We start from the raw sequence: 48,885 nt of genomic DNA on the forward strand, positions 1-48,885 counted from the left end.
AAAAATTGCAGGATGGATTAAGGGGAAAAAGATTATTTTGCTATTTATATTTGCGATAGTTGCTTGTTTGTCAGGAACAGTTATACCCGTTCATATAGCTTTTATACCAATTCTTATACCACCATTATTATCATTAATGAATAAACTTAAGATGGATAGAAGAGGAGCGGCATGTGCCTTGGCTTTTGGATTAAAAGCTCCATATATTACTTGGCCTATTGGTTATGGATTAATATTTCATGGAATAATAAAGGATCAAATGATAGCCAATGGAATGCCTGTAAGCTTGGATATGGTTTGGAAGGCTACTTGGGTTGGGGGACTTGCTATGCTAGTTGGGTTTATTATTTCTTTATTTACCTATAGAAAACCAAGAGATTATGAGATTGTATCCATAGAAGAAGATCAGGTAGCAGCAGTAAAAGAAGAAGTTAAGGTAACATCAGCTCATATAGCTACACTATTAGCTGGAGTTGCAGCATTAGGTATTCAACTAGCATTTGGATCATTGCCACTTGGAGCTATTGTAGGGCTTGCTATTATGATAGGGGCAAGAGCAATTAAATGGAGTGACATGGATGAATTACTAAGTGGCGGTATTAAAATGATGGGACTTATAGCATTTGTTATGTTAGTTGCGGCTGGATATGCAGCTGTAATTAGAGAAACTGGAGGTGTTGAAAGCTTAGTAAATGCAGCTGATGGAGCTATGGGTGGAAATATGTTTATTGCTGCTCTAGTTATGTTATTATTAGGATTGCTTGTAACTATGGGAATTGGTACTTCTTTTGGAACAGTTCCAATTCTTGCAGCAATATATGTACCTCTTTGTATGGCAATAGGATTTAGTCCTAAGTCTACTATTTTATTAATAGCTATTGCAGGTGCCTTAGGTGATGCGGGTTCTCCTGCATCAGATACGGCACTAGGACCAACAGCAGGGTTAAGTATAGATGGGCAACATGACCATATTTGGGATACTTGTGTTCCTACATTCTTACATTATAATATACCACTTCTTATATTTGGTTTGATTGGAGCTCTTATGTTCACATAAAAGAATGATAAATACACCTCCTAGTATAGAGCATTGTTCTAGGAGGTGCATAAACATACTTAATTAAAAACTAAAGGGGGATTTCTTAAATGAGTATTATATATATTGATGGAAATAGTTTAACATTAGAGGATCTTGTAAAGGTTGCAAGAGAAAATTATAGGGTGGAATTAACTAAGGAAGCAGCTGAAAGAGTAAATAAAGCAAGAGCTTTAGTTGATGAATTTGTAGATGGTGGAGAAGTTATATACGGAATTACTACAGGATTTGGATTGTTTAGTGATGTTCTTATATCAAAGGATCAAACTAAAGAGCTTCAAAAAAATTTAATTGTAAGTGATGCTTGTGGAGTAGGTAATCCTTATCCTGAGGAAGTTGTAAGGGCAGCTATGCTTTTAAGAGCTAATGCTTTATCAAAGGGCTATTCTGGAATAAGATTAAGTGTGTTAAATACATTAATAGAAATGCTAAATAAATGTGTACATCCGATAATACCTGAAAAGGGTTCTGTAGGTGCTAGCGGTGACTTGTGTCCATTAGCTCATATGGTTTTAGTAATGCTGGGAGAAGGAGAAGCTATTTATCAAGGGGAAAGATTGTCTGGTAAGGAAGCAATGGCTAAAGCTAAAATAGATACTGTAGAACTAATTTCAAAGGAAGGCTTGGCACTAATAAATGGTACCCAGGTTCTAACAGCTGTTGGAGCATTGGCAGCTTATGATGCAAAAAAGCTTACAAAGCTTGCAGATATAGCTGCAGCTATGACAGCAGAAGCATTAAATGGAATAGTAGATGCTTATGATGAAAAAGTTCAGCAGGTAAGGCCTCATAATGGTCAAATTATATGTGCGCAAAATATGCTTAAAATATTAAATGGTAGTAAGTCCACTTCTAGACAAGGTGAGATAAGAGTACAGGATGCTTACACTTTAAGATGTGTACCTCAAATTCATGGCGCTAGTAGAGATGCTATAGATTATGTTGTAGATAGGGTCAGCACAGAAATCAACTCTGCTACCGATAATCCGTTAATATTTGCAGATGATAGACAAGTTATATCAGGAGGAAATTTCCATGGACAACCAATGGCATTAGCGTTTGATTTCTTAGGAATTGCTGTAGCTGAACTTGCCAATGTTAGTGAAAGAAGAATTGATAGACTTGTGAATCCTTCATCAAGTGGGCTACCGGCGTTTTTAGTTAAAAATGGTGGATTAAATTGTGGATTTATGATACCACAATATGTTGCTGCAGCTTTAGTGTCTGAAAATAAAGTGTTAGCACATCCTGCATGTGTAGATTCTATACCTACTTCAGCTAATCAAGAGGATCATGTTAGCATGGGTTCTATTTCAGCTAGAAAGTCTAGAGAAATTTTAAATAATGTTATGAATGTTCTTGCTATAGAGATAATGACCTCAGCACAAGCAATAGATTTTGGAGCTTCAGATAAACTTGCTTCTGGGACAAGAGCGGCATATAATAAAATAAGAGAGGAAGTGGCCACTTTAGAAAATGATAGAATTATGTATTTAGATATAAATAAATGTTATAAATTAGTAGCAAGTCATAAGTTGGTGGAAATAGTGGAAGAAGAAATAGGAGAGTTAAAATAAATTAACGAGTATATAATTATTATATTGACAATTTTTAAGATTACAAATATAATAGTCATTAATAAATAAATTAATATTATGAATATTAAAAGCTATGACAGAGAGAAAAATATTCAAATACTTTAATTACAGAGAATCAACATTTGCTGAGAGTTGATGTTAAAGTGAATATATAATAGTAGCTCTAGAGCTTCCTTGTTGAAAAAAATGAGTAGATGAGGACGTATACCAGCGATATATGGTTAGGGTTCATCAGAGATAACATATAGTATGTATTAATTATACTTTATTTGTTATTTACTATAGATCGACCTGAAAAAGATGTGGTTATAATATAACCATAAATAGGGTGGTACCGCGGAAGTATAGTCTTTCGTCCTTATAATATTTTAATTATAAGGACGAAGGGCTTTTTTTATTATCCATTTTTAAAATAAATAAATTAAGGGGTGTTTTATTCATGAAAAAAACTACAAAGGATTTTTTAGTAATAGGTCTTGCATTGTTTGCTATGTTTTTTGGGGCAGGTAATTTAATTTTTCCTCCTTACCTTGGAAATTTAATGGGAAGTAAATTTATTTTAGCTACATTGGGATTTGTAATAACAGGAGTGGGGTTCCCGTTTCTAGGTATACTAGCTTGTACTAAGACCAATGGAAACTTTAATGATATGGCAGGAAAGGTAAGCAAAAGCTTTGCAATAATATGTTCTGTTGCTATTTTTTTAGCTATAGGACCAATGCTCGCAATACCAAGAACTGCAGCTACCACTTATGAATTAACTATACAGCCTGTATTTCCATGGATGTCCTCTATGGTTTCTATGATTTTATACTTTGCACTAAATTTATGTTTCGTTTTAAGACCTTCTAAAGTAATAGATAGTATAGGAAAGTTTTTAACACCAGCCTTATTAATTGCCCTATTAATATTAATAATTAAGGGACTATTATCTCCAATAGGAATTGTTATAGATACAAATACATCATCTGTATTATCTAATTCCTTAATAGAAGGATATCAAACTATGGATGCTTTAGCTGGATTGATGTTTGCCACAGTAATTACTTCCTCAGTAATTCAAAGGGGTTATAAAGATAAGGAAGCTATAAGTATAACTATAAAATCTGGACTTGTTGCAATATTTGGATTAGCCATAGTGTATGGGGGACTAATGTATTTAGGAGCGCAAACAAGTTCTATACTACCAAAAGATATATCTAAAACTGCTTTATTATTAGAAATATCAAAAAGAAGCTTAGGGAAATATGGAAGTGTAATAATTGGAATTGCCATGGGGCTTGCTTGTTTTACTACGTCTATAGGATTGATAACAGCAGGATCAAGCTTTTTTGATAAAATAAGTAATGGAAAGTTACCATATAAAATAAATGCTATAGTAATATCTTTAGTTAGTATAGCTATGGGGAATTTTGGAGTAGATAAAATAGTTAAAATATCCGTACCGGTATTAAGTATCCTATATCCTGTGGCCATAACTCTTATATTAATAACTTTATCTAAAAGTTTATCTAAAAATAATTTTGTGTTAAGGGCTTCAGTATATACTTCATTAATATTTGGTATAATTGAAACATTGCCATCTATAGGTGTTAATGGAGGATTTATTAAAGAATTTCTTAATATAATTCCATTATCAAGTATAGGATTTGCTTGGGTCACTCCTACACTACTATCTTTAGTAATATCATTATTTATTACCAAAGGAAATGAAAATGGTTCTAATAAGATTTTAGAAAGCTAGATGTTCTTTCTGAAGTAAATAAAAAAATCAGGGAAATTCCCTGATTTTTTATTTATCTATATTTTTGTTTAACTCTTTGAACCTTTGGCTCTTTTCCTTCAAGAGGAATTAAGTCTTTTTTATTTGTCATATTTCGTATATTCATTATTTCTATTTGTTCTCTATTTTCCTTACCTTTTTTACCTTTTAGTCCTTGAACTAAAACATAATTACCTTGAGACACAGGAATAAAGGTGATAGGTTTAAACCATCTATTTTTTTTATAAGTGCATTTAACAACATTTTTACTTCGTTCTGGTTTTACAAGAAGCGTTGCGGTTAATTTATGGAAAATCCAAAGTATGGTTTTTTCTTCAACTTTTACAGATATTACATTACCTTGTACTTGAGATAATCTGTCACCATATTTTTTTATATAATTTTCTGCATAGTACTTATTTATTTTTTCTCTGAAGCCCATATTTTATTACTCCTTTGCGTTAAAATATTTGTAATAAATGACAATATAATTCCAAAATATAATATTATGTGTATATTATAGCATACTATTTTAAGTTTTAAAAGAAACTTTGATAATACCGAATCCACTTTTATATTTTATCCATAGAGTATAGTTATTATTTGCAGATATTAAAAATTAGAAATCATAATCTGGAAAATAAAACACGCTCTTAAAATATTTTAATAAATAATGGTAAATAATATACAATGATGTATAATATTTATTGATATGCAAATCAAATAAAAACTATTTATTATTAAAATATAACTAGTTTTTATTTGATTTATAAAAGAAAGGGGAATATATTATGACAAAAAATCAATTAGCAAGAATGATAGATCATACTGTTTTAAAGGCTGATACAAAAGAGGAAAAGATAGAGGAAATATGTAAGGAGGCACTTCAATATAACTTTGCGTCTGTGTGTATTAATCCGTGTAACATAGAATTTGCAGCTAAACTTTTAAAGGGAAGTGAAGTGAAAGTTTGTACTGTAATAGGATTTCCATTAGGGGCAAATACTACAGCTACAAAGGCATTTGAAACTAAAGATGCAATAGAAAAAGGTGCTTCAGAAGTTGATATGGTTATAAATATAGGAAAACTTAAGGATAAGGATTATGATTATGTAAAGAAAGATATAGAGGCAGTGGTTAAAGAGGCAAAAGGAAAGGCTTTAACTAAAGTTATTATAGAAACATGTCTTTTAACTGATGAAGAAAAAATAATGGCATGTAAATTATCAAAGGAAGCAGGATCAGACTTTGTAAAGACCTCCACAGGCTTTTCTACAGGAGGGGCAACGGTTTCAGATATAAAAATTATGAGAGAAGCTGTAGGAGAAAATTTAGGAGTTAAAGCATCAGGTGGAGTGAGAACCTATGAAGATTCTATAGCGATTATAAATGCAGGGGCAACAAGAATTGGTGCATCAGCTTCCATTGATATAATAAATAAGGCAAAATAATAAATACTAGTCTTAAATTAAAGCCAGTTAAAAGCTGGCTTTTTTCTTTTTTTTACTTATTTACATAAAATTTATTTCTAAAACTAAATTAGACGAATATTATTATAATAACGGGATAAAAGGGGGGAGAATAATGTTAAGAAAACTTACAGTGGAGGAAGTAAAATATAAATCTAGTTTTAAAAATATTGCTATGGGTATAGATAATAAATACTATCTTCCAGAGTATGATGAAGTATATACTCAAATAAAGACTGCCTTAGAGATAAATAAGGAAGGTTATAATGTTTATCTTATAGATGATTTTTCAAAGGATAAACTAGAAAATATAGTAAGCTTTGTGGAAAGTAACTTTAAAGAAGAACCTCCAAAGGATATATGCTACGTGGTTTATGAAGACACTAAGAATCCCAAGGCATTTTTTTTAAGTAATGGAAAAGGAAATGTATTTAAAAAGTATGTAGAAGATATTCAAAGAATTTATTTAGAAAATACATTTGATTTTTATAACACATCAGAGCATAAAGAAAAGGAAAAGCTAGTTGAAATAGTTGAGAAGAATAGAAGCGAACTTGTAAGTAAAATGGTAAAAATTGCAGAAGAAAATGGGTTTGATATAAAATTTAGTCAAGGAGGCTTTACCTTTGTTCCTATAAAAGATGATGGAAACCCTATGAGTGAAAAGGAATATGATGTGCTTGAGTCAATTGAAAAAGATGATATTTTAAATAAGGTTTCTGTATTAAAGAAAAAGGCTCAAGATATACTAGATGAGATGAAAGATAAAGAAGAAGAAGGAATTGAAAATATAAAAGAATTATTAGTTGAATACTATACTGAGTGTAGTAAGGAGATAAAAAAGTCTTATAAAAAGGAATTTAAAGGTGAAGAACAAGTACTTAGTTTCTTAGATAATATGTGTACTGAAATAGAGAAGCAGCTTGTGGATAACTATACAATGAGTTATGAGGAAGATGAAGAAGGCATAAGTGAAATAATATATAAATATACAGTAAATGTAATTGTTGATAATACAAATTATAAAAAACCTAGATGTATATATGAAGAAGATCCAAGTCTTTCAAATCTTTTAGGAAGCATAGAATACGAGAATAAAAATGGAACCTATGTAACAGATGTAAGTTTAATTAAAGCAGGGTCTATGTTAAAGGCAAATGGTGGATGCCTTATTATTAGAATAAATAACTTGCTTGCAAATCCATCATCCTATTATTATTTGAAAAAGTCTCTTATGAATGAAAAAGTTGATATGGATTACAACAGGGGATATTTAGAACTTCTTTCATTAAGTGGACTGCATCCAGAACCTATTAAAATAAAAGAAAAGGTTATATTAATTGGAGATTATCAAAGCTATGATGTGCTTTATAGCTACGATGAGGATTTCAAGAAGATATTTAAAATAAAGGCGGAATTTAATCCTTTAGTAAAAATAAATGACAATAATCATAGTGCACTAATTAGAATTATAAATAAGATAACAAAAGAAAATAATTTAATGCCTCTTGAGAAAGGCGCTGTGCTGGAAGTAGAAAAATATCTTTCAAGAGTTGCAGAAAGCAAAAGAAAGATGGTATTTAATGATTGGCAAATAGATAAGATTTTAATGCTTGCAAATAATAAGGTTGTAAATGAAGGCAGAAATAAAATAAAGGCTAAGGATATAGTGAGTATAGCTTATCAGGAAGAAACTATAGAAAAGGAATTTCAGGAGTACTTTGAGGAAAAGAAAATATTTATAAATGTATGTGATAAGGCTGTTGGGCAAATAAATGGTCTTACAGTTCTAGACACAGGATACATTAGCTTTGGAAAGCCTGTAAAAATAACCTGCTGCTGCTATAAAGGAGATGGCAATATAATAGATGTTCAAAAGGATAGCGATTTGAGCGGAAAAATACACAGTAAAGCAATAAATATATTAAGGGGGTATATGAATACTTTAATGGGAGGATATAGAAAACTTCCAGTAGATTTTCATTTGACCTTCGAGCAAATATATGGAAAAGTTGATGGAGATAGCGCATCAGTTGCAGAAGTGGTTGTAATGTTATCTTCTTTAAGTAAAATAGGCATAAAAAACAATATAGCTGTAACAGGTTCTTTAAATCAGTTTGGAGAAGTACAGCCCATAGGAGGAGTAAATGAAAAAATAGAGGGATTCTTTAAGGTTTGCAAAAAGATAGATACAGTAAAAGGAAAGGGAGTTTTGATACCTGCAACTAATATAGATAATATAGTATTAAGTCCGGAAGTAGAGCAGGCCATAGCAAAGGGAAGTTTTTCAATATATACTATGGATACTATTGAAGATGCAGTAAACTTGCTTATGGGAGAAGATGGGATTGATTTTAAAGGGGTGTTGAAAGTCATGGAAAATGAAATGATTAAATACACTTCAGTACCTACTGTTACTCCTAAAAAGAAAAAATCATCTTCTAAGGCAAAAGTGAAAGAGGAAGTTGTTGAAAAAAATGAGATAGAATAAATAAAATAAAAAAACTTAAGGGGTAAAATATCTCTTAAGTTTTTTTATTTTAAATTATTTGCATTACTAACTTTGGTATATTATAATTTATAAGGAATTATACATAAAGTTAGGAAGGGAATGTGTACATATATGAAATTAGGAATTGTAGGTTTACCAAACGTAGGTAAAAGTACCTTATTTAATGCTATAACTAATGCAGGAGCGGAAGCTGCAAACTATCCATTTTGCACTATTGAACCAAATGTGGGAGTTGTAACTGTTCCAGATAAGAGATTAAATGTATTAGAAGAAATATATAAATCCAAAAAGAAGGTATATGCAAGTGTAGAGTTTTATGATATAGCAGGTCTTGTAAGAGGTGCAAGTAAAGGTGAAGGATTAGGAAATAAGTTTTTATCACATATAAGAGAAGTTGAAGCTATACTTCATGTGGTAAGATGTTTTGATGACCCTAACGTAGTTCACGTTGAAGGTTCTGTAGATCCTATAAGAGATATAGAAACTATAAGCTTAGAACTAGTATTTTCCGATATGGAAGTTTTAGATAGAAGAATGGAAAAGAATAATAAACTAGCAAAAAGCGGAGATAAGAAGGCAAAGCATGAACAAGAACTTATGGAGCAAATAAAAGCTCACCTAGAATCAGGAAAACCTGTAAGAACTATGGAACTAAATGATGAAGATGCTGAATTTGTGAGAGGATTATTCCTTTTAACATCTAAGCCAGTATTATATGCAGCAAATATATCTGAAGATGATTTAATGTCAGGGAATTTAGATAATGATTATGTAAAAAAGGTTAAGGAGTACGCAGCTGCTGAGGATTCAGAAGTTGTTGTTATAAGTGGAAAGATAGAAGAAGAACTTTCTTCTTTAGATGAAGAAGAAAAGAAGGAAATGCTTGAAGAATATGGTATTGAAGAGCCAGGTCTTGATAAGCTTATTCATGCGGGTTATAAGCTTTTAGGACTTATGAGTTATTTAACTGCAGGACAGCAGGAAGTAAGAGCATGGACTATAAAAATAGGCACTAAAGCACCAGAAGCTGCGGGTAAAATTCACTCTGATATAGAAAAAGGATTTATTAGAGCAGAAGTAATAGCCTATGATAAGCTTGTGGAATGTGGTTCTGAAGCAGCTGCAAAGGAAAAGGGATATTATAGATTAGAAGGAAAAGAATATGTTATGAAGGATGGCGATATAGTTCAATTTAGATTTAATGTTTAATCTAAATTATAGATTACTAATTGCTATCAGGAAACGAATAAATTTAGAGAAAAATTCTGCATTTAGCAGAATTTTTTTTGTTTATTTATAAAAAAATCTTGACCCTTACCTAACGTAATGGTTTACTATATACATATAGGGGGAATAATATGAAAAAAGAAAAGTTATTTACAGTAGGTGAATTTGCAAAAGCTGCCGGAATAACTATAAGAACTTTAAGATATTATGATAAAATAGGACTTTTAAAACCCTGTGAGTATAATAAGGCTGGATATAGACTTTATAATAAAAGGGATTTTGGTAAACTCCAAAATATACTTACATTAAAGTTTATAGGGCTTTCGTTAGAAGATATAAAATATATCATAGAAAAGGATATAAGCGACGAAAATTTTAAAAAATCACTCGAAATTCAAAAAAGCATAATGGAACAAAAGATACATCATCTTAATCATGTAATAAGATCCATAGATGAAACGCTTCAAATGGTAAATAAAAATGAAGGATTAGATTGGAATAAGTTTATAGATATAATAAGCATAATAAATATAGATAATAAATGGATGGAGCAGTACTATAATGCTTCTAATTTAAGAGAAAGAATAAAAATTCATGAATTATATAGTACTAATAAAGAAGGTTGGATGGAGTGGTATTTTAAATTCTTGAATTTTAATAATAAGAAGAAGGTTCTTGAGTTAGGCTGCGGAGATGCAACCTTTTGGACAAAGAATTTAGATAAGATTCCAGAAGGCTTAGAAATAACATTAACAGATTTTTCTGAAGGAATGTTAATGGATGCTATGAAAAATCTAGAAAAAGCTAAAATGAAATTTAACTTTAGAGTTGTAAATATAGAAGAAATACCTTTTTATGATAACTCTTTTGATATAATTATAGCAAATCATATGCTATACCATGCTGAAGATTTAGATAAGGCATTAAGTGAAATAAAAAGAGTTTTGAAACCTGATGGGTTATTTTATGCGTCTACTGTAGGGAAAGGTCATATGAAAGAAATGAGAGAATTAGTTGGAAATATAGATGAAGAACTTTTGAGTATAGAGTCGTTTAATTTAACTAAAAAATTTCAGCTGGAAAATGGGAAAAATATACTTAAAAATTATTTTGATTATATTACCTTGAAAAGATATGAGGATAGCTTAAAACTTACAGACATAGAAGCTCTTATAAACTATATACTTTCTATGCCAGGAACAATAGAAGAGAACTTTGACTATAAAAAAATAAATGACTTAAAAGTTTTACTAAAAGATAAAATTACTGATAAAGGGTATATATATATAACAAAGGATACAGGTTTTTTTATGTGTGAAAAATAATTTTTTATAATATAAATATGATTTTAAGGAGAGTGTTTTAAATGACAAATAAAAAGATACCTTTTTCACCACCAGATGTAACTGGCGAAGAAATAGAAGAAGTGGTTAAAGCATTAGAATCTGGATGGATAACTTCAGGACCTAGAGTTATGGAGTTTGAAAAAGTTATGGCGAAATATACAAATACAAATAATGCTGTAGCAGTAGCTAGTGCAACCGCAGGAATGGAACTTGTTTTAAAAGTTTATGATATAAAAGAGGGTGATGAAGTTATAACAACTCCATATACCTATACTTCCACAGCTAATGTAATACTTCATAGAGGAATAAAGCCTACTTTTGTAGATGTAGAAAAGGAAAGCTTTCTTATAGATATAGAAGGGATTGAAAAGGCTATAACCCCTAAAACAAAGGCAATCATGACAGTAGATTTTGCAGGAGTTCCTGTAGATTATGATAAGATAAGAGAAGTGCTTAAGAGAAAAGGAAGAGAAGATATAATTTTAATTTCTGACTCTGCACATTCCTATGGAGCTTCTTACAAAGGAAAAAAGGTAGGAGGACAATTTGATTTTCATGTATTTTCTTTTCATGCAGTGAAGAATTTGACTACTGCAGAAGGCGGAGCAATAACATATAACGATAATAATTTTCATGGAAAAGAAGATTTGCTAAAGGTGCTTAAGTATACATCGCTTAACGGTCAATCTAAAGATGCATTATCTAAAATGAAGGCTGGAGCATGGAAGTACGATATAATAACTGATGGACTTAAATGTAACATGACAGATATTCAAGCTGCATTAGGTCTAGTACAAATGAAACGATATGGAGAAATGCTTAATATAAGAAGAAGTATATTTGAAATATATACAAATGCATTAAAGGATAAACAGTGGGCTATAATACCATTTTCAAAAGATGATATAAAAGAAACTTCTTATCATTTATATCCTCTTAGAGTAAAAGGGTTTGAAGAAGAGCAAAGAAATGCAGTTATTCAAGAGCTCGCAGAAAAGGATATTGCAACTAATGTTCACTTTATACCTTTACCAATGTTTACATTATTTAAAAATTTAGGATATAAAATAGAAGATTATCCAAATGCATATAATCAATATAAAAATGAGATAAGTCTTCCAGTATATTCAACTCTTTCATTAGAAGATGCTGAATATTTAATAAAGGAACTTATAAAGGCAGTTGAAAAACAACTATAGAAATAAGACGACGATTTTTAATGCTCTGGGTCGTATAGAATTTTCATCTAGGAAGGCGTTCATTTCGCCGAGAATCGCTAATATTTATAAATTTAAAATCCCTAAGCCGTCTAAACTCGCCATCGCTCAAACAGTAGGCGGCTCTTAACGGTATTTTAAATTTATAAATAAAGCTATTCTAAGGCTCATTCAATGCCTTCTACGATAAAAATTCTATGCTTCCAGAGCATTAAAAAGTTCTTCATGTGAACTGCTGAAGGAAGAAATTCAGCTAACTGAATTTCTAGGATGTTTTAGGAATTAGCACATAAAGATTTTTAGGGCGATAGCCTTTAAGTTTAGAAGAATTTATACAAAATAAATGAAAAATTTAATTTATAAGTTAAAGAAAAATAGTATTATAACAGATTCTTAATAAAAAAATAGGATGATTAATATTTTGCGACCTATCGGCCTGTGGGCTTATCAGACCTTTGATAAGTGGTAATTGAAAAGAAATTTCGGCAAAGCGAAATTTCTTCCTTCAGCAGTGTGCATGAAGACATTTTAATGCTGAATTTAGTATGGGATTTGCATTGTAGAAGGCTTTGAACAAGCAATTAGAAGCTCTTTATTTATGAATTTAAAACACCGTAAAGAACTTTTTACTGTCTGAGGGGCAGCGAGTTTAAAAAGTTTAGGTGATTTAAATTCATAGATATTAGAGCTTCTTTACGTAGTGAACGCTTTCTTAAATGCAAATCCCATACGATAGGTTCAACATTAAATATGTCGTAATATCCTTTTAGTGTGTTTTTTAAACCTAGCTATATAAATTTTAGCTGGGTTTTATTTTTTGACTATTTTTAAATAAATTCTTATAAAAGATGACAAAATAAATATATTCTTAAATAAAAAAGGGAGTGATTATATGAACAGAAGAAAAGGGGAACACGAAGAAGCTATAGAGAGGGCTAAAAATATGGTGGAATCTAATATTGGAATAACTGAGATACTTTCAACTACAGATTTAAGTAAAGATGAAGTGAAAAAAGCAATGCAAAATATGGATAAAAAGCTTAATGATTAAGAGATAAATTTTTAAATTTGCTTTGAAGATTTCAAGAGCTAGGTTGTATAAAATGGTTATATTATATATCATCCTAGTTCTTGAAAAGGTTATCTTAATTATTAATGAATGCTCTACTTTCCATTAGAGTGTTATAGTTACAATAAAAAGGATTTTAAAATAGACTGAAATGGCATACTTTAATATTTTTCAAATTTTTATTAAAAACTTCTTTTAAAGAAGGATTTTTTGGTTTATTATAGAATAATAAGAGAAGTGGTATAAAGTGGTTTAATGTGGAGTGAAATAGTTAATTGAGGTGTAAAAATGTTTATAGGGGAGTATATCCATGCTATAGATCCTAAAAATAGAATGATAGTCCCTGCAAAGTTTAGAGAAAATCTAGGGGAAAAGTTTATATTAACCAAGGGATTGGATGGATGTTTATATATTTACACACTAGAAGATTGGAAGGAACTAGAAATAAAGTTAAAAAAGCTCCCTTTAACCAGTAAGGATGCAAGAGCATTTGTAAGGTTTTTCTTTTCAGGTGCTAACGAAATAGATATGGACAAGCAAGGAAGAGCATTAATACCTCAGAACTTATTGGAATATGCCCATATAAAAAAGGAAATAGTAAGTATAGGAGTATCTAATAGAATAGAAATATGGAGTAAGGAAAGTTGGGAAGAATACAATGAATCTAATGTAGATTACGAAGCAATAGCGGAAAAAATGAGTGAACTAGGAATTTAAAATATAAAGGTGGTAACAGTATGGAATTTAAACATGTATCTGTATTATTAAATGAAACAATTGATAGTTTGAATATAAAGGAAGATGGAATATACGTAGATTGTACCTTGGGTGGAGCAGGGCATTCCAGTGAGATACTTAAAAGACTTTCTGATAAAGGAAGACTTATAGGTATAGATCAAGATGAAGATGCTCTAAGTGCTGCAAAAGAAAAATTAAAGGACTATAAAAATGTAACTTATGTACACGATAATTTTTATAATATAGAAAATATTTTAGAAAACTTAGGTATAGACAAGGTAGATGGAATAATTGCAGATTTAGGAGTTTCTTCATATCAATTAGATGAAAAAGACAGAGGGTTCAGTTATATGAATGATGCTCCATTAGATATGAGAATGGATAGAAGAATAGAGTTTTCTGCGTACAATGTGGTTAATGAGTATTCTTTTGAAGAATTATATAAAGTTATAAGAGAATATGGAGAAGAAAATTTTGCGAAGAGAATAGCCCAATTTATTGTAGAACATAGGAGTGAGAAACCTATAGAAACTACAGGCGAGCTTACTGAGATAATAAAAAGGGCAATACCAGCTAAGTTTAGAAGAGAGGGGCCTCATCCATCAAAAAGAACTTTTCAAGCTATAAGAATAGAAGTGAATGGAGAACTTAGAATTTTAAATAAGGCAATGGAAGATGGAGTAAGTAAACTAAAAAGTGGAGGGAGAATGTCCATAATAACCTTTCACTCGTTAGAAGATAGAATAGTTAAAAATAAGTTTAGGGAATTAGAAAGCCCATGTGATTGTCCAAGGGACTTTCCTATATGTGTATGTGGAAAAGAATCTATGGTAAAGGTTATATCTAGAAAACCAATAGAACCATCAAGGGAAGAAGTGGAAGGTAATCCAAGAAGTAGAAGCGCTAAGCTCAGGGTTGCAGAAAAAAAATAAAGTTACTTGTTCTAATTAAAAAGGGGAGTGAATAAAGTGATAATAACGGAGAAGAAGGCATACGGCAGCTATATAAATGGTAATACGGTGCTAGCACCAGAACCTGAAATATCACAAAATGGGGGGCACAAAGAAAACAATAGTAAAAAGGGGATAAAAAAAGATAAAAAAGTTTCAAGTGGAAAATTAAAGGCACTTAGAAATATAGGGGTTACTTTTATAATTGGAGTTACACTTATAGGACGTTATAGTATGATATACGGAATGCAAAGAGAATTAAATGCCATCGGTCTAGAAATTAATACTATAAATAAGGAAAATGAAAATTTAAGAGTAGAACTGGTGAAGTTTAATAACTTGCAGTATATAGAGGATGTTGCTACTAATAAACTTAATATGGTAAGTCCTACTAAATCAAATATAATGTACTGCAATTTAAAAAACGAGATGGTTAAGGCTTCGAAAAAACAATTAGATACACAAAAGGATGAAGGATTAATAAAAAATTTTTTTAGCAAGTTATTTTAACGGAGGTATATGTTTTGGATAAAAAAGTATATAGGGATAGAGTTATAATTAAGAAAAGAATGTTTATTATACTGCTAGTCCTTATATTTTTATTTACCTGCCTTATAGGAAGGTTAAGTTTTATTATGATATATAAATCCCCAAAGTATGAAAAGATGGCAGTAGACCAATGGACCAGTGAAGTTCAGATTTCTGCTAAAAGGGGAAGAATATTGGATAGAAACGGGAATGAACTTGCAGTAAGTGCTAATGTGTATAGAGTAGATTTAGACTTAAATACATTGAGAAATACCATGGAAGATTTAAAATTGACTCCGGAAGATATAGGAGCAAAGTTATCCCAAATACTTGAAATGAAAACAGATGAAATAGTAAAAATTATAAACAAAAGATTCCCAAGTGGCCTTCCTTATGGATCAGCTACATTGAAAAGAAGAATAGAGAAACCTATAGCAGATAAAGTTAGAGATTTAAAATTAAATGGCGTAATAGTTTCTGCAGATACAAAAAGATATTATCCTAATAATAACTTTTTAGCTCATGTATTAGGACACACTAATTCTGATGGAAATGGTTTGACTGGAGTAGAGCTTAGTTACAATAAGATCCTTTCAGGAGAGCCTGGAAAAAGAATAGCAGAAATGGACAGCACAAGATCTAGGGAGCTTCCATATGTTATATCTGAATTTAGTAAACCTAAAGATGGGAAAGATGTGGTTTTAACTATAGATGAAATGATACAGCATTTTGCTGAAAAAGCTGCTGACCAGGCTTTAAGCGATAATAAAGCTAAAGCTGTTACTATAATTGCAATGGATCCTAATAATGGTGAAATACTAGCGATGGTTAATAAGCCAGATTATGATCCTAATAATCCATGGATAGAAGGTAAGAATTACGAAGAACTCCAAACCTTTTGGAGAAATAGAGCAGTAAATGATGCCTATGAACCAGGTTCTATTTTTAAAGTTATTACTGCTGCTGCTGCACTTGAAGAAAATGCAATAAGTAATAGTGATAAATTTGTTTGCAATGGTTCTGTAACAATAGGGGGTAGGACAATTCATTGCTGGAAAACATCTGGACATGGAACACAAGATTTTACAGGCATACTTAAAAACTCCTGTAATGTTGGCTTTGCAGAAGTAGGTAAAAAAATAGGTAAAGAAAAGTTGTATCAATATATTAAAAAATTTGGGTTAGGCGAAAAAACTGGTATAGATTTATCAGGAGAGGCCAGAGGAATAATTAAAAAAGCTGAAAATATGGCAGACATAGATTTAGCTACAATTTCTTTTGGACAGGCAAATACAATGTCTCCTATTCAGTATTTAACAGCTTTTAATGCAGTAGCTAATGGTGGAAAGCTTATTACACCACATGTACTTAAAAAAGTAGTTCACTCTGATGAAAAGACAGGGAAAGAAGTTGTAGATGAGGAATATAGTAATTTTAATGAAAGACAAATTTTAGATAGCAATAAGGCGGCCATTTTGAGAGGTTATTTAGAAAAGGTAGTATCTGAAGGTGGAGGAAAGAAAGCCTTTATTGAAGGGTATCATATAGGTGGGAAAACAGGTACTGCACAAAAGGTTATAAATGGGGTGTATGGTCAAGGTAAATATATATCTTCATTTGGAGGTATGGCGCCAGCAGATAAACCTCAAATAACTTTATTTGTATCTATTGATGAACCAGATCCATCTAACTATTATGCTGGGCAAATTACAGCTCCAGTAGCGCAGCAAGTATTTAATGATATATTTAATTATTTAGCATTTAAAGCTGATGCCACCTCAGATGAAGTAGCAGAAAGTCTTAAAAAGGATGTAGTTATTCCTGAAATAAGAGGTATGAAAAAAGCGGATGCATTAAAGGTATTAAAAGAGTATAATTTAGATTATCAAGTGGAACAAAATGGAGAGTATATCGCGGATATTAATCCAAAACCTGGATATACTGTGAAAGAAGGAAGTAAGATTCTTCTTTACACAGGAAATTCTTCAAATTATAATAATAAAGTGGTAGTAGTTCCAAGTATAACTGGATATAGTATTGAAAGAGCGTCAGAACTTTTAAATAGCTTAGGACTTAAGGTTCAGTATGAAGGATATGGACTTATATATGATCAAAGCTTAGAGGAAGGTAAGGAAGTATCTAAAGGAACTACGGTTTTTGTAAGATTAGAAGAAGTAGGAGATTAATTACAGTGAACGGCTTGCCGTTCACTGTTATACTGTAAAGGGGTGTTTAAAATGCTTTTAAGAAAATTATTAAAAGGATTAGATTATAAATTATTAAATGGTGATGATAATTTAAAAATTAACAATATAAACTATGATTCAAGAAAAGTAACGAATGGAGATATGTTTGTTGCTATAAAAGGATATAGTACCGATGGACATAAGTTTATACACAAGGCATATGAAAATGGAGCAAAGGTAATCCTATGTGAAGATATACTTGATGATATGCCAAAGTGCACTATTATAAAAGTTTCAGATAGTAGAAAAGCACTAGCAATTGCAGCATCAAACTTTTATGAGAATCCTAAAGATAAGCTTAAAATAATAGGAGTTACAGGTACCAATGGAAAAACTACTTCTACATTTATGATAAAATCAATACTTGAAACAGCAGGTTATAAAGTAGGTCTTTTAGGAACTATTGCTAATTACATTGGTAATAAAAAGTTACATGCTGATAGAACTACCCCAGAATCGTTAGAAATGCATAGTTTGTTTAAAGATATGGTAGATGATGGTGTAGATTATTGTGTAATGGAAGTATCATCACATTCGCTTTATCTAGATAGAGTTTATGGAATAGAGTTTCAGGAAGGTTTATTTACAAATCTAACTCAAGATCATTTAGATTTTCATGAGACTTTTGAGAATTATTACAAGGCTAAGTTCTTACTATTTAAAAATAGTAAGAATTCCATAATAAATATTGATGATATTTATGGTGAGAGAATATACAAGGAAGTTTTATCAAATAAAATAACTTATTCTTTAGACAAAAGTGCCAATGTAGCGGCTTCTGATATAGTTATGCATTCCCGTGGAGCAGAATTTGATATGAATTATAATAACAACAAAATTCATGTTGAAATTAATATACCGGGGAAATATAACATAATGAATGCTTTGGGTAGTGCTTCTGTGTGTATATGTGAAGGAATAGATATTGAAGTTATAAATAAGGGACTTGCAAATATGTCAGGGGTACCTGGTAGATGCGAGTTAGTTACTAAAGATTATGATTTAGGATATGATGTTATAATAGATTATGCACATACTCCAGATGGTCTTGAAAATATATTAAAGACAGCTAAAGAATTTACTTCAGGAAGACTTATAAGCGTATTTGGCTGTGGAGGAGATAGAGACAAAACTAAAAGGCCTATAATGGGTAGACTAGGCACTGAGTTAAGCGATATAGCTGTAATTACTTCCGATAATCCAAGAAGTGAAGAACCAATATCTATAATAAATGATGTAGTTTCAGGAATAGAAAAACATAATTATATAGTAGTAGAAAACAGACGTGATGCTATAAAAGAAGCTATGAAAACTGCAAAAAAAGGTGACGTAGTAGTTGTTGCAGGGAAAGGTCATGAAGATTATCAAATATTAAAGGATAGAACAATACACTTTGATGAAAGAGAAATAGTAAAGGAAATAATACAGGAATTGTACTAGAGGAAGGAGTTTTTCAAGTGGAATATATGAATTTTGATGAAATAGTAACTGCTGTAGGAGGTAAGGTAATAGTAAGAGGGAATGCCTTTGATTATGACAATATATCAACGGATACGAGAAAGATAGGGGAAAAGAGTATATTCATAGCTCTTAAGGGAGAAAACTTTAATGGAAACAATTATATAATTGAAGCAAGTAATAATGGAGCTTTGGTATGTATAGTTGATGAGCTGAATTTTAAAACGGAAGATTTAAAGGAGTATACGTCTATAATAAAGGTTGATGATACGAAAAAGGCTTTACTAGATTTAGCAGAATACTATAGAACGATGCTTAATATAAAAATTGTAGGAATCACAGGTTCCACTGGAAAAACTTCAACAAAGGATTTAACTCATGCAGCATTAAGTGGTAAGTTTAAGGTTTTTAAAACAGAAGGGAATTTTAACAATGAAATAGGACTTCCGCTTATGATGTTTAAATTAGATAGTACCTTTGATATAGCAGTACTCGAAATGGGAATGAATAATTTAGGTGAAATACACAATATGGCAAAGGCTGCTAAACCGGACATAGCTCTTATAACTAATGTTGGAATAACACATATAGAAAATTTGAAAACTAGAGAAAATATATTAAAGGCTAAATTAGAAATTACAAATTTTTTTAATAATGAAAATACATTAATAGTGAATGCAGATAATGATTTTTTATCAGAAATTGAATTTAATAATTTTAATGTCGTGAAAACAGGAATAGAAAATAAAAAAGATTTATATGCTTATAATATAATGTTAAATGAAAAAAGTATAAGCTTTACAGTTCGGGAAGATTCTACGGGAGAAGAAGAAGATTTTCATATTGAAGCACCAGGTAAACATAATGTGCTTAATGCACTCCTAGCTATAGCATGTGCTAGAAAGTTAGGTATAGAATTCAAACTAATAAAACAAGGATTTAGTAATTTGAAGTTTACTTCTATGAGATTGGATATAATAAAAGAAGAAAAGTTTACCATAGTTAATGATTGTTATAATGCAAGTCCGGATTCTATGAAAGCGGCTATAGAAGTACTTATGAACATAAACGGGGATAGGAAAATAGTAGTACTTGGAAGTATGAAAGAACTAGGACATAAAGCATATGAAGCTCATAAGGAAGTGGGAATGTTTTCAAAATTAATGGGAGTAAATACTTTAATAGCTGTAGGAGAATTCCAAGATGCTTATGAAGAAGGGTTTAAGGAAGATATAAGCAAAAGAGATATTGGGGAAGTTATAAAAGTGCAGGATACAGACCAAGCGGCAAAGGTTTTAAAAGAGTATTTAAAAAAAGATGATGTAGTACTTGTGAAAGCATCTAGAGCTATGCGTTTTGAAAAAATTGTAGAAGCTTTAAGAAGCAATTAATTCGAGGAGGTGAAGGGCTCTTAAGTAAGAGAGCCTGACTATTGATGAACAGCAAGATAATTTATTCTGTATTAGTAGCTTTTATATTTTCTGTTATAGGAGGACCAATACTTATACCAATTCTTCATAAACTAAAATTTGGCCAAAATATAAGAGAAGAAGGACCGAAAAGCCATCAAAAAAAAGCAGGAACACCAACTATGGGAGGGGTAATATTTATTGTAGCCTCTATTATATCTATGATGATATTGGTAAGAAAGCCGAGTGATGAGGCAATGTTTGCATTATATGCATTTATTGCATTTGGATGTATAGGATTTATAGATGATCTTCTTAAAATTATACATAAGAATAATTTAGGGCTTAGAGCTTATCAAAAGATGTTAATGCTCCTTTTGGTTTCTTTTGGATTCGGATTTTATGCAGCAAATAATCCTGAAATTGGAACCTCTATTATAATTCCTTTTGTAGGCAAAGCAGTTGATTTGGGAATGCTTTACATTCCGTTTATAATAATATATTTCGCAGCAACCACTAATGCTGTAAATTTGACAGATGGTTTAGATGGGCTTGCCACATCTGTTACTATACTTGTTATGACATTTTTTGTTATAGTAAGTTTTAATATGGGAAATTATACTTTATCAATATTTTGTGCAGTAGTAGCAGGAGCTTTGCTTGGTTTTTTAAGATACAATGCTTTCCCCGCTCAAGTATTTATGGGTGATACTGGATCGCTTGCATTGGGAGGAGCATTGGCTGCAGTGGCTATGATTTTAAAGCTTCCTTTATTGGTAATAATAGTAGGGGGAGTATATGTTATGGAAACATTATCTGTAATACTTCAGGTTGCTTCATTTAAGTTGACAGGTAAGAGAATATTTAAAATGAGCCCTCTTCATCATCACTTTGAGCTATGTGGATGGCATGAAACTAAAGTAGTATCAGCATTTTCTATTGCAACTGTGATACTTTGTATGATTGCATTTTTATCATTTTAAGGATTTATAAGTAATTTTTTAGGAGGTTATTATGAGAAGGCTCCAAAAGAAAAGATTCCAAAATAAAGGATTCTCAAATAAAATGGGAACTGTAGATTTTTTTCTTTTTTCAGTGATAATGTTACTCGTAGCTGTAGGAGTAATTATGGTTTTTAGTGCTAGTTCTTATTTTGCCTTTTATAAGTATAAAGACAGTATGTATTTTTTAAAGAGGCAAGGATTATGGGCAACACTTGGAGTAATATTTATGTTTATTGCCATGAGCTATGATTATCATGAAATAAAAAAACATACAAAAATAATTATGATTATTACGACACTTTTGCTCTTAGTAGTATTTGCGTTTCCAGAAAGAAATGGTGCAAGAAGATGGATACCGCTGGGACCAGCTACATTTCAGCCATCAGAAATAGCTAAGTATATGGTAGTTTTGTTTATAGCTAAAAGTATAGAAATGAAAGGAGAAAAGATAAAGACTTTTTTCCGTGGAGTAATACCTTATCTTTTAGTTGGAGGATTTTATGCTGCACTTGTATATTTAGAAAAAAACTTAAGTATAGCTACTGTTATAATGGGAGTAACTTTTATAATGCTTTTTGTGGCTGGTGCAAAGTTTTCTCATCTTTTAGCAGTAGTAGCACCAGTTGTATGTGCCGGAGCAGCAGCCATACTTTTAGTGCCTTTTAGAAGAGCTAGATTTTTTACCTACAGAAATCCTTGGATAGATCCTCAGAGAACAGGTTATCAATTAATACAGTCTTTCTTAGCATTAGGTTCTGGAGGGATTTGGGGAGTAGGGCTAGGGCAATCAAGGCAAAAGTGTTATTATATTCCTGAGCCACATAATGATTTTATATTTGCAGTTATAGGGGAAGAATTAGGGCTTATAGGGTGTGCGTTTATAGTACTGTTATTTTCTATATTTATATGGAGAGGAATAGTAACTGCTGTTAAAGCAAAAGACACCTTTGGTACAATGCTTGCTACAGGTATAACTGCAGTTATAGCAATACAGGCAATTATAAATATTTCAGTTGTTACTGGTTCTATTCCTGTAACTGGAGTTCCACTACCATTTATAAGCTATGGAGGCTCATCTTTAGTATTGAATCTCATAGCTATGGGAGTACTTTTGAATGTATCAAGACAAAAAAGTAACGGTTAAAAAGTTTGGATTATAGCATTGCAAGCATTTGCAATGCTATAATTTTGTAATAAGAAAAATTTAATAAAAATTTTAATGAAATTAATCATAGCAAGTGTTATTATTAATATATGAACAAATGGTTAGGGTGGAGAGTTGAAATGATAGAAGTTACAAACATAAATAACAAAAACAAAGAAGTAGAGGATGATACTAACGAAAAAAATGAATTTATAATAAAGAGAAGAAGAAAAAAATTTATGAAAAAATTAGTGCTGTCATTATTATTTTTAATTGGAGTTTTGATGACTTTACTTCTTAAGCATCCGTATTTTAATATAAAGGATATAAATGTAAAAAATAATAAGAATATATCTATAAGTAATGTCATAGAAACTTCTAAGATTAGCAAAGGGAATAATATTTTTTATATAGATTTAGATAGTGCTAAAAAGAACTTATTAAAGAATCCATATATATTGGAAGCTCAGATAAAAAGAAAACTACCAAGTACTTTAGTTATAACTATAAAGGAAAGGGAAGCAGTATTTTACGGGAATAAAGGAAATAAATATTTTGTATTAGACAGAAATGGAGCTGTACTTGAAGAAAGACAAGATATAAATAATATGAAACTAGTAAAACTACAAGGGTTTGATGAAAGTAAAAGCAAATTGGGTCAGCCGATTGTAGTGGATGATGAAAGAAAGATAGAAACTGCTAGAGAATTGTCTGCTCTTTTAGGAAATAAAAAGGATAACTATGGAGTTTCAACAGTAGATATAGGAGATATAACAAATATAAAAGTATATTATAATAATATTTGCATTAAACTTGGAAATAATCAAAGCTTAGACGAGAAGCTTAATAAGGCTTTTAATATAGTTTTTCAAAAGGAAGAACTAAAAGGGAAAAAGGGATATATAGATGTGAGTTTTGAAGGCAATCCTGTAGTTTTCATAGAGTAAGTAGGAGGAATTTTTTATGCGTAAGTGGACTTCACAAATAAGTTTAGCTTTAGTATGTGCAGTGCTTGGATTTACTTTAGCATATCAATTTAAAGCTATTTTAAAAAGAGAAAAATTATTAAATGTAAATCAGTATACAGCCAATAATGTTAATACGGAAATTGAACAATATAAAAAGGATAAAGAAGGATTAAATAAAAAGATAGAAGAACTTCAAACTAAATTAAATGATTATGAATCAACAGCAGCAGGAAACGATGATACTACCAAAAAACTTTTAGTAGATTTGGAAGAAACTAGACGTTTAACAGGTACGACAGATGTTCAAGGGGAAGGTATAGTGATACAACTGATACCTAATCAAGATATTTTTGGAAATAACGGAGGAATGACAATAACAGATAGGCATTTAGTTTATTTAGTAAATGAATTAAGATTTGCTGGAGCAGAAGCTATTTCCATAAATGATATAAGACTTACATTAAAGTCTGGTATAAGAATTTCTGGAAGTACTATTATAATAAATGGTGAGGATAGAGTATCACCCTCACAAAAGATAACAATAAAAGCTATAGGAGATAAAAAGAATTTAGAGGCTGCTTTGAATTTTCCAGAAACATTATCAGATTTTAAAGGTATTTCTGAGGTTAAATATGAAGTCTCTGATGATATAAAGGTTCAAAAATATAATAAAACATATAAATTTAACTATGCAAAACCTGTAGAAAAAGAAAATAAAAAATAGAGGTGACTTGAATGATTGCGTTTTTGGGACTAATAATAGGTATGATATTAGGACTTGTACTTAATATAAATATTTCAGATAAGTTTTCTCCGTATTTATCCATTGCAATACTAGCGGCTTTAGACTCTGTATTTGGAGCTATAAGAGCTAATCTTTCTAAAAACTTTCAAGCTGATATATTTATTTCAGGCTTCTTTGGAAATGCTATTATTGCAGCAGGGCTTACATATATTGGAGATAAGCTGGGTGTCCCAATATATATAGCTGCTGTAGTAGTATTCGGAGGAAGAATATTTGATAGCTTTGCAATGATAAGAAGAATTCTTATTGAAAAGATAAAATCTCGTCAATGAGGTGAATTTAATGAAAAAAAATGAGGCTAATATATTTTTGTTTATAGCTTCTATTATTATAGGAGTACTGATAGCTACAAATATTAGTTTTTCAAGACAAAGTCAAATAATGTTAAGCAGTAGGGAATACCAGGATAACTATGCTCATAAAAATCAACTTATAAATGATATAAGTAACTTAAATAGACAGTATGAAGAATATTCTAATAAGCTTCGTAAATATGAGGAAAGTATACAGGATAGAAATAAGATAAGAAATGAAATAATAAAGGAAATAGACTACAATAATAATATACTTGGTGGAACTGAAGTGCATGGACAAGGAATATTAATTACACTAAATGATGCAAGCACAGAATTTGTAGAGGACCCTTTTGAATATCAATTAAAATTGATACATAATACTGATATGGTGCAGGTAATAAACGATTTGCTGAATTCTGGTGCAGAAGCTATTTCTGTAAATGGGAATAGACTTATAGGGAATTCAAGTATATACTGCAATGGTCCTTTTTTAAGAGTCAATGGCATACAAATAAGTGCTCCTTTTTATATAAAAGCTATAGGCAATAAAGAAACATTAAAAGCATATATGCTTGGAGATGAAAACTACTTAAAGGCATTGATGTTTAGAGACATACAAGTAGATATAGAAGATTCACATGATATTATAATACCAGCTTTTAGCGGAAATTTTAAAAATAAATTTATAAAATCTTTTAAGTAAATAGATAAATTTGAAGGAATTTTGGATTTTATGAAGAATAATTAAGATTAAAAGGGGATGATAATATGTCTATTGCTGAAAATGTAATAAATATTAATCCTACTATTCCAAGTGGAGTTAAGCTTATAGCTGTATCAAAAACAAAGCCATTGGAAGATATGGATGAGGCATATCAATGCGGAATAAGAGATTTTGGAGAAAATAAGGTTCAGGAATTAATGTATAAGATAGAGCATTTTAATAAAGAAGATGTAACATGGCATTTAATAGGACATTTACAGCGAAATAAAGTTAAATACATTGTAGGCAAAGTTAATCTTATACATTCCTTAGATAGCATAAAGTTGTTAGAAGAAATAGAAAAACAATATGCTAAGACAGGGTTAATAGCTCATGTTCTTATAGAAATAAATATAGGAAAAGAACAAAATAAGTCTGGAATAATGAAAGAAGACTTAGAAGAACTATTAAATGTTATAGAAAATTGTAATTACGTAAATGTAGAAGGACTTATGACTGTAATACCTATAGGTGATGAAAATTCTTGTAGAATATACTTTAAAGAGGTTAAAAATATATTCGATAACTTAAGTAAGAGAAGTTTTAAAAATATTAAAATGAAATACCTTTCAATGGGTATGACTGGAGATTATAAGATAGCCATAGAAGAAGGTTCTAATATGGTGAGAATAGGTCAAGGGATATTCGGTAAAAGAGATTACACAATTATTAATGCTTAATAAAGGAGGAAATTTACATGGCAGGAAAAGTACTAAATAAGATGATGAGTCTTATAGGACTCGAAGATGAAATAGAAGAACTAGAAGAAGATACAGATGAGATGGAAGATGGCATATCTGGAAGTGATAATGGAAGGGAAGAATATGAACCAATAATATCATCTAATTCAAAAAAACCAAATAAAATAGTAAGTATACATACTTCTGTAAATCCAAAGGTTATGATAGTGAAACCTTCTACCTATGATGAAGTAGTGGATATATGTGACCACTTAAAAAATAGAAAGATAGTAGTGGTGAATTCTACAGGGTTAGAGCCTAAAGTAGGGCAAAGGTTACTAGACTTCATGAGTGGGGCGACTTATGCATTAGGTGGGAATTTAGAAGAAGTAGGATGTAAAATATATATAGTATCCCCTTCTAATGTAGAAGTAGATAGTGAACTTAAAAATGAATTGTCAAATAAGGGGATTTTTAGCTGGAATAAATAAGGCTGGAGGTTTATATGAACGTTATTTTATACAAAATTTTTAGTTTGTTATTTGTTGTAATGGAGTATGCAATATTTGCAGAAATAATACTTTCCTTTGTTATGAGGGGAGTAGAAAATAAATTTACTTATTTTCTACACTCTATTACAGAACCATTACTTGCTCCAGGAAGAAAAATTCAGGAAAAAATTATGCCAGGTTTTATGATTGACTTCTCTCCGATAATTGCCTTTTTTATTATATCTATATTAAGAAAAATTACATTTTCACTTATTCTTCTTTTGTAATATGATGGATAAAAAAGCATTTTTAAATGCATTGTCTTTTGAAGACAAGAATAAAGTTTCAAAGTTATATGAGAAAATATGTTTTTGCTTAAAAACAGGAAGAGAAGTGTACACAGAGGAATTTTATCCTCCAAATGTTTGGAGGTATTTGGAAAATGCTAAAGGGACTTTGGGTGTAAATGTAAGCTCATTTGGGATATTTGATGAGGCAGAAAGAAAAGTAATAGCTTTTTCGGAGAAGGAAATATGGCATTTCCCAATAAGTTTAATTAAGATACAAAATAAATCTGAATTTACTAAGTTAACTCATAGAGATTATTTAGGAAGTATCTTATCATTAGGTATAAAAAGGGAAAAGCTTGGAGATTTAATATGTGGAGATTCCTCAGCATATGTGGCAGTATATGAAGAACTGGCTGATTATATAGTATATAACTTAAAATCTGTAGGAAATAGTCCATGTATTGTGGAGATGGTTGATATATATACTGAAGATTTGCCACAGCATAAGTTTCAAGAGGAAAATATAATATCAACTTCTTTTAGATTAGATTCTATTGTTAGTTCTATAACAGGGCTTTCTCGAAGTAAAGCTTTAGATATTATAAAAGAAGGCAAGGTTATAAAGGACTATAGAGTAGAAACTGAAAAAGATGAAATCGTTCAGGAAAATTCAATACTTACTATAAGGGGTTATGGTAAGTATAAAATAGTATCTCAAGTGGGTACTACAGGCAGCGGCAGATTTAAAATATTACTAAAGAAATTTATCTAAAATGAGGTGGGCGTATGAAAACAACATCTATGGATATAACAAGTAGGGAATTTAAGAAATCCTTTAGAGGATATGACATGGACGAAGTAGAAGAGTTTTTAGAAAAGATAGCAGAAGACTATGAAACTTTGTATAAAGAAAATTCATATTTAAAAGAAAAAATAAATGCATTACAAGAAAATATTGAGCATTATGCAAAAATGGAAGATACAATTCAAAGCACGCTCTTACTTGCCCAAAATGCTTCTGATCAAGCTAAGAGAACAGCTCAAAAGGAAGCAGAGCTTGTTGTGTTAAATGCCAATGAAACAGCTCAAAGAATTTTGGATAAGGCTCATAATGAAGTAATGAAAATAAATGATGATTTTGAGCGAACAAAGCAAGAGTTCATAATCTTTAAGACAAAGTTTAAAACTTTTATGCAATCTCAGCTAGAAGTATTTGAGACAATGGAAAAAGATTATATAAGAAGCTATAATATAGGTAACTATGTAGATAAAAGTAAAAATGATAGTTTAAATCTAGAGGAATTAGGAAATAATATAAGCATAGAACTAAGTAATGATGAAAGTTTCATGAAAAAAGATTTAGAAGAAACTAAAGTTCTTGATACTGAAGAATTAAATCAAATTAAGAGTTTTTTTGCAGAAAGATAATAAAAAATCTCGCTCGTCAGAGTGAGATTTTTTATTGAAAATTTATTTATCCTGCTAATTAAGAGAGGGGATAGAAATATGAAAGAACTAAGTGTGAAGCTAAAGGATAGGGAATACAAAGTATATATAACTTCATCTATGGATAGATTTTCACAAGCTTTAATTGAAAATAAGATAAAAGATAAGGATTCAATGTTTATAATTACAGATGATAAGGTGCATTCGATTTATAAAGATAGTATTGAAAAATTGAAGGAACAATATAACGTGAAGGAATATTGTTTTAAAGAAGGGGAAGAAAATAAGAACATAAATACGGTTCAAGGAATATACTCTTTTTTAATAGAAAATAACGCAAATAGAAATAGTTTATTAATAGCATTAGGTGGAGGTGTTGTAGGAGATATAGTTGGGTTTGTAGCCTCTACTTATATGAGGGGAATAAGATATATTAACATACCTACAACTCTTTTATCCCAAGTAGATAGTTCTGTAGGAGGAAAAGTAGGATATAACTATAATGGCGTGAAAAATATAATAGGAAATTTTCATCATCCAGAGTTTGTGTATATATCTACAAATTTCTTGAAGACATTAGAACAAAAGGAGTTCCAAGGAGCATTAGGGGAAGTAGTAAAATATGCACTTATTAGAGATAGTAGTTTTTTAAACTTTTTAAATGAAAATTATAAGGGTATATTGGAAAAAGAAACAGATAAAATGATTCATATAATAAAAAGCTCTCTTAAGATAAAATCAGAAATAATAAAAGATTATTTAAATGATAGAGGAATCAGAAATGTATTAAACTTTGGGCATACAGTAGGTTATGCTATTGAAATGAATTCAGGAGGCAAATTAACTCATGGGGAAGCTGTAGCGCTGGGTATGCTTACCTCAATAAAACTTTCTGAAAACATATGTAAGTTAAGAAGGGACTTATATGGGAATATCGTTAACTTATATGAAAAGCTAAGGCTTCCTACAAAGTATAAAGTTGACAATTATACTTTATTTATGTATGCTATTAATCGTGATAAAAAAAATGATGATAAAATAAGATTTGTATTATTAGAGGACTTGAATAAGCCAAAAGTAAAAGTAGAAATAAATAAAAAAGATATTATAAATGCATTAAAAAATAGCATATCTTGAAGGAGGAAATAATTATGATAATAGGAATAATAGGAGCAATGATTGAGGAAGTAGAGCCAATCATAAATGAAATGAGTATAGAAAGAAAGCTTAGTAAAGCACAAATGGAATTTAACCTAGGAAAAATATGGGCGCATGATGTGGTTGTTGTTAAGAGTGGTATAGGTAAGGTAAATGCAGCAGTATGCGCACAAATACTTATAGATGAATTTAATGTTGATAAAGTTATAAATGTTGGAGTAGCAGGAGGGGTAGGAAAGGATGTACTTCCTGGGGATGTAGTTATTGCAGATAGTTTAGTACAACATGATTGCGATTCAACTGCATTTGGAGAAAGAAAAGGACAAATTCCTAGAATGGATACATTTGATTTTAAATGTCATGATGAATTAGTTTTAAAAGCAAAAGCAGCTTGTGAAAAAGTAAGTGAATGTAAATGTTTTGTGGGGAGAATAGTTACAGGAGATCAATTTATAGCTGATAGGGAAAAAATTATTTGGCTAAGTGAAGAGTTTGGCGCTCTTGCATGTGAAATGGAAGGTGGAAGTATTGCTCAAGTTTGCCATTTAAATAATGTGCCTTTTGTAATAATAAGATCTGCATCTGATAATGCTAATAATGGAGCACATATAGAATATGAAAAGTTTAAACCAATAGCTGTAAAAAATTCTATAGGTATTCTTAAGAATATGATAGAAACTATGTAGGTGATAAAGGAATGGAAAATTTATTGGTAGACATAAAAAATGGTGAAAGGATAAAAGTAAGAGTAAAAGATATCGAGATAGGTGGAAGTGAAAAAATAATAATGTCTGGACCATGCGCTGTAGAAGATTATGATACTATGATTAAAATTGGAAAGACATTAAAAGATTTAGGTGTTCATATGTTAAGAGGTGGAGCTTTTAAACCAAGAACTTCACCGTATTCCTTTCAAGGTCTAAAATTTGAAGGTATGAAGATACTAAATGAAGTAAGTAAAGTTACAGGGCTTCCAGTGGTATCCGAAATAATGGATACTCGTGATGTAGAAGAAGGAATAAAGTACATAGATATGATTCAAATAGGCTCTAGAAATATGTACAATTATAGCCTTTTAAAAGAAGTGGGAAAAACCAATAAGCCTGTACTTTTAAAAAGGGGTATGAGTGCAACTTTAGCAGAGTGGATTTATGCAGCGGAATATATCATGGCAGAAGGCAATATGAATGTAGTTCTTTGTGAAAGAGGAATAAGAACATTTGAAAGTTATACAAGAAATACTTTGGATTTAAATAGTGTAGCGGTGATAAGACAAAAATATAGAATACCTATAATAGTTGATCCAAGTCATGGAACTGGACTGAGAGAACTTGTTTTACCCATGAGTATGGCCTCTTTAGCTGTGGGAGCTGATGGACTTATGATAGAAAGCCATATACATCCAGATAATTCTGTTTCAGATTCTAGAGAAACGATTTCTATGGAAACCTTAAAGAATATTATAAGTAAAATTAATAATAAAGAACTTTTATAGATTGCTAAAATATGAGTTTGAAATCAATTTACTTATAAAGAAAGTCTGTTTAAAGAACCATAAATTGCTTTAAGGATTTTACAAGAATAATTTAATTTATTAAAGATAAAATAACTATAGTTATAAAAATTCATCCTTAAGGAGAAAGGGGATAATTATAGTTATGGATAAATCTGAGTTAGATTATTTTAGAAAAAAGCTTGAGAAAGAAAAAGATGATGTAATAGAAACATTACATTTAATGAAGAGAAATGATACTATAGATTCCAATGTATCCTTTTTAACTGAACTTTCACTATATGACAATCATCCTTCAGATTTAGCAAGTGAGGTATATGACAAAGAAAGAGGATTGGCTTTAAAGGGAAATGAGATAAGTATATTAAATAAGATAAATGATGCATTAGATCGTGTAAAGGATGAAACCTATGGGAAATGCCAGGAATGTGGAAAAGATATAAATGAGGAGAGATTGGAATTTGTACCTTATGCAGAGTACTGTGTAAATTGTCAAAGCCTCAATCATAGTGGGTTTAACGTAAAACTAAATAGTCGTGCTTTTCAACCTAAGAATAGGCCTATAGAAGAAAAGGTAATCCAAAATTTTGATTATACAATTAATGATTATGATGAGGCTGCTTTTGATGGAATGGACTCTTATGATGATGTAGGATTTTTCAATAAAAGAGAAAATATATTTGAAGATGACTATTATGAAGACCATGAAGGTATTGTAGATATAGTAGACACTATAAGTAACGAACAATATAGAAAAACTATAGAGTAAATATTAATTATCAAATAAATAATGGTGCATATATTGAGGAAATATCTAAAATAATTGATATAGATTAAGCTATAAAAATGTTGTAAGGTTCTATAGGTTATTAAAGTAAGAAATTTATAAGTAATATTATAAATTTCTTACTTTAATAGTTAGTATTTTTATTGCTAATTGTCAAAGGGGGTAGGGTGTCAATGGAAATAATTATAATAATTTTAGGAGTTATATTAGATAGAATAACTAAAATGTGGGCTCTTAAAGACCTTGCTATAGGAAGGGATTTAATAATAATAAAAAATTTCTTTCAATTCTCGTACTTAGAAAATACGGGAGCGGCTTTTGGGATATTTAGAGATAAGACTATATTCTTAGCTATAATTACATTTGTAATTGCAATAGGTATATTATTTTATTTATTTAAATACAAGCCACAATCGTTGATATTAAGATTATCTTTAGCTTTTATCATAAGTGGGGCTATAGGAAACCTCATTGATAGAGTCTATTATAAATACGTAGTAGATTTTATATTATTACATTATAAAGATATGTATTATTTCCCTACATTTAATGTTGCAGATATATTTGTGACAATGGGAACAGCTTTGTTAGCACTTTATGTTATAAAGGAAGAGAAAAATGGAGAATAGAAAATTTTTAATAACTGAAGAAAATAAAAGTAAAAGACTCGATACGTTTTTGACAGAAAACTTCGATGGAAAATCCAGATCTTTTATACAAGGACTTATTGAAAAAGAAGAGGTTTTAGTAAACTCTAATATTAAAAAAAGTAATTATAAACTGAGAGTAGGAGATGAAGTACAAGTAAATATTCCTGATCCTACTCATGTTAATATAGAACCAGAAGATATACCTATTGATATAATTTATGAAGATAGTGATGTTATAGTAGTAAATAAACCTCAGGGGATGGTAGTACACCCTGCTCCAGGAAATTATGAAGGTACTTTAGTTAATGCTCTTTTAAATCACTGTAGTGATTTGTCCGGAATTAATGGAGTTGCAAGACCTGGAATAGTTCATAGAATAGATAAAGATACTTCGGGAATACTTGTTGTTGCTAAAAATGATAATGCTCATAATAAGTTGTCAGAGCAGTTTAAAGAACATTCAATTACTAGAGTGTACTTAGCGCTAGTTGAAGGAATAATAAAGGAAGATGAAGGAACTATAGATGCACCGCTTGCAAGACATCCGAAGGAAAGGATAAAAATTGCAATAGTACCTAGTGGTAGAAGAGCAGTTACTCATTATAAGGTAATTAAAAGATTTAAAGAGCACACCTTAGTACAGTGTAAGTTGGAAACAGGAAGAACTCATCAAATAAGAGTACATATGTGTCATATTGGTCATCCATTAGTGGGCGATCCCGTATATGGATACAAAAAGCAAAAATTCAATTTGGAAGGTCAAATGCTTTATGCACAAAAGCTTGGATTTATACATCCCAAAACTAATGAATATATTGAATTTCAGTGTGATATTCCAAGTTACTTTAAAAATGTATTAGATATTTTAGAAAAACAGTTGAAATAATATTAAATTAATGATATTCTAATTGTAGAAATAAGTTTCCTTTAAGTGGTCCTGTGAGATCATAAGGCGCGATATAGATAGTAGAGTATAAGTGCGTCTTGATTCACAGATCAAGGCGCTTTTTTATATTTTGTGAAAGGTGGTTAAAAAATGGAATTAAAAGCAGTTATTTTAGATGACAAGGCAATGAAAAGAGCATTAGCTAGGGTAGCACATGAAATTATAGAAAAGAATAAAGGTGTAGAAGATATTGTTTTAATAGGAGTAAAGAGAAGAGGGGTACCTCTTGCACAAAGAATAGCTAAAAATATTGAAGAATTTGAAGGTGTTAAGGTTCCAGTAGGCAGTGTAGATATTACATTGTATAGAGATGATTTAACTACTTTAAATGAGGATCCAAATATAAATAATGATAAAATAGAAGTTGAAATTAAGGGTAAGAAAGTAATTATAGTTGATGATGTAGTATATACAGGAAGAACAGTAAGAGCTTCTATAGATGCAATATTTCATAATGGAAGACCTAATATGATACAGCTTGCAGTTATGGTAGATAGAGGTCATAGAGAGCTTCCTATAAGACCAGATTATGTGGGAAAAAATATACCTACATCCCACGAAGAAATAGTTTCAGTAGCAGTAAGTGAAATAGATGGAGAAGATTCAGTAAAAATTTATGAAGTATAAGCTTTGTATAAAGCTACTATATACTTTTAAATTAGCCCAGAGAGGCTAAAAAGGGGGAAAATAAATGAAAAATTATGTAGATGTAAATGAAAAGTTACCTATTCTAAAGACAATACCATTAAGTTTTCAGCACTTATTTGCAATGGTAGGAGCTACTATACTTGTACCTATGCTTACAGGTATGAGTCCATCTATAGCACTCTTTGCTAGTGGTGTTGGAACGCTCTTATATATTTTATGTACTAAGGCAAAATTACCTTCATACATTGGTTCGTCCTTTGCATTCATTGGACCGATGACAGTTGCATCTTCTGCATACGGAAAACAAGCAATGCTTTCAGGAGTTATAGCAGCAGGTATCGTGTATGTGATTGTATCATTAATAATTAGTTATACTGGGACAAATTGGATAAATAAATTACTGCCTCCAGTAGTAGTTGGAGCTGTAGTTATAGTTATAGGATTAGGACTTGCAGGTGTCGCAATAAACTGGGCAGGCCTTAATGAAGCATTTACCTCTCCTTCTATGGAAGGCGTGCCAAGATGGGCGTGGATTGCAGTTTCAATGATAACTTTAGGTGTTGGTGTGCTTGGAACTATGTACTTCAAAGGATTTTTAGGGGTAATTCCTATACTTATAGCAATGATAACAGGATATATAGCTGCTTTTATGTTAGGAGCAGTTCCGGATGAAAGTATAAATAAGATTTTACAAGCACCATTATTCCAACTACCACCTTTTATGGCTCCAAAGTTTAATTTAAATGCAATGATACTTATGGCACCAGTATCATTTGTTACACTGGCAGAACACATAGGTCACGTTTACGTAGTTAATAATGTGGTTGGAAAAGATTTTACTAAAGATCCAGGTCTGCACAAATCAATACTTGGTGATGGAGTAGCTACAATATTTGCTGGACTTGCAGGAGGTCCTCCAAATACAACTTATGGAGAAAATATAGGAGTTATGGCTATAACTAGAGTATATAGTGTATGGGTAATAGGAGGGGCTGCAATACTTGCAATTATACTTTCCTTTATAGGACCTGTAGCAGCCATAATACAAACTATGCCAATGCCTATAATGGGAGGAGTAAGCATACTACTCTTTGGAATAATAGCTTCTTCAGGATTTAGAGTGTTTGTAGAAGATAAGGTTGATTTTAGCAAAAAAAGGAATTTGGTTATATCATCTGTTATAATAGTTTTAGGTATAGGTGGAGCAGCAATTAAGTTTACAGTAAATGGAGCTCCTGTAGAAATAGCAGGTGTAGCTCTTGCAACTTTAGTGGGAATAATATTAAATATAATACTTCCTAAAGTGAGTAAATCAGAAGAAGAAGTACCCAATTCATTAGATGATAAAGAATCAAAGGCAGTATAAGTTAGAAATAAGATGCTAGATAGTAAAGTTAGGGAAGTTTGCGAATGCAAACTTCCTTTTTAAGTTATTTTATTATGGTAATAATTAAAAATTTATTATAAAATGAATAAATGATGATATATAATCTATATTTAGGAGGTAGCTAATGTTAAGAATTTGGGGGAAACTCATAAAAGATAATAAAATAATTAAAGATAAAGTAATTGAACTTGTAATAAAAGATACATATCAAGAAGCTTTAAAAGAAGCAGTAACGGAAATATGCAAGGAAATGGATGTTGCTAAACCTTACTGGCTTAATCACAATTTAGAAGAATACAATAACAGAAATAAAACTTCTTTTGATGAAAATAATTTTATTGAAGAAATAGATTTTGATAAATTTGAGATTGAAGAATTAGAAGTAGAAAAAAGATAGAAAATATAAGCTGTAATATATGGAGGAAATATATGAATAACCTTATGGAATTCTTTACATATTTAGATCCAATAGTTACTATAATGGCAAAGATGGCTTTTATATTCTTATCATATAAAGCTATACAAACTATGAATGTATATATATATTTTAAACGATTGGAAAAATAGTGTTATAAGAATGTATTAATTTAATAGTTAATATATAAAAAGCTTCAATAATTTTATTGAAGCTTTTTTAAGTTTGGTTTTTCAGGAGTTATATATATAGTTTTATTTGTATAATATATGACCATACCAGGTTTTGCACCGTTTGGCTTATGAACATGGCGAGCTTCAGTATAATCTATAGCAACTTTAGAAGAATCTTTAGCCTTGCTATAATAAGCTGCTAAATTCGCTGCTTCATCTAATGTTGTTTCAGGTAAATTTCCCTTATGCTTTATAATTACATGTGAACCTGGAATTTCCTTTGTATGAAGCCATAGGTCATTTTTATCAGCAAATTTTAGAGTTAAAAAGTCATTTTGAATATTGTTTTTACCTACATATATATCTATACCATCAGAGGATATGAAATGCATGGGCTTACTTTTTTTATCCTTCCTTTTGGAATCTTTCTTGAATTTTATATATCCAGTTTCCATAAGCTCATTTTTAATTTCATCAATGCTATTGTAATCCTCAATATTTAGTATGTTTGTGAGTACAGATTGTAGATATCTAATTTCATCTTTAGTGCTCTCTATTTGTATTGATGCAGCTTCTTCAGATTTTTTTAATTTATTGTATTTTTTAAAATACATTTGTATGTTTTGAGAAGAGGACTTATTTGGATCTAGTTTTATCTTAACAAACTCCCCATCTTCACTATAATAATTTAAAACTTCTATAGTTTCACTGCCTGGTTTTATATTATATATGTTGGCGGTTAAAAGTTCTCCGAATATTCTATACGTATCCTTTTCTGCACACTCTTTTAAGTTGTTTTTAAGTATATCTAATTTTTTTAAGCATCTGTCTAAATTTGTATTTACAAGTTTTTGTAAGTTAGATGACCTACTAGATAATCTATCTTCTTTATCCTTTTCAGCATAGTATTTATCTAAAAGCTTTGAAGGAGAATTATATTCTATATAATCATAGTCATTCATATAAGTTAACTTGATGCAGTGAAAATCTTTTAAACGATTTTCCAGAGAATATGTTGCAAAATAAAAGTTTTTATTATATAAATTATTAAACACATCATATATATAATCATTAATAACATTTAAGTTTTCTAAAGAAAGAGTAATATTTTCTAAAGTTAATCTATTGAGTAATTCTTTAGAAAATCCAGTGCTTACTCCTGTAAATACTTTAGAGAAGAAATTCTTATCTACTTTTAGTTCTGATTCGGTAACAAATTTAGATAAATCTTCGTATGTATAATTAAAAGGATTTAATTTTTCTGAAGAAGGTGGATATACAAACTTTATTCCAGGATAAAGACATCTAATGCTATTTATATCTGGAGTAACATGTTTTATGCTATCCATTATCATATTGTCTTTAGCACGTACTAAAGTTACATTGCTATGTCTTCCCATTATTTCAATTACTAAAGTATAAATGCTGTCAAAACCAAATTCATCTTTGCTTTGAAAATCCAAAAATAATACTCTATCCGATTCAAGCTGTCTGACATCTACAATTCTAGAACTAGTCAAATATTTTCTTAAAAGCATACAAAACATAGGCGGAGACATGGGATTTTCTTTTGTTATATCTGTAAAATGAATTCTAGGATACACAGCACTAGCACTTATAAGAAGCTTAAAAATTACTCTATCCTTTTTTATGGATAATAGTAATTCATCTTTTTCGGGTTGATTTATTTTTTCTACCTTACCTCCAATAATTTTATCCTTAAATTCTTGGGCGAGGCTATATAAAAAAATACCGTCTAATGCCAAAGTAATCATCCTTTCAAAACAATGTATGAGTAAAGGTAAATTATGGCCTTTTCTCGTAGTATATAGTATAACATTATAAAAATTTAAAATAAAGATATATTTAATTATTGATATTATTTACGTAAAGTAGTAAACTATTTCTGATATTTTTTAGGAGGTATAAATTATGAAATTTGTTAAAATGCATGGAAATGGGAATGATTTTGTCGTTATTGAAGATATTGATGGTATATATAAAGAGAATTATGGAGATATAGCTAAGAAGTTATGCGATAGACATTTTGGAGTAGGGGCAGATGGGCTTATTATTGTAACTAAAAGTACCATAGCACCTATACAAATGATAATAATTAATGCAGATGGGTCTTATGCATCTATGTGCGGAAATGGAATAAGATGCTTTGCAAAGTATGTATATGATAATAATATAGTAAAAGAAAAAAGTATGAAAATAGAGACAGGGGACGGAATTAAAGAAGCGTTCTTAGAAGTTAGTAATGATAAAGCAGTTACTATAAAGATAGATATGGGAAATCCTTCTTTCAAACCTGAGGATATTCCAGCAAATAGCGATGATGAAATAATAGAAAAAGAGATACAGGTAAATGATAAAACTTATACAATAACTTCATTACTTATGGGTGTGCCTCATACAATTATAATAGGTAAATTGGAGAATTTTGACGTAACAGAAGGAAAAAATATAGAAAAATACAAATTATTTCCAAACGGAACGAATATTAACTTTTGTGAGATTATAGACAGAGAAAATATCAAAGTAAAGACCTGGGAAAGAGGAGCAGGTCCTACTTTAGCTTGTGGTACAGGGAGCTGTGCATCTGTTGTTGCATGTAATAAATTAGGAATTGTAAGTTCAAAAGTGCGAGTAGAGTTGCCAGGAGGAATACTTGACATAGAAGTTGACCCTTTAGGAGTGTTTATGAAGGGACCTGCTGAAACAATATTTGTAGGAGAGTATAAATTAGAGTAATGACGCTTATTAAAAGATATATTTTGTTAGTAACACTAATATTTTTAGTGATAGTTACTTGTTCTTGTAATAGAAATAAAGTAAATGACAATGTTCCCCAGGTGATTTTACCTAAGTATTCTAAAGTTTCTATATTAAGAAGTGAAGAAAATAATATAAGTGTTTTTCAGGAAAAAGAACTATCTTTAAAAAGCATAGAGAAACTAAAAAATATAAGTGATATAAAATATAATAACAAAAACAATATATATGTATTTAAAGAGATAATTTCTAAAGGGGAAAATTTTAATAAAAGTATTATTAAGATATTGAGTTTAAATGGAGAAAAAGTTTTACAGGATTTTTATACTGCTGAGGATATGAAGTTATCCCCTAATGCTAACTATTTAGCATATAGAAGCTTTAAAGAAGATTCATTTGATAGTGCAGAAGGACTTAAAATATATGATATAAGGATGAATAAACCTATTCTAATTAATAATCAAACATTGGTATCTGGAAGTTTATATACATGGCTAAATGAAGATGAAATATTATACTATGGGGCATCAGATGACAAAGGGGTAAATATTTTCAAATACAATATAAAAAATGAAGAGGAAACATTATACACACCTCTACTTAATGGATATTGTAAATTTTTTATCCCTTATAAGGATAACATACTTATGTTGTTAGATAATGGAGAATCAAATAATTTAATGATATATAGTAAGAGTGATAACTCGCTAAAAAAATTGGATATAAGTTTTGAAATCATATATGATGGAATATATAATGAAAAACAAAAAGAAATATTTATGATTGCAGCTGAAAATGGAGAAGAAGCTAATTTGTTTAAATTATCTCTAGATGATTTAAGTTTAAACAAGGTAAATTATGAGTTCCCTAAATCACTAGATCCTAATGGAGGATTAGCAATAGATGATAGAGGATTTATATATTATCTAGGATATTCCGAAGATGATAAATTAAAAAATGATGTGTTTATATATAATGAAGATGAAGATTCTAACGTATTAATTTCTGAGGAACCGTCATACTATAAAATAATAAGTGAATAATTAAATGAAGTGACTCATTTATATAATTTTTAAAGAATTGTATAAATAAAGTCACTTTTTTGTTTTATATGATTATTTCTAAGAATAATGGATAGTATCTTAAATGGATAATAAAGGAAAGGTGGTGAGTGATTTGGAATTAAGGTATATAGATGTAGATACGCTGAAAATAAGTAGTGAAGCACTTAAGCTTATACCTATGGATATATCTCGTAGATACTCAATATTGCCCTTTAAAATTGCTCAAGATAAGCTCCAGTTGATTTCGGCAGAGGATTTGAATGCTTATACAATAGAAGAACTAAAGTTTATTTCTAAAAAGAAAATAGAAGCATTTAAAGGAGATAAAGAAAAAGTTTTAAATTTAATATATAAAAATTATGAAGTAAAAGAAGCACAAGAGACAGTATATAAATTAAATGAAGCAGAAGAGAACAAAAATCAACTTATTAAAAAGGAAAATTTAAATTCACCAATTATAAAAATTTTAAACTATATTATAACTGAAGCTATACTTAAGAAATCAAGTGATATACACTTAGAACCTAATAACCATAATGTTACTATAAGATTTAGAATAGATGGGGTTTTATATAGGGTACAGGAGATACCAAAGAACATATTTAATCAAATTACAATAAGAATAAAGATATTAAGTAATTTAGATATTACAGAAAAGAGGATACCTCAAGATGGGAAATTTGAGTATAAAGCAAATTCTAAAATTTATGATATAAGAGTATCAAGTATGCCAACAATTTATGGAGAAAAATTGGCTTTAAGAATTCTCTATAAAGATAGTGAAAATATATCTCTTTCAAAGCTGGGATTTGATAATAAGGGTATACAACTAATAAAGAGTTTTCTAAATATTCCTTATGGAATGATACTCGTTACAGGGCCTACAGGTAGTGGCAAAACTACAACTCTGTATTCAATGATAAACGAGATAGATAAGGAACACAAAAATATAATTACTATAGAGGATCCTGTAGAGTATTATGTGAAAGATATAAATCAAATAAATGTAAATAATAAAACAGGACTTACTTTTGCAACTGGTTTAAAAAGCATTTTAAGACAAGATCCAGATATGATATTGGTAGGAGAAATAAGAGATGAAGAAACGGCACAAATAGCAGTGAGGGCAGCAATAACAGGGCATTTGGTTTTTTCTACGTTACATACTAGTGACATAGCTTCGTCAGTTTTAAGACTCTTAGATATGAAGGTTCCACCCTATTTAGTATCAGATGCACTTGTGGGAATTATATCTCAAAGACTTGTAAGAAAACTATGTTCCCACTGTAAGGATATGGGGAATAGGGGTGAATGTCCATACTGTAGCGGAACTGGTTACAGTGGAAGAACTGTAATCTATGAGGCTATCAAAATGGATGAAAATCATAAAAAGATAATTGCTAGGAACTTTTCCATAGATGAATTTAATAAGTATAATACTTCACTACATCATATACCTCTCAAGGAAAATGCATTAAGTCTTGTAAGTTTAGGAGTTACAAGTCTTAATGAAGTGAAAAAAGTATAGGTGGGTGAAAATATGTATAGTTATAAAGCCCAAAAATTAGATGGTAAATATAAAAAAGGTATATTTAAGGGTGAAGATATTGAAGAGCTTGAATGCGATTTAAGAAAAAATGGATGGTACCTTTTAGGTTATAAAAAGAAAGTCCATTTTTGGAATTTTAATAGAAAAATAAACAAGAATACTTTATATATGTTATGTAAAAGCCTTGAAATGTTATTAAAGTCAGGAATAAATTTAATTCAAGCTATAAATTTAATGTCAGATAAGACTAAAAATAAAAAGTTAAAGGAAAGCTTGATTGAAATATATGAGGCTATTTTAAAGGGGGAAAGTCTTTATTCTTCTTTAAAGCTTCAAGAAAAAATATATCCATCACTTTTTATAGAGATGATGTTTGCTGGAGAACAAAGTGGAAAGCTTGAAGAAATATTGAACAATCTAGCAATGCATTATAAAGAAGAGATGAAACTTATACAAAAAATAAAAAAAGCATTTATATATCCCTTCATAGTTTTTATAACGTCAATATGCATTACATCATTTCTTATAACAAATATACTTCCTGAATTTTTACAAACCTTAAAAGATCTTGGTGGGGAAATACCTACATATACAAAGTTTATAATTTTTGTATTCCAAGTAGCATATAACAATACCTTTTTCATTATAGCAATTTTAATTTTTACATCTATAGGAATTGGGTCGAAATTAATTAATAAAATAAAAGATTGCAAAGGAGTAGTGTACAAAATGCCGTATTTAGGCAATTTGTTTAGGAATTATGAACTCCAAAAAATATTCTATTATCTTGGCTTTTTATTGTCATCTGGCATAGATATATTGAGTTCTTTGGAGAAGCTTCAATGTTCATTAAGCAGTACATTTTTAAAACAAAAGATATTAGAAGTGCTAAATAAACTTAAAAGTGGAGAAGCAATCTCAGAAGCTTTTGGAGAATTGAATTTAATTGATAAAGAAAAGATTATCATGTTAGAAGTAGGAGAAGAAGCGGGAAATATAGAAGAAATGTTGCTTAAGGTAGCAGATATGTATTTACAAGAAATTTATGAGAAAGTAGATAAGTTATCCATATATTTAGAACCTGTGATGATAATTATAGTTTCTTTCATGGTAGGAAGTATAGTTGTAGGACTTTTGATTCCTATGATAAATATTATGGATTTAATAGCTTATTAAATTAAGTTAAATTAAGGAGGAGATAGTAAAAATGAATAAAAAAAGTATGGAAAATATCATTTGTAAGAGAGGTGTAAAGAAAGGCTTTACGTTAATAGAGCTTTTAATAGTTATATCAATAGCACTTATACTTATGAGTTTTATGCTTCCAAAATTTAATGGATATATGACAAAAGCTAAGAATTTAAAAGCTGAAAATGAAGCGCAACAAATATACACTGCAGCTATGGCTAGTTATGGAGAAAGGGGAGGCAAATTTGATGGAGAACAAATAGAACAAGATATTGTAGAGCTTGTAGGGGATGTATCAAGTTTATCTGCTGTACCAAGTGATGATATACTTACAATAAGTTTTATGTTGGAAAATAGAAAATATTCCTTTGTTATAGACCCTAAAAAGAACAATTATAAATTAAGTCCATCGGATGATAATACAAGTGAAGACAATAATGAGTTATAGAATAATTTCGGTTAAGAGGCGAACTAAGTATTGAGAATGATTAAGAAAGGTTTTACTTTAATAGAAACATTAATGGTTATGAGCATAATAGGAATTTTAATATCCTATGGAATATTTAAACATAATTACTTTGTTAAATTACAAAATGGGGTGGATTATAAGTTTTGTAATAACTCTATAGTAAATATAATAAATAATTCAAAACAGTATTGCAGAGAAAATAATATAACTGGTTCATTAAAATTTAATAAGGGTAGTGGTACTATAGTTCTAAGCTGTAGCGGTATACCGATATATAGGTATAGTATCCCTAGTAATTTTAGATTTACGTATATAAATGCGTATGACAGTATTATTTTGATAGATAACTTAGGATTTACCACAAGTGCTTGTACAATTAAATATTTAGATAGGATGGAGGAAGAGCATGTACTTTCATTATGTGTGGGGACAGCCCATGTTCAAATCAAATAAAAAAGGTTTTTCAATCATAGAAGTATTGTGCAGTATATCTATATTATCTATAACGATAACTGTGAATACATCAATGATAGTAAATAGTTTAAGAATAAAAAACTACAATGATAACTTACAAAGGTATTCTTATTTTACAGAAGCATTAAAAAATAATTTAGTATACAATTTAGAATTTAAAAATCTCACGTCTTTGAAAAATAAGAAACTATATATTGGTGAAAGTGATTTCAAGGTAGATATTCTAAAAGAAAATAGGCTAAATGAAATAATAAAATCTTCACCTCCGAACACCAAGGCTTATATAGAATTAATGCTAAATGAAGAAGAAGAAAACTATATAATTTCTATTAAACTATATTATCCACAAGAAAAGATAAATATAAGGACAGTATGGCGAGGAGAAAAAGAGGCTTTACCCTTATAGAGCTAATAATATCATTGGCTTTAATAGGAACTATAAGTTTAATAGGAATAAAAAGTTTGGTGTTAAACAGTAAGCTTTATTACTTGGAGGTAAATAAAGATTTAGAAGAGTTTTATATAAACGAAGCTTTTATATTTATAGAATATAAAATTAGTAAAAGTACAAGTGTAGAGAAGACAAGTAAGTATGGAAGAAGTATGATAAAGCTTATCTCTGATAGACAAAGTTTTATTGAACTTTATGGAAGTACCCTTATCATAGCTTATGATACTGAGTATCCTACAAATTATAATAATATTATGTATAGTATAAAAGGATTTGACGTTGATGAAAAAGGTAATGTGATTTATATAAAAATAATAGATAAATACGGAGATGAATATGAAAGGTGTTTTGGCAAAAGAGGAGCAGAGGTTTTATCTTAATTTATACAATGTTAATATGTACAGTTTGTATTTTGATAGGATTTTATATGTTTAAGCTTCAGTGCATGAGAGCTGTAAATATTAATCATTATATAAAGTATATAGAAGTGTATTAATAAAGGTAGGTGAAATATAGTTGTTAAAGAAGAATAAACTTGTGGAGTTAGATAGTAAATGTTTTTATTGTAAAAAGGATAAAGGAGAAGGGGAAGAGGTTATACCATTAGAACAAATAAAATATGTAAATATCAAAAGAAGAAATATTTATGTTTTGGTAAAGGGAGAAGAAGTTTTCATAAAAAGATTTACCCTTCCAAATGTAAAAGATAAATATATATTAGAGCAAATGATAGAAAGGGAAATTATTTACTATTTTAAAGATATTACTAATATGTGTTATTCCTACTATATATATGGAGAAAGTAAAAATACTCTAGAGATAATGATCTTTTGTTTGAATTGTAATGGAATAAGCAAGATAAAAGATATTGCTTTGAAAAACAATTTAAAGGCAGTATGGATTATACAAAATATCTTTTTAGAATATTTTAGTAAACATATCCTTCAGAGACAATTTGTTTTTATGTGTAATTATGAGGACAACTTATATTTGGTTGCATGTAAGGAAAAATGTATTGTCGCTACTAAAACTTTAAAGCTATTATCAGATAAAATAAATCTAAGCTGCATTTTAGAAGATTTTTTGAAAGAATGTTGTGAAAAAGATATATCTATGAATAATACAAATATATATGTGGTAAATATTGAAAAAGAATACTTAAAGCCGCTAGATAAAAAACATATATGTATTGATTTAGGAACTATTAATAAACAAGAATTTAATGCATATATGGAAAGAAGGTTAAAAGTGTGACTGAATTAAATTTTACACCTTCATGGTATATAAAAATAAGAAGAAATAGACTGATTAAATTATATAAAACTATAATGATTATTCTAGAAATAATTTTAATATTAAGTTCTTTAATCTTCATGGTTACACTTATTAATAGGAACTCTTTAAGTAGTAAAAATAAAGAAATAGCTGATAAAATAGGGAGTTTAGTTACATCTGAATATGATAAATATAATTTTGAAATTATACAAACACTCGACACAAAATTACCTAAAAGTATTAATTATTCGGAAATAACATTGGAAAATGATAGTATATTCATTGATTTCAAATATGTGGATAAAAAAAGTTACACAGATAATTTGAAATTACTTGAAAAGATAAAAGGATTTAAAATAAATTATATAGGAGTACCAACACAAAATGAAAAAGGAACATATTATAGGGTAGGGATGAAAAAAGATGAAAAATAGCAATTACAGGGATATTGTAATAAAATTCGCTTTACCTTTGTGCATTATAATATATATGAGTTATAATGTATGTATAAATATAAGTTATATAATATACTATAAAAATGTAATTAGTAAAAATAACTCTTTATACTTGACATTGATGAGTAATTCCAAACATAAAGAAGAAAACTGTAGCGAAATTCTAGAAAAAATTAGTAAAGAGAAAAACTGCATATTATCAAAGGTAATAAAAGATGACAGTAGAAATGTATTAGAAGTTAGTGTGTCTTATATAGGAACGCTTTGGGAACTTAGAGAATTTATTGAAAAAACTACTAAGGAAAAAAGTTTTCAGGATATAAACTATATTCATATTTATAATAATATATCCAAAGTTCAGTCAGAGTTACGTATTGCATTTAAAATATAAATTTATAAGTTGAATAAAGGCCGCAATACATGAACATAATATTAACAGGTATGCCGGCAAGTGGAAAAACTACCATAGCTGGTGTATTAGCTAAAAAATTATCTTCATAGAAGAATAAATATTTACAAGAATCCAGATATAATAATTAATACAAAAACGCTTGGGAAACAAGCTGTAGCAGAGTATGTAATTAAGAACATAGAAGATACTAATTTACATAAGTAAGTATTGAAACATGAAATATTTATCATTATTATTTGCAAATAATCACAACTTTTGATAAAATATCATTGTTGCGCGAAAAGGACTTATGGAGGTGCATAGGTAATGTTACAACAAAGGATAGAAAAGTTAAGAGAACTTATTAAGAAAAAGGGAATAGATGCAGTTTTACTTATAAGTAATCCAAATAGAAATTACATGACTGGTTTTACTGGTGATGAAAGTTTTGCAATACTTACATTAGATAAAGGGATATTTATTACAGATTCAAGGTATACAGAGCAAGCTCAGTCACAAGTAGAATATTATGAAGTAAGGCAATATAAAGGAGTTATAGCAGATTATCTAAATGAAGTAATAGATGAACTAAATATAAGAACTTTAGGATTTGAAGAAGACATACTTACATTTAAAGAGTATAGTACATATAAAGCAAAGTTTAAATGTGAACTTATACCTATGGAAGGTATGGTAGAAAGATTAAGACTAATAAAAGATAGTGATGAAATATCAGCTATAAAAAGAGCAGCTGCTATTGCAGATAATGCTTTTGCAAAGATACTTCAATTTGTAAAACCAGGTATGACCGAAAGGGAAGTTGGAGTAGAACTTGAATATTGGCTAAAAAGATTTGGTGGGAGTGGACTTTCTTTTCCATCTATAGTTGCATCTGGTGAAAGATCATCTCTTCCTCATGGGCAGCCTACAGAAAAGGTTATAAAGATGGGAGATTTCCTTACATTAGATTTTGGATGTATTTACAATGATTATTGCTCTGATATGACCAGAACAATAGTTATGGGGAATGCTACTGATAAAATGTTAGAAATATATAATATAGTCCTAGAAGCACAAGAAGCAGCTCTTAAGGCATTTAAGCCAGGTGTTACTGGTGCGGATGTAGATAAAGTAGCAAGAGATATAATAAAACAAAGAGGATATGGAGAGTATTTTGGACATGGATTAGGGCATGGAGTGGGAAGACAGATACATGAAGAACCTAGAGTAAGTCCAATGGGAAACACTGTTTTAGAGCCAGGTATGGTTGTTACAGATGAACCAGGAATATATATTCCAGATTTTGGTGGTGTAAGAATTGAAGATTTAGTTCTTATAACTGAAAATGGATGTGAAATACTTTCTAAATCACCTAAAAGTTTAATTACAATTTAAAATTATAGTATTAACTTACCTTAAAAGGTTATAATATAAATGAATTAATAGTTTTGGAGGGATACTTACAATGATATCAGCAGGAGATATAAGAAAAGGAACAACTTTTGAATTAGATGGACAAGTTTACACTGTAACAGAATTCTTACATGTAAAACCTGGTAAAGGTGCAGCTTTTGTAAGAACAAAATTGAGAAATGTTATAAATGGGGGAGTTACTGAAACAACATTTAACCCAACTGCAAAACTTCAAGAAGCTGTTATTGAAAGAAAAGAAATGCAGTATTTATATACAGATGAAGTATTATATTATTTCATGGATCAAGAAACATTTGAACAAATTCCATTAAATCACAGTCAAGTTGAAGAAGCTATAAAATATTTAAAAGAAAACATGTTTGCAGTTATAAAGTTCTATAAGGGAGAAGCGTTTTCTGTAGAACCTCCTAACTTTGTTGAATTACAAATAACTCAAACTGATCCAGGTGCAAAAGGAAATACAGCTACAAACGTATTAAAACCAGCTACTGTAGAAACAGGAGCGATAATTCCAGTGCCTTTATTTGTAAATGAAGGAGATGTAATCAGAATAGATACAAGAACTGGAGAATACATGGAAAGAGTATAATTATTATTTAAGCGACATACATTATGTATGTCGCTATTAAATAAATAAAAAAAGGATGTGAATGTTAATGGATTCTATTAAGTCAAGAGTTTCCTATTTAAAAGGTTTAATGGATGGTCTAAAAATTGATGCAAATGATAACGAAGGTAAAGTCATAAGGGAAATAGTAGATGTATTGGAAGAAATAGCAGATGAGCTAGATGAATTAAAGGATTCTCAAAAAGATATGGAAGAGTATGTAGACAATTTGGATGAAAATTTAGCATACATAGAAGATGAATTATTTGATGACGAAGATGATGACTATGATGAAGAGGATATAGATGGGTTCGTAGAGGTTGCTTGCCCAGATTGTGGTGAAACAGTATATATAGATTCAGGAATACTAGATGAAAAAGAAAGTATAATCTGTCCTAATTGCCACAAAGATATTCCGCTTCAATTTGAATGTGATGGTCACTGTGGAGAATGCACAGAGGACTAAAAATTTTTATTTTAAATATACAAAATATTTAATTAATTATAACAAAGCTTGAGTTTGTATAAACTCAAGCTTTGTTCAGGCTGTTGATAAACATA

Annotated in this window: 53 protein-coding genes and 1 other annotated feature (1 of these 54 running past the window's edge); of the genes, 51 read left to right on the forward strand and 2 right to left on the reverse strand. The window is 29.8% G+C overall.

The features are described from left to right. From DP68_RS15025 to brnQ, 3 genes are all read left to right on the forward strand, one after another. Positions 1 to 1,057: the 3' portion of an SLC13 family permease gene (locus tag DP68_RS15025; protein ID WP_035310902.1), read on the forward strand. 251 nt of this gene lie to the left of the window's left edge; the window shows 1,057 of its 1,308 coding nt (coding positions 252–1,308); its start codon lies beyond the left edge, outside the window; the stop codon is at positions 1,055 to 1,057. Positions 1,058 to 1,146: 89 nt separating this feature from the next. Continuing rightward, entirely contained in the window at positions 1,147 to 2,673 is a 1,527-nt protein-coding gene (gene hutH, locus DP68_RS15030) for a histidine ammonia-lyase (protein ID WP_035310904.1), read from the forward strand. 85 nt (positions 2,674 to 2,758) lie between these two features. Beyond that, positions 2,759 to 3,057, forward strand: a binding site (T-box leader). 76 nt (positions 3,058 to 3,133) lie between these two features. Then, on the forward strand, positions 3,134 to 4,438 hold the full coding sequence (gene brnQ, locus DP68_RS15035; protein WP_035310906.1) for a branched-chain amino acid transport system II carrier protein: 1,305 nt from the start codon (positions 3,134 to 3,136) through the stop codon (positions 4,436 to 4,438). A gap of 52 nt (positions 4,439 to 4,490) precedes the next feature. Here the strand turns inward: brnQ and DP68_RS15040 are convergent, their stop codons facing one another. Further along, positions 4,491 to 4,898: a hypothetical protein gene (locus DP68_RS15040; RefSeq protein WP_035310907.1), complete on the reverse strand. Its 408-nt coding sequence runs from the start codon at positions 4,896 to 4,898 to the stop codon at positions 4,491 to 4,493. Positions 4,899 to 5,247: 349 nt separating this feature from the next. On the opposite strand from DP68_RS15040, the gene deoC reads away from it, so the two are divergent. The 33 genes from deoC (at position 5,248) to DP68_RS19750 (ending at position 36,168) form a co-directional block, all read left to right on the forward strand. Next, positions 5,248 to 5,907, forward strand: a complete 660-nt coding sequence (gene deoC / locus DP68_RS15045) for a deoxyribose-phosphate aldolase (protein ID WP_035310910.1) — start codon at positions 5,248 to 5,250, stop codon at positions 5,905 to 5,907. A gap of 133 nt (positions 5,908 to 6,040) precedes the next feature. Further along, positions 6,041 to 8,416: an ATP-binding protein gene (locus DP68_RS15050; RefSeq protein ID WP_035310911.1), complete on the forward strand. Its 2,376-nt coding sequence runs from the start codon at positions 6,041 to 6,043 to the stop codon at positions 8,414 to 8,416. A 132-nt stretch (positions 8,417 to 8,548) separates the two neighbouring features. Beyond that, positions 8,549 to 9,646 carry a redox-regulated ATPase YchF gene (gene ychF, locus DP68_RS15055; RefSeq protein ID WP_035310912.1) on the forward strand — a complete coding sequence of 366 codons (1,098 nt, stop codon included), beginning with the start codon at positions 8,549 to 8,551 and terminating at the stop codon, positions 9,644 to 9,646. Between the two features lie 149 nt (positions 9,647 to 9,795). Continuing rightward, positions 9,796 to 10,989, forward strand: a complete 1,194-nt coding sequence (locus tag DP68_RS15060) for a methyltransferase domain-containing protein (protein WP_035310914.1) — start codon at positions 9,796 to 9,798, stop codon at positions 10,987 to 10,989. A 41-nt stretch (positions 10,990 to 11,030) separates the two neighbouring features. After that, the gene (locus DP68_RS15065; protein WP_035310916.1) at positions 11,031 to 12,209 is read left to right on the forward strand and encodes a DegT/DnrJ/EryC1/StrS aminotransferase family protein; all 1,179 of its coding nucleotides are present in this window, start codon (positions 11,031 to 11,033) and stop codon (positions 12,207 to 12,209) included. Positions 12,210 to 13,119: 910 nt separating this feature from the next. Further along, positions 13,120 to 13,278, forward strand: a complete 159-nt coding sequence (locus DP68_RS19745; RefSeq protein WP_291549604.1) for a hypothetical protein — start codon at positions 13,120 to 13,122, stop codon at positions 13,276 to 13,278. Positions 13,279 to 13,584: 306 nt separating this feature from the next. Next, a complete protein-coding gene (gene mraZ, locus DP68_RS15070) occupies positions 13,585 to 14,013 on the forward strand; it encodes a division/cell wall cluster transcriptional repressor MraZ (RefSeq protein ID WP_035310917.1) in 429 nt (142 codons plus the stop codon). A gap of 20 nt (positions 14,014 to 14,033) precedes the next feature. Further along, positions 14,034 to 14,966, forward strand: a complete 933-nt coding sequence (gene rsmH / locus DP68_RS15075; RefSeq protein ID WP_035310920.1) for a 16S rRNA (cytosine(1402)-N(4))-methyltransferase RsmH — start codon at positions 14,034 to 14,036, stop codon at positions 14,964 to 14,966. A 36-nt stretch (positions 14,967 to 15,002) separates the two neighbouring features. Further along, entirely contained in the window at positions 15,003 to 15,494 is a 492-nt protein-coding gene (locus tag DP68_RS15080) for a septum formation initiator family protein (protein WP_035310922.1), read from the forward strand. Positions 15,495 to 15,553: 59 nt separating this feature from the next. Further along, on the forward strand, positions 15,554 to 17,698 hold the full coding sequence (locus DP68_RS15085; RefSeq protein WP_291549638.1) for a stage V sporulation protein D: 2,145 nt from the start codon (positions 15,554 to 15,556) through the stop codon (positions 17,696 to 17,698). A gap of 51 nt (positions 17,699 to 17,749) precedes the next feature. Next, positions 17,750 to 19,198 carry a UDP-N-acetylmuramoyl-L-alanyl-D-glutamate--2,6-diaminopimelate ligase gene (locus tag DP68_RS15090; protein WP_035310925.1) on the forward strand — a complete coding sequence of 483 codons (1,449 nt, stop codon included), beginning with the start codon at positions 17,750 to 17,752 and terminating at the stop codon, positions 19,196 to 19,198. Between the two features lie 17 nt (positions 19,199 to 19,215). Then, a complete protein-coding gene (murF, locus tag DP68_RS15095) occupies positions 19,216 to 20,607 on the forward strand; it encodes a UDP-N-acetylmuramoyl-tripeptide--D-alanyl-D-alanine ligase (protein WP_035310927.1) in 1,392 nt (463 codons plus the stop codon). Positions 20,608 to 20,651: 44 nt separating this feature from the next. Beyond that, entirely contained in the window at positions 20,652 to 21,608 is a 957-nt protein-coding gene (mraY, locus tag DP68_RS15100) for a phospho-N-acetylmuramoyl-pentapeptide-transferase (protein ID WP_035310928.1), read from the forward strand. Between the two features lie 31 nt (positions 21,609 to 21,639). Then, positions 21,640 to 22,773 carry a stage V sporulation protein E gene (gene spoVE, locus DP68_RS15105; protein ID WP_052085834.1) on the forward strand — a complete coding sequence of 378 codons (1,134 nt, stop codon included), beginning with the start codon at positions 21,640 to 21,642 and terminating at the stop codon, positions 22,771 to 22,773. Between the two features lie 140 nt (positions 22,774 to 22,913). Then, positions 22,914 to 23,720, forward strand: coding sequence for an FtsQ-type POTRA domain-containing protein (locus DP68_RS15110; protein ID WP_052085835.1), 807 nt, complete (start codon positions 22,914 to 22,916; stop codon positions 23,718 to 23,720). A gap of 16 nt (positions 23,721 to 23,736) precedes the next feature. After that, positions 23,737 to 24,465: a DUF881 domain-containing protein gene (locus DP68_RS15115; protein ID WP_035310930.1), complete on the forward strand. Its 729-nt coding sequence runs from the start codon at positions 23,737 to 23,739 to the stop codon at positions 24,463 to 24,465. A gap of 11 nt (positions 24,466 to 24,476) precedes the next feature. Beyond that, positions 24,477 to 24,818, forward strand: a complete 342-nt coding sequence (locus tag DP68_RS15120; RefSeq protein ID WP_035310934.1) for a DUF1290 domain-containing protein — start codon at positions 24,477 to 24,479, stop codon at positions 24,816 to 24,818. Positions 24,819 to 24,828: 10 nt separating this feature from the next. Next, positions 24,829 to 25,545 (forward strand): DUF881 domain-containing protein, encoded by a 717-nt coding sequence (locus tag DP68_RS15125; RefSeq protein ID WP_035310936.1) that lies wholly within the window; start codon positions 24,829 to 24,831, stop codon positions 25,543 to 25,545. A 65-nt stretch (positions 25,546 to 25,610) separates the two neighbouring features. Next, on the forward strand, positions 25,611 to 26,285 hold the full coding sequence (locus DP68_RS15130) for a YggS family pyridoxal phosphate-dependent enzyme (RefSeq protein ID WP_035310939.1): 675 nt from the start codon (positions 25,611 to 25,613) through the stop codon (positions 26,283 to 26,285). Positions 26,286 to 26,302: 17 nt separating this feature from the next. After that, positions 26,303 to 26,776, forward strand: coding sequence for a cell division protein SepF (sepF, locus tag DP68_RS15135; protein WP_035310941.1), 474 nt, complete (start codon positions 26,303 to 26,305; stop codon positions 26,774 to 26,776). A gap of 14 nt (positions 26,777 to 26,790) precedes the next feature. Then, positions 26,791 to 27,063: a YggT family protein gene (locus DP68_RS15140; protein ID WP_035310942.1), complete on the forward strand. Its 273-nt coding sequence runs from the start codon at positions 26,791 to 26,793 to the stop codon at positions 27,061 to 27,063. 148 nt (positions 27,064 to 27,211) lie between these two features. Continuing rightward, complete coding sequence (locus DP68_RS15145) at positions 27,212 to 27,838, forward strand: YlmH/Sll1252 family protein (protein ID WP_291549616.1); 627 nt, start codon at positions 27,212 to 27,214, stop codon at positions 27,836 to 27,838. 14 nt (positions 27,839 to 27,852) lie between these two features. After that, complete coding sequence (locus DP68_RS15150; protein WP_035310946.1) at positions 27,853 to 28,494, forward strand: DivIVA domain-containing protein; 642 nt, start codon at positions 27,853 to 27,855, stop codon at positions 28,492 to 28,494. A 78-nt stretch (positions 28,495 to 28,572) separates the two neighbouring features. Further along, positions 28,573 to 29,649: a 3-dehydroquinate synthase gene (gene aroB, locus DP68_RS15155; RefSeq protein ID WP_035310947.1), complete on the forward strand. Its 1,077-nt coding sequence runs from the start codon at positions 28,573 to 28,575 to the stop codon at positions 29,647 to 29,649. A 14-nt stretch (positions 29,650 to 29,663) separates the two neighbouring features. Further along, positions 29,664 to 30,356, forward strand: a complete 693-nt coding sequence (locus DP68_RS15160; protein WP_035310948.1) for a 5'-methylthioadenosine/adenosylhomocysteine nucleosidase — start codon at positions 29,664 to 29,666, stop codon at positions 30,354 to 30,356. A gap of 11 nt (positions 30,357 to 30,367) precedes the next feature. Next, positions 30,368 to 31,165 carry a 3-deoxy-7-phosphoheptulonate synthase gene (aroF, locus tag DP68_RS15165; protein ID WP_035310950.1) on the forward strand — a complete coding sequence of 266 codons (798 nt, stop codon included), beginning with the start codon at positions 30,368 to 30,370 and terminating at the stop codon, positions 31,163 to 31,165. Positions 31,166 to 31,328: 163 nt separating this feature from the next. Further along, complete coding sequence (locus DP68_RS15170; protein ID WP_035310952.1) at positions 31,329 to 31,952, forward strand: TraR/DksA C4-type zinc finger protein; 624 nt, start codon at positions 31,329 to 31,331, stop codon at positions 31,950 to 31,952. A gap of 191 nt (positions 31,953 to 32,143) precedes the next feature. Continuing rightward, positions 32,144 to 32,599 (forward strand): signal peptidase II, encoded by a 456-nt coding sequence (gene lspA, locus DP68_RS15175; RefSeq protein ID WP_035310955.1) that lies wholly within the window; start codon positions 32,144 to 32,146, stop codon positions 32,597 to 32,599. Then, a complete protein-coding gene (locus tag DP68_RS15180; RefSeq protein WP_035310957.1) occupies positions 32,589 to 33,506 on the forward strand; it encodes an RluA family pseudouridine synthase in 918 nt (305 codons plus the stop codon). Before lspA ends, DP68_RS15180 begins: the two co-directional genes overlap by 11 nt. 150 nt (positions 33,507 to 33,656) lie before the next feature. Then, complete coding sequence (gene pyrR / locus DP68_RS15185) at positions 33,657 to 34,193, forward strand: bifunctional pyr operon transcriptional regulator/uracil phosphoribosyltransferase PyrR (protein WP_035310958.1); 537 nt, start codon at positions 33,657 to 33,659, stop codon at positions 34,191 to 34,193. Between the two features lie 64 nt (positions 34,194 to 34,257). Further along, on the forward strand, positions 34,258 to 35,580 hold the full coding sequence (gene uraA / locus DP68_RS15190; RefSeq protein ID WP_035310959.1) for a uracil permease: 1,323 nt from the start codon (positions 34,258 to 34,260) through the stop codon (positions 35,578 to 35,580). Positions 35,581 to 35,725: 145 nt separating this feature from the next. Continuing rightward, a complete protein-coding gene (locus DP68_RS15195; protein WP_035310961.1) occupies positions 35,726 to 35,998 on the forward strand; it encodes a hypothetical protein in 273 nt (90 codons plus the stop codon). A gap of 32 nt (positions 35,999 to 36,030) precedes the next feature. Continuing rightward, positions 36,031 to 36,168: a hypothetical protein gene (locus DP68_RS19750; RefSeq protein WP_186429993.1), complete on the forward strand. Its 138-nt coding sequence runs from the start codon at positions 36,031 to 36,033 to the stop codon at positions 36,166 to 36,168. Positions 36,169 to 36,221: 53 nt separating this feature from the next. On the opposite strand, the gene DP68_RS15200 is transcribed toward DP68_RS19750, so the two are convergent. Continuing rightward, a complete protein-coding gene (locus DP68_RS15200; protein ID WP_035310964.1) occupies positions 36,222 to 37,955 on the reverse strand; it encodes an NFACT RNA binding domain-containing protein in 1,734 nt (577 codons plus the stop codon). A gap of 166 nt (positions 37,956 to 38,121) precedes the next feature. Between DP68_RS15200 and dapF the strand changes: the two genes are divergently transcribed. The 15 genes from dapF to DP68_RS15270 all read left to right on the forward strand — a co-directional run bounded on the left by dapF (position 38,122) and on the right by DP68_RS15270 (position 48,790). After that, positions 38,122 to 38,946, forward strand: a complete 825-nt coding sequence (gene dapF, locus DP68_RS15205) for a diaminopimelate epimerase (RefSeq protein WP_035310967.1) — start codon at positions 38,122 to 38,124, stop codon at positions 38,944 to 38,946. Continuing rightward, positions 38,946 to 40,010 carry a hypothetical protein gene (locus tag DP68_RS15210; protein WP_035310970.1) on the forward strand — a complete coding sequence of 355 codons (1,065 nt, stop codon included), beginning with the start codon at positions 38,946 to 38,948 and terminating at the stop codon, positions 40,008 to 40,010. Before dapF ends, DP68_RS15210 begins: the two co-directional genes overlap by 1 nt. A gap of 103 nt (positions 40,011 to 40,113) precedes the next feature. Next, positions 40,114 to 41,559 (forward strand): GspE/PulE family protein, encoded by a 1,446-nt coding sequence (locus DP68_RS15215; RefSeq protein WP_035310973.1) that lies wholly within the window; start codon positions 40,114 to 40,116, stop codon positions 41,557 to 41,559. A 12-nt stretch (positions 41,560 to 41,571) separates the two neighbouring features. Then, positions 41,572 to 42,756 carry a type II secretion system F family protein gene (locus DP68_RS15220; RefSeq protein ID WP_035310975.1) on the forward strand — a complete coding sequence of 395 codons (1,185 nt, stop codon included), beginning with the start codon at positions 41,572 to 41,574 and terminating at the stop codon, positions 42,754 to 42,756. Positions 42,757 to 42,787: 31 nt separating this feature from the next. Beyond that, positions 42,788 to 43,216: a type II secretion system protein gene (locus tag DP68_RS15225; protein ID WP_035310976.1), complete on the forward strand. Its 429-nt coding sequence runs from the start codon at positions 42,788 to 42,790 to the stop codon at positions 43,214 to 43,216. A 36-nt stretch (positions 43,217 to 43,252) separates the two neighbouring features. Continuing rightward, positions 43,253 to 43,690: a type II secretion system protein gene (locus DP68_RS15230; protein ID WP_291549642.1), complete on the forward strand. Its 438-nt coding sequence runs from the start codon at positions 43,253 to 43,255 to the stop codon at positions 43,688 to 43,690. Next, positions 43,674 to 44,117 carry a prepilin-type N-terminal cleavage/methylation domain-containing protein gene (locus DP68_RS15235; RefSeq protein ID WP_035310979.1) on the forward strand — a complete coding sequence of 148 codons (444 nt, stop codon included), beginning with the start codon at positions 43,674 to 43,676 and terminating at the stop codon, positions 44,115 to 44,117. Before DP68_RS15230 ends, DP68_RS15235 begins: the two co-directional genes overlap by 17 nt. Then, on the forward strand, positions 44,084 to 44,542 hold the full coding sequence (locus DP68_RS15240; protein ID WP_081957252.1) for a type II secretion system protein: 459 nt from the start codon (positions 44,084 to 44,086) through the stop codon (positions 44,540 to 44,542). Before DP68_RS15235 ends, DP68_RS15240 begins: the two co-directional genes overlap by 34 nt. A 136-nt stretch (positions 44,543 to 44,678) precedes the next feature. Continuing rightward, on the forward strand, positions 44,679 to 45,416 hold the full coding sequence (locus tag DP68_RS15245) for a hypothetical protein (RefSeq protein WP_035310983.1): 738 nt from the start codon (positions 44,679 to 44,681) through the stop codon (positions 45,414 to 45,416). Further along, the gene (locus DP68_RS15250) at positions 45,413 to 45,871 is read left to right on the forward strand and encodes a hypothetical protein (RefSeq protein ID WP_035310984.1); all 459 of its coding nucleotides are present in this window, start codon (positions 45,413 to 45,415) and stop codon (positions 45,869 to 45,871) included. Before DP68_RS15245 ends, DP68_RS15250 begins: the two co-directional genes overlap by 4 nt. Next, positions 45,861 to 46,283, forward strand: a complete 423-nt coding sequence (locus tag DP68_RS15255) for a hypothetical protein (RefSeq protein ID WP_035310986.1) — start codon at positions 45,861 to 45,863, stop codon at positions 46,281 to 46,283. The genes DP68_RS15250 and DP68_RS15255 overlap by 11 nt, the downstream gene beginning before the upstream one ends. Positions 46,284 to 46,312: 29 nt before the next feature. Further along, on the forward strand, positions 46,313 to 46,393 hold the full coding sequence (locus DP68_RS19910; RefSeq protein WP_363330962.1) for a hypothetical protein: 81 nt from the start codon (positions 46,313 to 46,315) through the stop codon (positions 46,391 to 46,393). A 217-nt stretch (positions 46,394 to 46,610) separates the two neighbouring features. After that, positions 46,611 to 47,678 carry a Xaa-Pro peptidase family protein gene (locus DP68_RS15260; protein WP_035310988.1) on the forward strand — a complete coding sequence of 356 codons (1,068 nt, stop codon included), beginning with the start codon at positions 46,611 to 46,613 and terminating at the stop codon, positions 47,676 to 47,678. Positions 47,679 to 47,748: 70 nt separating this feature from the next. After that, positions 47,749 to 48,306 carry an elongation factor P gene (gene efp / locus DP68_RS15265; RefSeq protein WP_035310990.1) on the forward strand — a complete coding sequence of 186 codons (558 nt, stop codon included), beginning with the start codon at positions 47,749 to 47,751 and terminating at the stop codon, positions 48,304 to 48,306. A 67-nt stretch (positions 48,307 to 48,373) separates the two neighbouring features. Continuing rightward, a complete protein-coding gene (locus DP68_RS15270; RefSeq protein ID WP_035310992.1) occupies positions 48,374 to 48,790 on the forward strand; it encodes a CD1247 N-terminal domain-containing protein in 417 nt (138 codons plus the stop codon). The last annotated feature ends 95 nt before the right edge of the window (positions 48,791 to 48,885 follow it).

The sequence above is a fragment of the Clostridium sp. HMP27 genome, from assembly GCF_000765165.1.
Classification (GTDB): Bacteria; Bacillota; Clostridia; order Clostridiales; family Clostridiaceae; genus Clostridium_AK.

Excerpts from the sequence above, each read along its gene's own strand:
- hutH (WP_035310904.1), top strand. The coding sequence starts at position 1,147 with ATGAGTATTATATATATTGATGGAAATAGTTTAACATTAGAGGATCTT.
- brnQ (WP_035310906.1), top strand. The coding sequence starts at position 3,134 with ATGAAAAAAACTACAAAGGATTTTTTAGTAATAGGTCTTGCATTGTTT.
- DP68_RS15040 (WP_035310907.1), bottom strand. The coding sequence starts at position 4,898 with ATGGGCTTCAGAGAAAAAATAAATAAGTACTATGCAGAAAATTATATA.
- deoC (WP_035310910.1), top strand. The coding sequence starts at position 5,248 with ATGACAAAAAATCAATTAGCAAGAATGATAGATCATACTGTTTTAAAG.
- DP68_RS15050 (WP_035310911.1), top strand. The coding sequence starts at position 6,041 with ATGTTAAGAAAACTTACAGTGGAGGAAGTAAAATATAAATCTAGTTTT.
- ychF (WP_035310912.1), top strand. The coding sequence starts at position 8,549 with ATGAAATTAGGAATTGTAGGTTTACCAAACGTAGGTAAAAGTACCTTA.
- DP68_RS15060 (WP_035310914.1), top strand. The coding sequence starts at position 9,796 with ATGAAAAAAGAAAAGTTATTTACAGTAGGTGAATTTGCAAAAGCTGCC.
- DP68_RS15065 (WP_035310916.1), top strand. The coding sequence starts at position 11,031 with ATGACAAATAAAAAGATACCTTTTTCACCACCAGATGTAACTGGCGAA.
- DP68_RS19745 (WP_291549604.1), top strand. The coding sequence starts at position 13,120 with ATGAACAGAAGAAAAGGGGAACACGAAGAAGCTATAGAGAGGGCTAAA.
- mraZ (WP_035310917.1), top strand. The coding sequence starts at position 13,585 with ATGTTTATAGGGGAGTATATCCATGCTATAGATCCTAAAAATAGAATG.
- rsmH (WP_035310920.1), top strand. The coding sequence starts at position 14,034 with ATGGAATTTAAACATGTATCTGTATTATTAAATGAAACAATTGATAGT.
- DP68_RS15085 (WP_291549638.1), top strand. The coding sequence starts at position 15,554 with ATGTTTATTATACTGCTAGTCCTTATATTTTTATTTACCTGCCTTATA.
- DP68_RS15090 (WP_035310925.1), top strand. The coding sequence starts at position 17,750 with ATGCTTTTAAGAAAATTATTAAAAGGATTAGATTATAAATTATTAAAT.
- mraY (WP_035310928.1), top strand. The coding sequence starts at position 20,652 with ATGAACAGCAAGATAATTTATTCTGTATTAGTAGCTTTTATATTTTCT.
- spoVE (WP_052085834.1), top strand. The coding sequence starts at position 21,640 with ATGAGAAGGCTCCAAAAGAAAAGATTCCAAAATAAAGGATTCTCAAAT.
- DP68_RS15110 (WP_052085835.1), top strand. The coding sequence starts at position 22,914 with ATGATAGAAGTTACAAACATAAATAACAAAAACAAAGAAGTAGAGGAT.
- DP68_RS15115 (WP_035310930.1), top strand. The coding sequence starts at position 23,737 with ATGCGTAAGTGGACTTCACAAATAAGTTTAGCTTTAGTATGTGCAGTG.
- DP68_RS15120 (WP_035310934.1), top strand. The coding sequence starts at position 24,477 with ATGATTGCGTTTTTGGGACTAATAATAGGTATGATATTAGGACTTGTA.
- DP68_RS15125 (WP_035310936.1), top strand. The coding sequence starts at position 24,829 with ATGAAAAAAAATGAGGCTAATATATTTTTGTTTATAGCTTCTATTATT.
- DP68_RS15130 (WP_035310939.1), top strand. The coding sequence starts at position 25,611 with ATGTCTATTGCTGAAAATGTAATAAATATTAATCCTACTATTCCAAGT.
- sepF (WP_035310941.1), top strand. The coding sequence starts at position 26,303 with ATGGCAGGAAAAGTACTAAATAAGATGATGAGTCTTATAGGACTCGAA.
- DP68_RS15140 (WP_035310942.1), top strand. The coding sequence starts at position 26,791 with ATGAACGTTATTTTATACAAAATTTTTAGTTTGTTATTTGTTGTAATG.
- DP68_RS15150 (WP_035310946.1), top strand. The coding sequence starts at position 27,853 with ATGAAAACAACATCTATGGATATAACAAGTAGGGAATTTAAGAAATCC.
- aroB (WP_035310947.1), top strand. The coding sequence starts at position 28,573 with ATGAAAGAACTAAGTGTGAAGCTAAAGGATAGGGAATACAAAGTATAT.
- DP68_RS15160 (WP_035310948.1), top strand. The coding sequence starts at position 29,664 with ATGATAATAGGAATAATAGGAGCAATGATTGAGGAAGTAGAGCCAATC.
- aroF (WP_035310950.1), top strand. The coding sequence starts at position 30,368 with ATGGAAAATTTATTGGTAGACATAAAAAATGGTGAAAGGATAAAAGTA.
- DP68_RS15170 (WP_035310952.1), top strand. The coding sequence starts at position 31,329 with ATGGATAAATCTGAGTTAGATTATTTTAGAAAAAAGCTTGAGAAAGAA.
- lspA (WP_035310955.1), top strand. The coding sequence starts at position 32,144 with ATGGAAATAATTATAATAATTTTAGGAGTTATATTAGATAGAATAACT.
- DP68_RS15180 (WP_035310957.1), top strand. The coding sequence starts at position 32,589 with ATGGAGAATAGAAAATTTTTAATAACTGAAGAAAATAAAAGTAAAAGA.
- pyrR (WP_035310958.1), top strand. The coding sequence starts at position 33,657 with ATGGAATTAAAAGCAGTTATTTTAGATGACAAGGCAATGAAAAGAGCA.
- uraA (WP_035310959.1), top strand. The coding sequence starts at position 34,258 with ATGAAAAATTATGTAGATGTAAATGAAAAGTTACCTATTCTAAAGACA.
- DP68_RS15195 (WP_035310961.1), top strand. The coding sequence starts at position 35,726 with ATGTTAAGAATTTGGGGGAAACTCATAAAAGATAATAAAATAATTAAA.
- DP68_RS19750 (WP_186429993.1), top strand. The coding sequence starts at position 36,031 with ATGAATAACCTTATGGAATTCTTTACATATTTAGATCCAATAGTTACT.
- dapF (WP_035310967.1), top strand. The coding sequence starts at position 38,122 with ATGAAATTTGTTAAAATGCATGGAAATGGGAATGATTTTGTCGTTATT.
- DP68_RS15210 (WP_035310970.1), top strand. The coding sequence starts at position 38,946 with ATGACGCTTATTAAAAGATATATTTTGTTAGTAACACTAATATTTTTA.
- DP68_RS15215 (WP_035310973.1), top strand. The coding sequence starts at position 40,114 with ATGGATAATAAAGGAAAGGTGGTGAGTGATTTGGAATTAAGGTATATA.
- DP68_RS15220 (WP_035310975.1), top strand. The coding sequence starts at position 41,572 with ATGTATAGTTATAAAGCCCAAAAATTAGATGGTAAATATAAAAAAGGT.
- DP68_RS15225 (WP_035310976.1), top strand. The coding sequence starts at position 42,788 with ATGAATAAAAAAAGTATGGAAAATATCATTTGTAAGAGAGGTGTAAAG.
- DP68_RS15230 (WP_291549642.1), top strand. The coding sequence starts at position 43,253 with ATGATTAAGAAAGGTTTTACTTTAATAGAAACATTAATGGTTATGAGC.
- DP68_RS15235 (WP_035310979.1), top strand. The coding sequence starts at position 43,674 with ATGTTCAAATCAAATAAAAAAGGTTTTTCAATCATAGAAGTATTGTGC.
- DP68_RS15240 (WP_081957252.1), top strand. The coding sequence starts at position 44,084 with ATGGCGAGGAGAAAAAGAGGCTTTACCCTTATAGAGCTAATAATATCA.
- DP68_RS15255 (WP_035310986.1), top strand. The coding sequence starts at position 45,861 with ATGAAAAATAGCAATTACAGGGATATTGTAATAAAATTCGCTTTACCT.
- DP68_RS19910 (WP_363330962.1), top strand. The coding sequence starts at position 46,313 with ATGAACATAATATTAACAGGTATGCCGGCAAGTGGAAAAACTACCATA.
- DP68_RS15260 (WP_035310988.1), top strand. The coding sequence starts at position 46,611 with ATGTTACAACAAAGGATAGAAAAGTTAAGAGAACTTATTAAGAAAAAG.
- efp (WP_035310990.1), top strand. The coding sequence starts at position 47,749 with ATGATATCAGCAGGAGATATAAGAAAAGGAACAACTTTTGAATTAGAT.
- DP68_RS15270 (WP_035310992.1), top strand. The coding sequence starts at position 48,374 with ATGGATTCTATTAAGTCAAGAGTTTCCTATTTAAAAGGTTTAATGGAT.